The organism is Pseudomonas sp. GW821-FHT09C10 (genome assembly GCF_059418085.1).
Genome location: NZ_JBWKPE010000020.1, coordinates 1 through 55,514, shown reverse-complemented (window position 1 = coordinate 55,514; position 55,514 = coordinate 1). Strand labels below are relative to the sequence as shown.

At 62.6% G+C, this 55,514-nt stretch carries 52 protein-coding genes and 1 pseudogene (1 of these 53 running past the window's edge); 29 read left to right on the top strand and 24 right to left on the bottom strand.

Annotation, left to right across the window (positions count from 1 at the left end; translation table 11 throughout):
* On the top strand, nucleotides 1-616 hold the 3' portion of the coding sequence (locus AC07OT_RS28660; RefSeq protein ID WP_495101927.1) for a TetR/AcrR family transcriptional regulator. 14 nt of this gene lie to the left of the window's left edge; the window shows 616 of its 630 coding nt (coding positions 15-630); its start codon lies off the left edge, out of view; it ends in the stop codon at nucleotides 614-616.
* Between the two features lie 23 nt (nucleotides 617-639).
* Here AC07OT_RS28660 and AC07OT_RS28655 read toward each other — a convergent pair whose 3' ends face one another.
* The 6 genes and pseudogenes from AC07OT_RS28655 to AC07OT_RS28630 form a co-directional block, all read right to left on the bottom strand.
* Nucleotides 640-1,410 carry an SDR family oxidoreductase gene (locus tag AC07OT_RS28655; RefSeq protein ID WP_495109654.1) on the bottom strand — a complete coding sequence of 257 codons (771 nt, stop codon included), beginning with the start codon at nucleotides 1,408-1,410 and terminating at the stop codon, nucleotides 640-642.
* Nucleotides 1,403-2,203 (bottom strand): SDR family NAD(P)-dependent oxidoreductase, encoded by an 801-nt coding sequence (locus AC07OT_RS28650; RefSeq protein ID WP_495109653.1) that lies wholly within the window; start codon nucleotides 2,201-2,203, stop codon nucleotides 1,403-1,405. The genes AC07OT_RS28655 and AC07OT_RS28650 overlap by 8 nt, the downstream gene beginning before the upstream one ends.
* The gene (locus AC07OT_RS28645; RefSeq protein ID WP_495109652.1) at nucleotides 2,196-3,017 is read right to left on the bottom strand and encodes a molybdenum cofactor biosynthesis F family protein; all 822 of its coding nucleotides are present in this window, start codon (nucleotides 3,015-3,017) and stop codon (nucleotides 2,196-2,198) included. Before AC07OT_RS28645 ends, AC07OT_RS28650 begins: the two co-directional genes overlap by 8 nt.
* An 85-nt stretch (nucleotides 3,018-3,102) precedes the next feature.
* A pseudogene (locus AC07OT_RS28640) lies at nucleotides 3,103-3,761 on the bottom strand (response regulator transcription factor).
* A gap of 57 nt (nucleotides 3,762-3,818) precedes the next feature.
* The gene (locus AC07OT_RS28635; RefSeq protein ID WP_141157328.1) at nucleotides 3,819-4,184 is read right to left on the bottom strand and encodes a cupin domain-containing protein; all 366 of its coding nucleotides are present in this window, start codon (nucleotides 4,182-4,184) and stop codon (nucleotides 3,819-3,821) included.
* 31 nt (nucleotides 4,185-4,215) lie between these two features.
* Nucleotides 4,216-5,514 (bottom strand): NAD(P)/FAD-dependent oxidoreductase, encoded by a 1,299-nt coding sequence (locus AC07OT_RS28630; RefSeq protein ID WP_027603486.1) that lies wholly within the window; start codon nucleotides 5,512-5,514, stop codon nucleotides 4,216-4,218.
* A 239-nt stretch (nucleotides 5,515-5,753) separates the two neighbouring features.
* Between AC07OT_RS28630 and hpaR (AC07OT_RS28625) the strand changes: the two genes are divergently transcribed.
* Nucleotides 5,754-6,176, top strand: a complete 423-nt coding sequence (hpaR, locus tag AC07OT_RS28625) for a homoprotocatechuate degradation operon regulator HpaR (protein ID WP_098479854.1) — start codon at nucleotides 5,754-5,756, stop codon at nucleotides 6,174-6,176.
* Between the two features lie 41 nt (nucleotides 6,177-6,217).
* Here hpaR (AC07OT_RS28625) and hpaI read toward each other — a convergent pair whose 3' ends face one another.
* Genes hpaI through AC07OT_RS28585 form a run of 8 tightly spaced genes read right to left on the bottom strand, consistent with a single transcriptional unit; the run spans nucleotide 6,218 to nucleotide 13,453 of the window.
* On the bottom strand, nucleotides 6,218-7,021 hold the full coding sequence (gene hpaI / locus AC07OT_RS28620) for a 4-hydroxy-2-oxoheptanedioate aldolase (protein ID WP_495109651.1): 804 nt from the start codon (nucleotides 7,019-7,021) through the stop codon (nucleotides 6,218-6,220).
* A 13-nt stretch (nucleotides 7,022-7,034) separates the two neighbouring features.
* Nucleotides 7,035-7,838, bottom strand: a complete 804-nt coding sequence (hpaH, locus tag AC07OT_RS28615; RefSeq protein ID WP_495109650.1) for a 2-oxo-hept-4-ene-1,7-dioate hydratase — start codon at nucleotides 7,836-7,838, stop codon at nucleotides 7,035-7,037.
* Between the two features lie 12 nt (nucleotides 7,839-7,850).
* Nucleotides 7,851-9,155, bottom strand: coding sequence for an MFS transporter (locus AC07OT_RS28610; RefSeq protein WP_495109649.1), 1,305 nt, complete (start codon nucleotides 9,153-9,155; stop codon nucleotides 7,851-7,853).
* A 51-nt stretch (nucleotides 9,156-9,206) separates the two neighbouring features.
* Nucleotides 9,207-9,599, bottom strand: a complete 393-nt coding sequence (locus AC07OT_RS28605) for a tautomerase family protein (RefSeq protein ID WP_098479852.1) — start codon at nucleotides 9,597-9,599, stop codon at nucleotides 9,207-9,209.
* A 45-nt stretch (nucleotides 9,600-9,644) separates the two neighbouring features.
* Nucleotides 9,645-10,502, bottom strand: coding sequence for a 3,4-dihydroxyphenylacetate 2,3-dioxygenase (gene hpaD, locus AC07OT_RS28600; RefSeq protein ID WP_074845900.1), 858 nt, complete (start codon nucleotides 10,500-10,502; stop codon nucleotides 9,645-9,647).
* 49 nt (nucleotides 10,503-10,551) lie between these two features.
* Nucleotides 10,552-12,012, bottom strand: a complete 1,461-nt coding sequence (gene hpaE, locus AC07OT_RS28595; protein ID WP_169899646.1) for a 5-carboxymethyl-2-hydroxymuconate semialdehyde dehydrogenase — start codon at nucleotides 12,010-12,012, stop codon at nucleotides 10,552-10,554.
* A gap of 5 nt (nucleotides 12,013-12,017) precedes the next feature.
* On the bottom strand, nucleotides 12,018-12,788 hold the full coding sequence (locus AC07OT_RS28590) for a fumarylacetoacetate hydrolase family protein (protein ID WP_495109648.1): 771 nt from the start codon (nucleotides 12,786-12,788) through the stop codon (nucleotides 12,018-12,020).
* Complete coding sequence (locus tag AC07OT_RS28585) at nucleotides 12,785-13,453, bottom strand: fumarylacetoacetate hydrolase family protein (protein ID WP_065939659.1); 669 nt, start codon at nucleotides 13,451-13,453, stop codon at nucleotides 12,785-12,787. The genes AC07OT_RS28590 and AC07OT_RS28585 overlap by 4 nt, the downstream gene beginning before the upstream one ends.
* Nucleotides 13,454-13,614: 161 nt before the next feature.
* On the opposite strand from AC07OT_RS28585, the gene hpaA reads away from it, so the two are divergent.
* From hpaA to AC07OT_RS28555, 6 genes are all read left to right on the top strand, one after another.
* On the top strand, nucleotides 13,615-14,520 hold the full coding sequence (gene hpaA, locus AC07OT_RS28580) for a 4-hydroxyphenylacetate catabolism regulatory protein HpaA (RefSeq protein ID WP_495109647.1): 906 nt from the start codon (nucleotides 13,615-13,617) through the stop codon (nucleotides 14,518-14,520).
* A gap of 173 nt (nucleotides 14,521-14,693) precedes the next feature.
* On the top strand, nucleotides 14,694-15,116 hold the full coding sequence (gene hpaR, locus AC07OT_RS28575) for a homoprotocatechuate degradation operon regulator HpaR (RefSeq protein WP_027603497.1): 423 nt from the start codon (nucleotides 14,694-14,696) through the stop codon (nucleotides 15,114-15,116).
* A gap of 167 nt (nucleotides 15,117-15,283) precedes the next feature.
* On the top strand, nucleotides 15,284-16,264 hold the full coding sequence (locus AC07OT_RS28570) for a helix-turn-helix domain-containing protein (RefSeq protein ID WP_065939661.1): 981 nt from the start codon (nucleotides 15,284-15,286) through the stop codon (nucleotides 16,262-16,264).
* A 68-nt stretch (nucleotides 16,265-16,332) separates the two neighbouring features.
* Nucleotides 16,333-17,265: a SphA family protein gene (locus tag AC07OT_RS28565; RefSeq protein WP_175472343.1), complete on the top strand. Its 933-nt coding sequence runs from the start codon at nucleotides 16,333-16,335 to the stop codon at nucleotides 17,263-17,265.
* Nucleotides 17,266-17,275: 10 nt separating this feature from the next.
* Nucleotides 17,276-18,508, top strand: coding sequence for an MFS transporter (locus AC07OT_RS28560; RefSeq protein ID WP_495109646.1), 1,233 nt, complete (start codon nucleotides 17,276-17,278; stop codon nucleotides 18,506-18,508).
* Nucleotides 18,509-18,524: 16 nt separating this feature from the next.
* On the top strand, nucleotides 18,525-19,973 hold the full coding sequence (locus AC07OT_RS28555; protein ID WP_495109645.1) for an amidase: 1,449 nt from the start codon (nucleotides 18,525-18,527) through the stop codon (nucleotides 19,971-19,973).
* A gap of 62 nt (nucleotides 19,974-20,035) precedes the next feature.
* Here AC07OT_RS28555 and AC07OT_RS28550 read toward each other — a convergent pair whose 3' ends face one another.
* Nucleotides 20,036-20,899 carry a sensor domain-containing diguanylate cyclase gene (locus AC07OT_RS28550; protein ID WP_146477536.1) on the bottom strand — a complete coding sequence of 288 codons (864 nt, stop codon included), beginning with the start codon at nucleotides 20,897-20,899 and terminating at the stop codon, nucleotides 20,036-20,038.
* 220 nt (nucleotides 20,900-21,119) lie between these two features.
* Here AC07OT_RS28550 and AC07OT_RS28545 point away from each other — a divergent pair, with 220 nt between their 5' ends.
* Complete coding sequence (locus tag AC07OT_RS28545) at nucleotides 21,120-21,899, top strand: FadR/GntR family transcriptional regulator (protein WP_065939665.1); 780 nt, start codon at nucleotides 21,120-21,122, stop codon at nucleotides 21,897-21,899.
* Here AC07OT_RS28545 and AC07OT_RS28540 read toward each other — a convergent pair.
* Together AC07OT_RS28540 and AC07OT_RS28535 are read right to left on the bottom strand one after the other, a co-directional pair.
* Nucleotides 21,839-22,672, bottom strand: coding sequence for an NAD-dependent epimerase/dehydratase family protein (locus AC07OT_RS28540; RefSeq protein ID WP_495109644.1), 834 nt, complete (start codon nucleotides 22,670-22,672; stop codon nucleotides 21,839-21,841). The two genes, AC07OT_RS28545 and AC07OT_RS28540, sit on opposite strands and share 61 nt — an antisense overlap.
* Before the next feature lie 81 nt (nucleotides 22,673-22,753).
* Entirely contained in the window at nucleotides 22,754-23,479 is a 726-nt protein-coding gene (locus AC07OT_RS28535) for an oligogalacturonate-specific porin KdgM family protein (RefSeq protein ID WP_495109643.1), read from the bottom strand.
* A 359-nt stretch (nucleotides 23,480-23,838) separates the two neighbouring features.
* Between AC07OT_RS28535 and AC07OT_RS28530 the strand changes: the two genes are divergently transcribed.
* The 10 genes from AC07OT_RS28530 to AC07OT_RS28485 all read left to right on the top strand — a co-directional run bounded on the left by AC07OT_RS28530 (nucleotide 23,839) and on the right by AC07OT_RS28485 (nucleotide 35,372).
* Nucleotides 23,839-24,993: a mandelate racemase family protein gene (locus tag AC07OT_RS28530; protein WP_495109642.1), complete on the top strand. Its 1,155-nt coding sequence runs from the start codon at nucleotides 23,839-23,841 to the stop codon at nucleotides 24,991-24,993.
* A gap of 72 nt (nucleotides 24,994-25,065) precedes the next feature.
* Nucleotides 25,066-26,676: an ABC transporter substrate-binding protein gene (locus tag AC07OT_RS28525; protein WP_495109641.1), complete on the top strand. Its 1,611-nt coding sequence runs from the start codon at nucleotides 25,066-25,068 to the stop codon at nucleotides 26,674-26,676.
* A gap of 20 nt (nucleotides 26,677-26,696) precedes the next feature.
* A complete protein-coding gene (locus AC07OT_RS28520; RefSeq protein ID WP_065923970.1) occupies nucleotides 26,697-27,734 on the top strand; it encodes an ABC transporter permease in 1,038 nt (345 codons plus the stop codon).
* 45 nt (nucleotides 27,735-27,779) lie between these two features.
* Nucleotides 27,780-29,390: an ABC transporter substrate-binding protein gene (locus AC07OT_RS28515; RefSeq protein ID WP_495109640.1), complete on the top strand. Its 1,611-nt coding sequence runs from the start codon at nucleotides 27,780-27,782 to the stop codon at nucleotides 29,388-29,390.
* Nucleotides 29,391-29,432: 42 nt separating this feature from the next.
* A complete protein-coding gene (locus AC07OT_RS28510) occupies nucleotides 29,433-30,350 on the top strand; it encodes an ABC transporter permease (RefSeq protein WP_495109639.1) in 918 nt (305 codons plus the stop codon).
* 14 nt (nucleotides 30,351-30,364) lie between these two features.
* Nucleotides 30,365-31,204: an ABC transporter ATP-binding protein gene (locus AC07OT_RS28505; protein WP_027603511.1), complete on the top strand. Its 840-nt coding sequence runs from the start codon at nucleotides 30,365-30,367 to the stop codon at nucleotides 31,202-31,204.
* An 11-nt stretch (nucleotides 31,205-31,215) separates the two neighbouring features.
* Complete coding sequence (locus tag AC07OT_RS28500) at nucleotides 31,216-31,992, top strand: ABC transporter ATP-binding protein (protein WP_065939670.1); 777 nt, start codon at nucleotides 31,216-31,218, stop codon at nucleotides 31,990-31,992.
* Between the two features lie 197 nt (nucleotides 31,993-32,189).
* The gene (kdgD, locus tag AC07OT_RS28495) at nucleotides 32,190-33,101 is read left to right on the top strand and encodes a 5-dehydro-4-deoxyglucarate dehydratase (RefSeq protein WP_495109638.1); all 912 of its coding nucleotides are present in this window, start codon (nucleotides 32,190-32,192) and stop codon (nucleotides 33,099-33,101) included.
* Between the two features lie 61 nt (nucleotides 33,102-33,162).
* On the top strand, nucleotides 33,163-33,546 hold the full coding sequence (locus tag AC07OT_RS28490) for a 5-carboxymethyl-2-hydroxymuconate Delta-isomerase (protein ID WP_495109637.1): 384 nt from the start codon (nucleotides 33,163-33,165) through the stop codon (nucleotides 33,544-33,546).
* Between the two features lie 26 nt (nucleotides 33,547-33,572).
* A complete protein-coding gene (locus AC07OT_RS28485) occupies nucleotides 33,573-35,372 on the top strand; it encodes a glycosyl hydrolase family 28 protein (protein WP_495109636.1) in 1,800 nt (599 codons plus the stop codon).
* A 208-nt stretch (nucleotides 35,373-35,580) separates the two neighbouring features.
* On the opposite strand, the gene ppk2 is transcribed toward AC07OT_RS28485, so the two are convergent.
* Entirely contained in the window at nucleotides 35,581-36,498 is a 918-nt protein-coding gene (gene ppk2, locus AC07OT_RS28480; protein ID WP_065939673.1) for a polyphosphate kinase 2, read from the bottom strand.
* Nucleotides 36,499-36,687: 189 nt separating this feature from the next.
* On the opposite strand from ppk2, the gene pstS reads away from it, so the two are divergent.
* From pstS to AC07OT_RS28450, 6 genes are all read left to right on the top strand, one after another.
* Nucleotides 36,688-37,716 carry a phosphate ABC transporter substrate-binding protein PstS gene (gene pstS, locus AC07OT_RS28475; RefSeq protein WP_027603516.1) on the top strand — a complete coding sequence of 343 codons (1,029 nt, stop codon included), beginning with the start codon at nucleotides 36,688-36,690 and terminating at the stop codon, nucleotides 37,714-37,716.
* A gap of 74 nt (nucleotides 37,717-37,790) precedes the next feature.
* Nucleotides 37,791-38,756: a phosphate ABC transporter permease subunit PstC gene (pstC, locus tag AC07OT_RS28470; RefSeq protein ID WP_027603517.1), complete on the top strand. Its 966-nt coding sequence runs from the start codon at nucleotides 37,791-37,793 to the stop codon at nucleotides 38,754-38,756.
* Nucleotides 38,756-39,667, top strand: coding sequence for a phosphate ABC transporter permease PstA (gene pstA / locus AC07OT_RS28465; protein WP_027603518.1), 912 nt, complete (start codon nucleotides 38,756-38,758; stop codon nucleotides 39,665-39,667). Before pstC ends, pstA begins: the two co-directional genes overlap by 1 nt.
* 76 nt (nucleotides 39,668-39,743) lie before the next feature.
* The gene (gene pstB, locus AC07OT_RS28460) at nucleotides 39,744-40,505 is read left to right on the top strand and encodes a phosphate ABC transporter ATP-binding protein PstB (RefSeq protein WP_010210300.1); all 762 of its coding nucleotides are present in this window, start codon (nucleotides 39,744-39,746) and stop codon (nucleotides 40,503-40,505) included.
* A 55-nt stretch (nucleotides 40,506-40,560) separates the two neighbouring features.
* The gene (locus tag AC07OT_RS28455; RefSeq protein WP_495109635.1) at nucleotides 40,561-41,259 is read left to right on the top strand and encodes a hypothetical protein; all 699 of its coding nucleotides are present in this window, start codon (nucleotides 40,561-40,563) and stop codon (nucleotides 41,257-41,259) included.
* 56 nt (nucleotides 41,260-41,315) lie between these two features.
* The gene (locus AC07OT_RS28450; protein ID WP_495109689.1) at nucleotides 41,316-41,867 is read left to right on the top strand and encodes a hypothetical protein; all 552 of its coding nucleotides are present in this window, start codon (nucleotides 41,316-41,318) and stop codon (nucleotides 41,865-41,867) included.
* Between the two features lie 72 nt (nucleotides 41,868-41,939).
* On the opposite strand, the gene AC07OT_RS28445 is transcribed toward AC07OT_RS28450, so the two are convergent.
* The 4 genes from AC07OT_RS28445 to AC07OT_RS28430 all read right to left on the bottom strand — a co-directional run bounded on the left by AC07OT_RS28445 (nucleotide 41,940) and on the right by AC07OT_RS28430 (nucleotide 46,565).
* On the bottom strand, nucleotides 41,940-42,191 hold the full coding sequence (locus tag AC07OT_RS28445) for a hypothetical protein (RefSeq protein WP_141157346.1): 252 nt from the start codon (nucleotides 42,189-42,191) through the stop codon (nucleotides 41,940-41,942).
* 327 nt (nucleotides 42,192-42,518) lie between these two features.
* Nucleotides 42,519-43,859 (bottom strand): c-type cytochrome, encoded by a 1,341-nt coding sequence (locus AC07OT_RS28440; RefSeq protein ID WP_495109634.1) that lies wholly within the window; start codon nucleotides 43,857-43,859, stop codon nucleotides 42,519-42,521.
* Nucleotides 43,860-43,875: 16 nt separating this feature from the next.
* Nucleotides 43,876-46,107 (bottom strand): xanthine dehydrogenase family protein molybdopterin-binding subunit, encoded by a 2,232-nt coding sequence (locus AC07OT_RS28435; RefSeq protein WP_495109633.1) that lies wholly within the window; start codon nucleotides 46,105-46,107, stop codon nucleotides 43,876-43,878.
* Entirely contained in the window at nucleotides 46,107-46,565 is a 459-nt protein-coding gene (locus tag AC07OT_RS28430) for a (2Fe-2S)-binding protein (protein WP_065939679.1), read from the bottom strand. The genes AC07OT_RS28435 and AC07OT_RS28430 overlap by 1 nt, the downstream gene beginning before the upstream one ends.
* A gap of 357 nt (nucleotides 46,566-46,922) precedes the next feature.
* On the opposite strand from AC07OT_RS28430, the gene AC07OT_RS28425 reads away from it, so the two are divergent.
* Nucleotides 46,923-48,884: a methyl-accepting chemotaxis protein gene (locus tag AC07OT_RS28425; protein WP_495109632.1), complete on the top strand. Its 1,962-nt coding sequence runs from the start codon at nucleotides 46,923-46,925 to the stop codon at nucleotides 48,882-48,884.
* A gap of 24 nt (nucleotides 48,885-48,908) precedes the next feature.
* On the opposite strand, the gene AC07OT_RS28420 is transcribed toward AC07OT_RS28425, so the two are convergent.
* A complete protein-coding gene (locus AC07OT_RS28420) occupies nucleotides 48,909-49,811 on the bottom strand; it encodes a LysR family transcriptional regulator (RefSeq protein ID WP_027603529.1) in 903 nt (300 codons plus the stop codon).
* Between the two features lie 106 nt (nucleotides 49,812-49,917).
* Between AC07OT_RS28420 and AC07OT_RS28415 the strand changes: the two genes are divergently transcribed.
* Both AC07OT_RS28415 and AC07OT_RS28410 read left to right on the top strand, forming a co-directional pair.
* Nucleotides 49,918-51,285, top strand: a complete 1,368-nt coding sequence (locus AC07OT_RS28415) for an MFS transporter (protein WP_495109631.1) — start codon at nucleotides 49,918-49,920, stop codon at nucleotides 51,283-51,285.
* Nucleotides 51,282-52,556, top strand: a complete 1,275-nt coding sequence (locus AC07OT_RS28410) for a glucarate dehydratase family protein (RefSeq protein ID WP_065947969.1) — start codon at nucleotides 51,282-51,284, stop codon at nucleotides 52,554-52,556. Before AC07OT_RS28415 ends, AC07OT_RS28410 begins: the two co-directional genes overlap by 4 nt.
* Before the next feature lie 54 nt (nucleotides 52,557-52,610).
* Here AC07OT_RS28410 and AC07OT_RS28405 read toward each other — a convergent pair whose 3' ends face one another.
* Nucleotides 52,611-54,293, bottom strand: a complete 1,683-nt coding sequence (locus AC07OT_RS28405) for an AMP-binding protein (protein ID WP_495109630.1) — start codon at nucleotides 54,291-54,293, stop codon at nucleotides 52,611-52,613.
* 265 nt (nucleotides 54,294-54,558) lie between these two features.
* Between AC07OT_RS28405 and AC07OT_RS28400 the strand changes: the two genes are divergently transcribed.
* Nucleotides 54,559-55,335 carry an ABC transporter substrate-binding protein gene (locus tag AC07OT_RS28400; RefSeq protein ID WP_027603533.1) on the top strand — a complete coding sequence of 259 codons (777 nt, stop codon included), beginning with the start codon at nucleotides 54,559-54,561 and terminating at the stop codon, nucleotides 55,333-55,335.
* The last annotated feature ends 179 nt before the right edge of the window (nucleotides 55,336-55,514 follow it).

Here is a 55,514-nt window from a genome sequence, read left to right as displayed (position 1 = left end):
CCTGTCGGCCCATAACATTTGCGCAGTCGCGGTCGAACACTTTGCCGCCCATGGCTATGACGCTTCATCGCTGAACGAAATCGCGGTCGGGGCGGGCATGCGCAAGGCCTCGCTGTACGCGCACTTTGTCAGTAAGGACGCGCTGTTTCAGACAGTCTTCGAGATTGCCCTGGCCCATGAACATCAGTACATCGCGCAGTGCTTCAAGGAAGAGGCCGGGCACCCCGGCGTGCCTGGGCAATTGCACCTTGAGCGGTTGCGCGGGCGCTATGCAGGGTCGGCGCACCTGCGCTTCCTGTTGCGCACGGCCTACTTTCCGCCGGCGGATATTCGCAGCGTGATTACGGCAGGATTTGAGGGCTACCTGGCGAGCATTCGCGAGGATTTCCAGCGTGCCGCGCAAGGGCGGTACCGGATGGTACGGCCCGAGGCGCTCGAGGTGTTTTGTGACGCTTACCTGGGTATCGTCGACAGCCTGCATGTGGAGCTGATCTATTCGACGCCCCAGGGTTACGTCAAACGGCTTGCAGCGTTGTCGCGGGTGTTCAGTGATTCACTGTCGCTGCTTGAAGGGGCGAGCGCTATTCAACGGATACACCGCCCCTTCCAGATTTGAACCGGTTTACATCCCGACAGAGGTCATTTCACCTCAGGCAGCGTCGACCCGCCGTCCACCACGATGGTCTGCCCGGTGATGTAGGTCGCCAGGTCGGAGGCCAGGAACAGCATGGCCCCGGCAATATCCTGAGCGGCACCGAGGCGTCCCAGGGGCACGCGGCTGGCGATGTCGGCATTGACCTGGCTGTCGCCCAGGTTATCCATGGCCGGCGTGGCAATCATCCCTGGCTCGACGCCGTTGACGCGCACCTGGTAAGGCGCGAGCTCCAGCGCGGCATTGCGGATAAAACCGTTGACCCCGGCCTTGGACGCCGCGTAGTGGCTGAGCCCCGCATAGGCGACCCGTGGCCCGGTGACCGATGAGGTGACCAGCACGCAGCCACCGCCCTGGCGTTGAAACATCGGCAAGGCGGCCTGGGACAGCCAGAACAGGGCCGAGAGATTCACCGCCAGCGTGCGTTCAAGAACGGCCGGGGTGATCTGCGCGAACGCTGTCAACGGAAAGTAGCCGGCGTTGTGTACCAGGATATCCAGGCGACCCCAGGCCAGCTCTATGCCCTGGATGCCTTCGAACACCGCCGTCGCGTCGGCCAGGTCCAGCGCGATGGCCTCGACCCGGCAGCCGCGCGCACACAAGCCCTCGGCCAATGCCTGGGCTTGTGCCAGGCGCAGGTCGGCGATCATGACGCGGGCGCCACGCCAGGCGAACGCCTCGACGATGGCCTGGCCGATACCCTGGGCGCCGCCGGTGACCAGCACGGTCTTGCCGCTGAAATCCAAGTCTTCAGGCATGTGCACGCTCCATATGGGCGTAAGCCAGCGTGGGTACATCGACAATGCTCGAACCGCCATCGGCGACCACGCTGGCCCCGGTGATGATCGCGGCATCCGGGCTGGCCAGGAAGCGGCATACCTTGGCGATTTCCTCGGCGCTGGCGGGGCGCCGCAACGGCACGTCGGCGCATACGCGGGCATAGGCTTGCTGCAGGGTGTCGCCATGGAAGCTCATCAGCGGCTGCATTTCCTCGTCGGCCATGGGCGTGGTAACCCAGCCGGGACACACCGCGTTCACGCGCACGCCACTTGGGCCGTAATCCCGCGCCAGGGAGCGATTGAGCCCGAGCAGCGCATGCTTGGCGGTGGTGTAGCCGCATACTTCGGGTCCGGCGGCCAGCGAGGCGATGGAGCCGAGCAGCACGATATTGCCGGCGCTTTCGATCAGCAGCGGCAGGCAGGCGCGAGCGCTGTAGAACGCGCTGTCCAGGTTGCTGCGCAAGGCCGCCTCCCAGGTGTGCGGACTGGTCTGGGTGGCGCTGCCCATGCCATGCCCGCCGGCGCAGGCCAGCAGCACATCGAGGCGGCCGTAGCGCTGAGCAATCTGCGCAACGAAACCCTCCCAGGTGGCCGGGCAGGCCGCATCGCCGACCAGCACCAGGCCGCCGGTGTCTTGTGCAACCTGCTCCAGCGGCTCGCGGCGACGGCCGATGAGCACCAGGTTGGCGCCTTCGGCGGCGTATAAGCGCGCGCAGGCGGCACCGATGCCCGTGCCGGCACCGGTGATGACAACGGTGCGTGGATCAGGCATCGGGATACTCCGTGCGGTTGAGCACTTGGCAGTAGGAGCTGACCGGAAAGTTCGACAGCTCATCGAACGACGCGCCGGCATAGCCGAAGATCTTGCCGTCGCTGCGGTGCTGTTGCAGGTCGATCAGCACCAGGCCGAGGGTCGGGATGATTTTTTCGCGCCAGACGAACAGGTACAGCTGATCGGCGATCTTGTAGTAGTGGCAGCGGTCGGTATCGCACAGGCCTTGCTCCACGCCCTTGAGGCATTGCCAGGCATAGAACTGATCGTTCAGGTAGATGTGCTCGTAGACTTCGCTGGGGCTGTAGCGATACAGGTTGCGCAGGCCGGTCAGTTCCTGGGTGGGCGCGTGCGGGCATTGGCCCAGCTGCCAGGGTTGATCCAGGCTGCCGTGCAGGAAGTCCACGTCCACCGAGGTCAGGGCCTTGCCGGCCAGGGCGCGTCTGTAGAGGCCTTGCTCGGTTTGTTCGCGGTCCGGCATGCGCCCGATCACGGCGGTGAACGACGACGTGGTGGTGTCCAGCACCAGGCTGATGGACCAAGCCTGGCCGGCTTCATGCTTGATGAAGTCGACCAGGTACAGGCCCGGGCGGACCGAGGTGGCGCGGTAGGCGGCCGAACCGCTGGAGTGACCGTCGGCGGCGTGCCAGTGCAACTGCTCGGTGTCGAAGCGATGCTCGATCTGCCAGCCGTTGGCGAAGTGCAGGGTGAAGGCCTTGCCGTTGAGGTCGGCAAGGTTGGGCAGGATAAACGCGTCGGGGGCAAAACCATCGGCGAGGGCGCCTACGGTGATCCAGTCGGATGAAGTGGTCATTGCATGGCTCCGGTTGAGGGAATGGACACCCCGGATCATGCGGTTGGCAACCTGGCGCGCCTATCAACCAAAGGGTTGAGGCGGCTTACAGAAACAGCGCGGCGACCAACTCGGTACGGCTGCTGACACCGGTTTGCGGAACAGGTGGATCAGGTGGGTCTTGATGGTGGGCAAGCCGACATCCAGCTCCAGGGCCAGTTGCTTGTTGCTCGCACCCTGGCGTAATAACCAGGCAATCTCGCGCTCTTTGGGCGTGAGCCCGGCCAATGCATCGTCGCAGGGCTGCATATTGGCCACGGCCATTTGCAGCAACGCCTGCAAGGCATTGAGCTGAGCCAGTTGGTCGAGGGTAAACACCCCTTGCTCCGCCGTGCGCAGCAAGGAGATGGCCGCCTGGGGCTGGTCGGCGCGATGGGCGACGATCTCCACCACATCGACCACACCATAGCGTTGCAGGAAGTCTTGATAGCGGCGGCTGTCACGCAGGGGCTGGCGGGCCATGGCGAACCCCAGCGGCACCACCGCCAGCCCGCTGGACAGGCAATTGCGCGGTTGCAACGGGTCGAATTGGCGGTAGTTGTCGAGGTAGTCGCGGTGCATCTCACCGCTCATGCCTTGCAGCCTGAAATCACGGGCCTGCAACTGGCGGTCGACACAATAGAACGCTGCCTGGCTGGCGGGCACCAGTTGAGTGAAAGCCTGCAGGCAATGGCCGGCGACTTCCTGAGCGGGGATGGCGTGCATGGTCAGTCACCTGCGCCGGAACAAACGCTGCCGGCCGAAGCCGGCAGAGGGGAGCGATCAGACTACCGCGAAATAGTGCTTCACAAAACTCTCGCTCACCACTTCCCACAGCACCGGTGTGCCCTGGGTCACGAACCAGCTGTCGCCGGCTTTGTAGCGGGTACTCTGGCCAGTACTTTCGTCGGTCAGCACCACTTCACCGGTGACCACCGTGGCCTGTTCGGCGAACGGGTAGACCATGCGGAACTTGCCTTGGGTGGTGCCGAAATAGGCGCTGCTGACGGCGTCGGTCGGGGCGCCGAAGGTCATTTTGCCAAAGGCTTTGACTTCGCCCTCGAGGATCTCGGAGCCGAGGTCGGCAACGGTGCCCCAGGCATCGAGGTCGGATAATTGGATGTCTTTCTTCAGGGTGGTAACGGGCATGGCAGTTCTCCTGTGAATGAAACAGTGGGGCTCAACGGCGACCGTTGAAGTAGCCCGAAAGTTGGTGAAGGCTTTTGCCGGCCGTGAGCAGCAGCGGGCGGATATGGTCCTTGCCCAGGATCTGCGCATGCTTGACCGCGCTGATCAGGTCGTAGCGCGACGAGCCTTCGCTCATGCCTTCGGCCAGGACCTTGCAGATGATGTGGCTGGGCGTGACCCCGAAGCCGGCGTAGCCCTGCACATAAAAGGCATTCGGACGCCCGCTGAGCGTGCCGATCTGCGGGAACAGGTTGGCCCCGGTCGCCATCGGCCCGCCCCACGCCAGGTCGATCTTCACGTCCTTGAGGTAGGGGAAAATCTTCAGCATCAGGTTGCGGTTCCAGGCCTTGAGGTCCAGCGGGATGTGTTCGACAAAAGGCGTGGCGGCACCGAACAGCAAGCGGTTTTCGTTGGTGACCCGGTAGTAGTCGATCACCGGGCGGATATCGCTGTAGGCGCCGCGTATCGGGCTGATGCGGTTGATCAGCTCGTCGGATAGGGGTTCGGTCATCAACTGGAAGGCGTAGGTATTGACCGTGGTCTTGTGCAGTTCCGGTTCCAGCTTGTTGAGAAAGCTGTCGCAGGCCCACAGCAACTTGGAGGCCTTGACCGAGCCTCGGCCGGTGCGCACGGTAATGCGTTCGCCATAACTGACTTCCAGGGCCGGGCTGTGCTCAAAGATGCGCACACCGTGGCCGGCCAGGGCCTTGGCTTCGCCCAGCAGCAGGTTCAGCGAGTGCACGTGCCCGCCGCCCATGTGCAGCAGCGCGCTGGTATAGGCGTCGGAACCGATGATCTGCTTGACCTCGGAGCCGGCCATAAAGCGGATTTCGTCCTTGGTGTTGATCGACTTGAAGTCCTTCTCCCAGGCGCGCAGGGTTTTTTCCTGGCGGGCGTTGAAGCCCATGTAGCCGTAGCCGTGGCAGAAGTCGGCGTCGATCGCGTACTTGGCGATGCGATCCTTGATGATGCCGGCGCCCAGCTCGCTGATTTCAAAGATCTGGCGCAGGCCTTCGTCGCCGACCTGGTTCTTGATTTTCTCCAGGTCATGGCCGATCCCCGCCATGATCTGCCCACCATTGCGACCCGTGCCGCCGAAACCCAGGTAGCGCGCTTCGAGCACCACAATGTTGGTGATGCCTTTTTCGGCCAGTTCCAGTGCGGTGTTGATGCCGGAGAAACCGCCGCCAATCACCACCACATCGGCTTCCACGTCCTGTTCGAGGGTGGGGAAGCTGAGGTTGTATTTCTTGGTTGCCGAGTAGTAGGTCGGCGTTTCGATATTGATCATGGCGCAGCCTGGAAAAGTGAAGGGAAACTCACTGCAGAGCCGACACGAAGCTCTGTGCCTGTTGGGGTGTATTAGGTGCCTTCCGCGCGGTAGGTGTCTTGATTCTGTGTGCCGCCGCTCTTGACCGTGGCTGCCAATCATCAACCTTGAATCCGGCCGCGCGGTAAAGCCGCACACGGGTAACAATCGCCAATGCTAGAATGTTGTTAATCTGTTAACCAATTGCGACGCCGCCATCCATGTCCAAACCGCGCCAATCCCTGACCCTCACCTTGCTCCATGCGCGTGAAGCCGCCATGGGGTTTTTTCGCCCTTCGCTCAATCAACACGGACTGACCGAGCAGCAATGGCGGGTCATTCGGATCCTCAGCCAGCATGAGGAGCTTGAGATCAACCGCCTGGCCGAGCTGGCGTGCATCCTCAAGCCGAGCATGACCGGGGTGCTGGTGCGCATGGAAGCGGCAGGCATGGTGGAGCGGCGCAAGGCGCAACAGGACCAACGCCGCGTGCTGGTGCGGCTGGCCGAGAAGGGCCGAGCCTGTTTCGACTCCATGAGCCAGAGCATGGAAGCCAATTACCAGCGCTTGCAGGCGGGGTTTGGCGAAGAGAAGTTGCAGACCTTGCTGACCTTGCTCAACGAACTGAAAACCCTCAAGCGCTAGTTAAGCTAGCCCCACAGCTGCCGCGCGCAAGCGAGGCTGCGTCAGTAGACGCCGCCGGCCGCGCTGGCAGGCGCCGGTGAGTCCTTGAAGGCCGCCGCCAGGCTTTGCAGCCCGCGCATCAGCACGGTGGTGTCCACGCCCACCGCCACGAACGCCGCGCCCAGTTCGATGTAGCGCCGGGCCAGTGCCTGGTCGGCGCTGAGAATGCCGGCGGCTTTGCCGGCGCTGCGGATGCGCGCGATGGCGTCTTCGATTGCCGCCTGCACCTCGGGGTGGCCGGGGTTGCCGCGATGGCCCATCGAGGCGCTCAGGTCCGCCGGCCCGATAAACACCCCGTCGACGCCTTCCACCGCCGCAATCGCCTCCAGGTTGGCCAGGCCCTCGCGGTTTTCGATCTGCACCAGCAGGCACATCTGCTCATCGGCGTGGTCGAGGTAACCGGCAATGCTGTTCCAGCGTGAAGCCCTGGCCAGCGCACTGCCGACGCCGCGCACGCCCTTGGGCGGATAATGGATGGCTTTCACCAGCGTACGCGCCTGTTCTGCGCTCTCCACCATGGGCACCAGCAAGGTCTGTACGCCAATGTCGAGGACTTGCTTGATCAACGCGGTGTCGCCGATCACCGGGCGAATCACCGGCTGGCTGGGGTAGGGCGCCACGGCCTGGAGCTGGCCGAGCAGGCCGCGCAGGTCGTTGGGCGCATGTTCGCCGTCGATCAGCAGCCAATCGAAACCGGCGTTGGCGGCCAGTTCCGCGCAATAGGCATCGGCCAGGCCCAGCCACAGGCCGATCTGGGTTTCACCGCTGCGCAGGCGATGTTTGAAGGTGTTGACAGGCATGTCCATGAGCACTCTCCGGTTAAACGAATCGGCAGGCAATCGACCCCAGCATGTCGTAGTCGACATGGAAGGTATCGCCAGGGTTGGCCGCCACCGGGCGGGTGAAGGAGCCACCCAGGATGATTTGCCCGGGTTGCAGGGTGACGTCATAGGCGGCCAGTTTATTCGCGAGCCAGGCCACGCCCTTGGCCGGGTGATTGAGCACGGCGGCGGAGACGCCGGACTCTTCGATCACACCATTGCGGTAAAGCACCGCCGGCACCTTGCGCAAGTCGATCTCGGTGGGCCGCACGGCCCGCCCGCCCATGACCACGCCGGCGTTGGCGGCGTTGTCGGAGATGGTGTCGAACACCTTGCGGGTCTCCTTGGTGTGCGGGTCGACCTGCTGGATGCGCGCATCGATGATCTCCAGCGCGGGGATCACCCATTCAGTGGCGTCGAGCACGTCGAACACCGTCACGTTCGGGCCTTTCAGCGGTTTGCCCAGGATAAATGCCAGCTCCACCTCGACGCGCGGCACGATAAAGCGCTCGAAGGGGATGTCGGTGCCTTCATCGAAGAACATGTCGTCCAGCAGCGCACCGAAATCCGGCTCGGTGATATTGGACGAGACCTGCATGGCCCGGGAGGTCAGGCCGATCTTGTGGCCGACCAGCTTGCGCCCGTCCTTGATTTTTTGCGCGACCCAGGCGCGCTGGATGGCATAGGCGTCGTCGAGGGTGATCGCCGGGTGATCGAGGGAAAACTGACGCACCTGTTCGCGTGAGCGTTCGGCCTGGTCGAGGCGCGCGGCGGCTTGCAAAATGAGCGATTGATCAAGCATGGCAAGAGTCTCTTATTGAGGGTTGACGATGGCCGCCCGGGTGCGCAGCACCAGCAGGCCGCCAAGAGCAATGAGCAGCGCCAGGACGTACAGGGCCAGGCTGGCGCTCTGGGTGGTGTCGCGCATCCAGCCGATCAGGTAGGGCGCGAAGAATGACGCGATGCTGCCGAACGAGCTGATCAGGGCGATCCCGGCGGCCTGGGTGTTATTGGAGAGGAACGCGGGAGGCAGTTGCCAGAACATCGGCAACGCCGCGCTGGCGCCCATGCCGGCGACGATCAGGCCGCCCAGCACCACGGCCGGGTTGGCGGGGGCGAGCCCGGCGATGGCAATGCCGGCGGCCGACATCAGCAAGGGCACGCACAGGTGCCAGCGGCGTTCACGCTGGCGGTCGGACGAGCGCCCGCAGCCGATCATGAAAAAACACCCGGCCAGGTACGGCACCGCACTGAGCAGGCCGACCTTGCCGTCGCTGCCGATGCCGGCGCCGTGGATCAGCGTCGGCATCCAGAACGCCAGGGTGTTGACCGCCAGCATCACCGCGAAGTACACCGCCACCAGCAGCCACACCTGTGGGTTGCTGAGAATGGCGGAAAACGAGGTGATGGATTTGCGGTGTTCTTCCCGGTGCAGTTGCTCGCGCAGGTGTTGCTTCTGTTCCGGCGCCAGCCACTTGACCGTCTCGAAGCTGTCCGGCAGGCACTTGAGCACCACCAGCCCGAGCAGAATCACGGGGGCGCCTTCGATGACGAACATCCATTGCCAGCCGCGCAGGCCGCCCAAGTCGTGGAAGTGTTCAAGGATGCCGCCGGAAAGCGGGCCGCCGATCACCCCGGCCATGGGCACTGCGATGGCAAACAAGGCGGTGACTTGCGCGCGACGCCCGGCCGGGTACCAGCGGTTCAGAAACACCAGGATGCCCGGGAAGAAACCGGCCTCGGCCACCCCCAGCAAAAAGCGCAGCACATAGAAGCCCATGGCGCTGTCGATCAGGAACATGCAGGTCGACAGCACGCCCCACACCACCATCAGCGTGGCAATCCACCGCCTTGGGCCCACTCGGTCCAGGGCCATGTTGCTGGGGACGCCGAACAGCGCGTAGGCCACGAAGAACAGGCCGGCGCCGAAGCCATAGACCGTGTCGCTGAAGTTCAAGTCCGCGCTCATCTGCATCTTGGCGAAGCCGATGTTGATGCGGTCGAGATGGGCGAAGAGGTAGCAGATCAGCAACAACGGCATCAGCCGCCAGGTGATGGTGCTGTGAGTACGGTCGCTTGCGACCTGGCCGAGGTTGTCGGCGGTATGGGCTGTGCTCATGGTTTTATACTTTTTATCTGAGAGGCCGAGGGTGTGAACGGGCAGGGCGCCTTAACCGACCTGCGCCTTGAGGAACGCATGCACGTTGTTCTGCTTGAAGTTGAGCTGTTCGTGCAGTTCGAGCATTTCAAACGACAAGGCCAGCAGGCGCTGGGCCTGAAGCGCGGCGAAGTGCTGGGTGATGACCTCGAACAGGCGCTCGGCGACTTGCTGGCGAGTGGCCAGGTCGCGGCCATGGCCGACCTTCAACGTCATGTGCACGAAGGCGTAGTCATGCTTGCCGTCGGCCATGCGCCAGGTGTCCAGGCGCACGCCACGGCTGCGGATGCCGCCCAGGGGAAACACGCCGCTGTCGCCCAGGCTGGCGTGGACTTTTTCAAACAGGCCCGGCAGGTCGGCCTGCTGTTCGATGTTGTCGGTGTATTCAGCGATGAAGTGGGGCATGAACGGCTCCTTCAGGCCGCGCGGGGATGCCGCGCGGCCATGCGGTCAAACAGGGAAAATGGCGTTGATCTGCCCGGTGCCCGAGCTGCCGAAGGGTTCGGTGATGATCTCGGCCGGCTTGTCGTAGTCCGGCCCGCCGAGCAAACCGAGAAGCATGGCGGTGTCGTGCATCTTGCCTTCGCCAAAGCAATGCTCGGCGTAGTCCGGGAGCATGGCGCAGAACTCTTTCCAGCGGCCCTGGCGCCACAGTTCCACCACATGCAGGTCGACCTGCTTGTCGAATTCACGGGTCCAGTTATGAATATTGGCTTCGGCATTGCGGTCGTCGGAGAAGCGGTGCGACAGCGAACCCGAGGCCAGCACCACGACTTTACGGTCGCTCTTCTCGATGGCCCGGCGCACGGCGGCGCCGAAGGTGAAGCTGTCTTGCAGGCGATGCCAGGCACACCAGGCGGCAATCGAAACGACGTTGAAGGTCTGCTCGTCCGGTACGCCCATGTGCATGTAGCGCATCGGCACCAGGGTGCCGTACTCCAGCTCCAGGCTCGGGATGTTGTGGGCCAGGGTGCGCACGTCGGCGGCGTTGGCCTCGGCGGCGATCAGTTCGCCCAGCTCCGGGCAGCCGGGGTATTCGTAGGCCATGTTCTTGATGAAGTGCGGCAGTTCGTTACTGGTGTAGATGCCCTTGAAGTGCTCGCCGCTGTTGACGTGATAGGCGCTGTTGACCAGCCAGTGCACGTCGAACACCACGGCGGTATCGGCGCCCAGCTCGCGGGCGCGCCGACCGATTTCCTTGTGCCCGGCAATCGCCGCTTCGCGGCAGCCGTGGTGCTTGCCAGGCAGCTCCGACAAATACATCGAGGGTACGTGGCAGATTTTCGCCGCCAGGACGACTTCGCCCATGATGATGCTCCTGAAATTGTTGTTGTTGTCGTCGGGGGACTGGTGTTGCTCAGACGCCCCAGCGTGGAATGTGATGGCTGCCCATCGAGATACACACGTTCTTGATCTCGGCGAACACTTCGAAGCTGTACTGGCCGCCTTCACGGCCGGTGCCGGAGCCCTTCACGCCGCCGAACGGTTGGCGCAGGTCGCGCACGTTCTGGCTGTTGATGAACACCATGCCCGCTTCGATGCCATAGGCCAGACGATGCGCCTTGCCGATGTCCTGGGTCCAGATGTAAGACGCCAGGCCGTATTCGGTATCGTTGGCCAGTTGCAAGGCTTCGGCTTCGTCCTTGAACGGAATCAGGCATACCACCGGGCCGAAGATCTCTTCCTGGGCGATACGCATGGAGTTGTTCACGTCAGCGAACACCGTGGGCTGGATGAACTGGCCCTTGCTCAGATGCGCCGCCAGGTTGGCCGGGCGCTCGAGGCCACCGGCGAGGAGAGTGGCGCCTTCTTCGAGACCGATCTTGATGTAGCCGGTGACCTTGTCGTAGTGGGCCTGGGTGATCATCGAGCCGACTTGGGTTTTCGGGTCCTGCGGGTCGCCGACGATCAAGCGCTTGGCGCGTGCTGCAAACTCGGCGACGAACTGCGGGTACACGCTTTCCTGGATAAAGATCCGGCTGCCGGCGGTGCAGCGTTCGCCGTTGAGCGAGAAGATGGTGAACAGCGCGGCGTCGAGGGCGCGTTCCAGGTCGGCATCTTCGAAGATCAGCACCGGCGACTTGCCGCCCAGTTCCATGGAGTACTTTTTCAGCCCGGCGGTCTGCATGATTTTCTTGCCGGTGGCGGTGCCGCCGGTGAAGGAAATCGCGCGGACATCGGGATGACGCACCAGGGCATCGCCGGCGGTGGCGCCGTAACCCTGGATGACATTGAGCACGCCCTTTGGAATCCCGGCTTCCACCGCCAGGCGCCCCAGTTCGTTGGCGGTCAGCGGCGACAGCTCGGACATTTTCAGCACCGCGGTATTGCCCAGGGCCAGGCACGGCGCGGTTTTCCAGGTGGCGGTCATGAACGGCACGTTCCACGGCGACACCAGCGCGCAGACACCCACCGGCTGGTACAGGGTGTAGTTGAGCATCTGGTCATCGACCGGGTAGCTGTGGCCGTCCATGCGCGTGCAGACTTCGGCGAAAAAATCGAAGTTGTGCGAGGCGCGGGGAATCAACACGTTTTTGGTCTGGTGAATCGGCAGGCCGGTGTCGAGGGTTTCCAGTTCGGCCAGGTGCGGCACGTTCTGTTCGATTAGTTCACCCAGCTTGCGCATCAAGCGCGCCCGTTCCTTGGCCGGGGTGCCGGCCCATTTCGGGAAGGCTTCCTTGGCCGCCGCCACGGCTTGCGCGACTTCCTCGGCGCCGCCGCTGGCGACTTCACCGATGGCTTCGCCGGTGGCCGGGTTGTAGTTGACGAACACGTCTTTGCTTTCGACCTCACGGCCGTTGATCCAATGTTTGATCATGCTGCTCAAGCCTCTTTACGGGCGTTGAAGAACGCCGCTTCGCTGACAATTCGGTTAACCAGGCGGCCTACGCCTTCGACTTCCACAATCACTTCATCGCCCGGCACGACGTCGGCCAGGCCTTCGGGGGTGCCGGTGGCGATCATGTCGCCGGGTTGCAGGGTCATGAAGCTGGACAGGTATTCGATCAGGTAGGGAATGTCGAAAATCATGTCCTGGGTGCTGCCTTCCTGGCGCAGCTCGCCGTTGATCCAGGTGCGCAGTTTCAGGTTGCTCGGGTCCGGCACATCGGCCACATCGACGATCCATGGGCCGACGGGCGTGGTGGCGTCGCGGTTTTTCACGCGCAGGTTGGGCCGGTAGTAGTTTTCCAGGTAGTCGCGAATCGCGTAGTCGTTGCACACCGTGTAGCCCGCCAGGTAATCCAGGGCGTCTTCGCGCTTGACGTTGCGCGCCGGCTTGCCGATGACGGCCACCAGCTCGCACTCGTAGTGCATGTAGGCGACGTTATCCGGGCGCCAGGTCACCTGGTTGTGGCCGGTGTAGGTGCCCACGGACTTGATAAACGCCAGGGGTTCGGTCGGCGGCTTGAACGCCAGTTCAGCGGCGTGGTCGGCATAGTTCAGGCCCAGGGCGAACATGCTGCCGGTGGCCGGTGGCAGCCATTGCACCTGGTCTTCGGCCAGCAGGCGGCCGTCAGCCAGGCGCACGGCGTTTTCAGCTTCGACCTGTACCCAATGGACTTCACCTTCAAAGCGAATACGGGCGTGTTTCATGGGAGCTCCTCTGCCTTGATGTGGTTGACCAGGCGGCCGAGGCCGCTGATCTCGACCTCCACGGTGTCGCCGGGCTGTACATCCACCCGGCCTTCGGGCGTGCCGGTGATCAGCACATCGCCTGCGTGCAGGGTCATGAATTCGCTGATCTCGGCGATCAGCAATGGAATATTGCGCACGAAGTTGGCCGTGGTGTTGTGCTGGCGAACCTCGCCGTTGACGTACAGCGTGATCGCGAGATTGTGCGGGTTCGAGACCTGTGCGGTGGGGATCAGCTCGGGCCCGATGGCGCAGAACCCATCGCGGCATTTGGCTTTGACGGCGGGGCGGTAGTAGCTGTCTTCCGGCAGGCTGAACTCATTGACCAGGGTGTAGCCGGCCACGTAGTCGAGGGCTTCGGCCGCGCTGACGCGACTGGCGCTCTTGCCCATCACCACCCCCAATGCCGGCCCAGGTTGCAGGCGCTCGCCCTGGCCGGGATGCACCACCTCGGCGCCGTGCTGGTTGCGGGTGTTGGGCGTCTTGATGAACAGCACCGGCTTGACCGGCGGTTTCTGGTACGGCGGCTGTTCGAATTCGGCGAGGCGCTGCTTGAGCAACCCCTGGTAGTTCAGCGCGACACCGAAAAGGGTGCCGGTCGCGATGTCATGCAAGGCACGGCTCATGGGTTCTCCTGGCAGGGCCATGGCGGCCTTGCATTTAGTTAATGTGTTAACAGTTATAATTAAGATGTTAACTATCGTCAAGGGTGTAGACTGTCCACGGGGTGCTTGCAAGGTGAGCACCGCTGCATCAGGGCAATCACAATAAAAACGAGTAGCGTGCGATGAGCGACCGTCAACCCATCCCGAACATCAACATTGGCCAGGTGTACGACCAGCGCTACAGCGACGCCGAAGTCCATTACGATAAGCTGGCCAACCTGGCGGATTTCTTCGGGCGCAACATGCCCGTTCACCGGCATGACCGGTTCTTCCAGGTTCACTACGTAAAAAACGGCACCGTGCGCGTGTACCTGGACGACCAGCAATACGTCGAGTCCGGGCCGATGTTCTTCCTCACGCCACCCACGGTGCCGCACTCGTTTGTGACCGAGGCCGACAGTGACGGGCATGTGCTGACGGTGCGTCAGCAACTGGTGTGGCAACTGATCGAAGCCGACGCCAGCCTGGCGCCGGCCGGTGTGCAATTGCCGGCCGCGTGTGTTGCCCTGACGCAGTTGGCGCCGCAATACGCGGGCGATATCCGCCGCCTGGATTATCTGTTCGAGGAACTGCGCGAAGAGGTAAAAGCCCAGCGTTCCGGGCGCAGCGCAGCCCTGGACAGCCTGACGCGGTTGATCATGATCAGCCTGTTGCGGCTGTGTTCGAACTCGTTGAAAGCCACGCCCGCCCGTCACGAAGACTTGAAAATCTTCCACCGCTTCAACGAGCTGATCGAAGCGCACTACCAGCAACACTGGCCGTTGTCGCGCTATGCCCAGGGCATCGGCGTGACAGAGGCGCGGCTCAACGACGTGTGCCGGCGTATTGCCGACTTGCCGTCCAAGCGCCTGATCCTGGAGCGCCTGATGCAGGAAGCCAAGCGCCTGCTGCTGTTTACCGGCAGCTCGGCCAACGAGATCTGCTATCAGCTGGGGTTCAAGGACCCGGCCTATTTCAGTCGTTTTTTCCAGCGTTACGCACAGCTCACTCCGGGGGAGTACCGCCAGCGCCAATCGGGATTGCGTTGAGCCAGGCATAAGGGAGGTCTTGTTGATCTTGTGCGGATCATCATGAGCATCGCCGCGGTGCAACAGAATGGCTTTTACGCCGAACCGATTGTACTTTTCACAGCCCCCAGGCCGCTTGCAGCGGTTGGCCGGCGACACTAAGCTGCCGACTCGCCCATCCAATTGGTGCCGATATGGCCAACCCCAGACCTTCGCTGACCCTGACCCTGCTGCAAGCCCGTGAAGCCGCAATGGCGTTCTTCCGCCCGGCACTGAACAAGCATGCACTGACCGAGCAACAGTGGCGGGTCATTCGGATCCTGCGCCAGCAGGGCGAACTCGAAAGCCATCAACTCGCCCAGCAGGCCTGCATCCTGAAACCGAGCATGACCGGAGTGTTGACCCGCCTGGAGCGCGACGGCCTGGTGCGCCGGCAGAAGTCCAGCCAGGATCAGCGCCGGGTGTTCGTGGGCCTCACCGAGCGCGGCCAGCAGTGTTTCGTCTCCATGAGCGAGGGCATGGAAAGCAACTACCAGAAAATCGAAGCGCAGTTTGGCGCGGAGAAAATGCAGCAGTTGCTGGACTTGCTCAATGAGCTGAAAAACATCAAGCCTTGAAGGTGAAAAAATTCATTAACAGGTGAACGTATTTGCCCGAGGCTGGCATCGCGGGCGCACATCCTCACTATCCATTTTCGGCACACATGCACGCGCTGCCCCGGGTTCGGAATGGAACTTGCGTGCGATACGACCTGTAAGCCTTGCAACTGAAAAAGGTTAGGTCAATGAACAATAATAATGTGCAGATGCCTGCGGCCTCGGTGGTGCTTCCACCGGCGTTACCCCTCCAGCGTTTCCTGACCAGCGACATCGACGAGCACGCTCGCAATATGGGCGGCTGGCAGGTTCGCTACGATCAGTTATCACCCGGCTCCTTTGCCGGTGAGTTGCTGGAGTTCCGCTCGGACTGGATGCAACTGGTGCGCGACCGCTCTAATCAGGCCATGGTCAAGAGTGGTGTGGCCTGGAAAGGTGCGATCACCTTCAGCATTCCCTTAAGTGCCGACGGCCCGGTGTATTGCTCGGGGCATCCGATCCACGAGCCCAGCCTGTTGGTGGCCCACGGTGAAAACCTGCCCGAGCTGCACACTCCACAGCACCTGGACCTGCTCGGCGTGGCCATCGAAGAGCACGCCCTGGAACATGTGCTGGAGTGCCAGGGCATTCAGTTTCGAATTACCGATCTTCCCAGGTGTTACCGTTTGGGTGATTCATCCGTGCAACGTGACCTCGCGGCGTTGTTCGACGAGCTGGCGGGCTGTGATGCCGTGCTCGGGCATGACTCGATCCGCCGCGGCATCCGCGATGCGGTGATGCTGCATATGCTGGAGTTGATCGCCCCGGACCAGGCCCCACCCCTCAACCCCACGGCGCGCAAAAGAATGGTCGATCGCGCCCGCGAATATGCGTTGAGTCACCTCGACGAGCCGCTGTCGATCCTCGACCTGTGCAACCACATCGGCGCCAGCCGGCGCAAACTCCAGTACTGTTTTCAGGAGACCCTGGGCATCAACCCGGTGGCCTATCTGCGGGCATTGCGCCTCAATGCGGTGCGCCGCGAACTGCGAACCAGCACCCAAGCCCACGGCGTACAGGAAGTGGCGGCGCGCTGGGGCTTCTGGCATTTGAGCCGGTTCGCAAGCGATTACCGCACCATGTTCGGTGAAAGCCCTTCCCAGACCCTGCGTCGCACGCAACTCTGCTGAAAACGGATAACCGCCGCACTCTGCGCGTTACTAGGATGGCCCACACCACTTGATGGGAGGGGCATTCGATGATTCACCACAATAATGCAAGCGCCACACGCATGACGCTGTTCACCCTGGGGCTGCTGGGTTGCTGCGCCAGTGTCCAGGCCACCGAGAACGGTGCGCCGACCACCGCTGTCGGCGTTTACGATTTCGGCGCGGGGATGATGCCGCCGGCCACGCCGTTCGGGACCGTAGGGCTGCGCACGGCGTTTTACTCGGCCAATGTGCAGAAGGACCGTAACGGTCGCTCCGTCGACAACCACTTCTCACTGGATGTGTTGTCCATCGGCGTCGCCTACATGCGCATGACCGATCACACGGTGCTGGGCGCCAACTATGGTTTCGGCGTGGTGGTACCGTTCTTCAAGATGGACGCTTCCGTCAAGGTACCGACCCCGGCCGGCCCGCTGAGCCTGGAGGCCGATCCGTTTCGAATGGCCGACATGCAGTTTCTGCCGGTGATCCTGCAATGGAATCTGTCGCCGAACCTGTTTATCAACACGCAGTTGCAGATCCAGGCGCCCACCGGTGACTACGACAAGAATCGTTTGATCTCCCCAGGGCTCAATCACTGGACGTTCTCGCCGATCGTCAACGCCACCTACATCACCGACAGTGGCTTCGAGGTTTCCTCAAGCGTTGAGGTGGACGTCAATACCCGCAACCCCGCGACCGACTACAAGAACGGTGTCGAATACCGCCACGAATTTGCCGTGGGCCAGCATGTAGGGCCGTGGACCCTGGGCCTGGGTGGTTACTACTACCGCCAGTTCAGCGATGACGACGCGCCAGGGCTGCAATCGGGCAACCGCGCGCGGGTGCTGGCTGTCGGGCCGGCCGTGAGTTACTTCAAGCCCGGCCTGCCGCCCATTTGGCTGCACGCCTACAAGGAAACCGATGCCCGCAACCGTGCCGAAGGTTACACCGTGGCGCTGCGCATTTCTCAAAGTTTCTAAGGGGTTGGCCATGAACTCATCACATTCCGATTCCCCATCACCACGGCAAGCCACCGGGCGCCGTGAAGGGCTGGTGCTGATGCTGGGCAGCAGCCTGACCATCATGGGCGCGGCCATGGTGGCGCCGATCCTGCCCAAGCTGGGCGCCGAGTTCGGTGCGCTGGAACCGCGCGCCGACCTGCTGGTGCCCTTGGCGGTCACCGGGCCGGCACTCGCGATTGCGCTGTGCGCGCCGCTGGCCGGCTGGTTGGCCGACCGGGTCGGGCGCAAGGCGTTGCTGGTGATCGCCACGCTGTTGTATGCCGTGCTCGGGGCCATCCCGGCGCTGCTGGATAACTTGCCCGCCATCGTCGGTGTACGCCTGCTGTTCGGCGCGGCGGAGGCGGCGGTGATGACCTGTTGCGCGACGCTGATTGCCGACTATTGGCACGGCGAGGAACGGCTGCGCTACATCAATCGGCAAGTGGTCACCATCGGTTTGGTCGGCGCGCTGTTCTATGTCGTGGGCGGCGCGTTGGGCGAACACTCCTGGCGCCTGCCATTCCTGCTGTACCTGCTGCCACTGCTGTTGATACCGATGATGATAAAGGTGCTGTGGGAGCCCGCAGCCGCCCGCCAGCCCGTCGAGGTGGCTGAACAGGGCAGGGTGGCCGTGCTGCCGTTGGTGCTCGGTTATCTGCTGATCCTCAGTGGGATGGTGCTGAGTTTTATCGTGCCGATCCAGGCGCCGGTTTTACTCGTCAGCCTCGGCGTTACTTCAAGCACGATGATCGGGCTCTCGGCGGGGGGCAGTCTGCTGGCGACCCTGGGCGGTTCGTTAGCCTGGCCGCTGCTGCGCCGGCGCATCGGCATCCCCGGTTGCAATGCGCTGTTGCTGAGCCTGCTGGGCTTGGGGTTGTGGCTGCTGATGCGCGCACCGAGCTACAGCATGGTGCTGGTGGCCGTGCTGATCCATGGCCTGGGCGCCGGGCTGCTGGTGCCCAACGCGATGGCGCCGGTGATGAATGCCCTGAGCGCGAAAACCCGCGGGCGCGGCTTGGGCGGGTTCACGGCGTTTCTGTATTTCGGTCAATTTGTCAGCCCGCTGGTGGTGGCCGTGCTCAGCGTTTATTCGGGTGACGTGCGTCGTTCAATCCTGTGGCTGGCCTGCGCCAGTTTTGCCTCGGCCCTGGCCTGGGCACTGGCAGGCCTGCAAGCACGGCGCAAAGCGCTGACCCAGGCATTCGGATCAAGTCATTCGTAATCAAGAGGAGATAAGCATGGACATCCACAACCTGCTGGATAGCGAAGACGCCACCGGTTTGGCCGAATGGGTCAGGCGCGGTGAGGTGCAGCCCGGCGAGCTGCTGGAAGCGGTGATCGAGCGTATCGAACGGGTCGAACCGCAGCTGAATGCGGTGGCCGAGCGGCTTTACGATTCGGCCCGCCACTCGATGCGCGCGTCGCGCCCCGGCCACGCTGTGTTTGCCGGGGTGCCGACCCTGATCAAGGACCTGTTTTCGCCGGTCAACGGCGCGGCGATGACCAATGGCTCGCAGGCGTTGGGAGGCGCTCGCGCTGACGTTGAAGCCGAACACGTCAGCCGTATCCGCCGTGCCGGGTGTGTGATTGTCGGTACCAGCACCTCACCCGAATTCGGCACCTCGTATTCCACCGAGTCCAACCGCTTTGGCGCCACCCGCAACCCCTGGAACATCGCCCACAGTGCCGGCGGTTCCAGCGGCGGCGCGGCAGCCTTGGTGGCGGCGCGCGTCGTACCGTTTGCCCATGGCAACGATGGCGGCGGTTCCTTGCGTGTGCCGGCGTCCTGCTGTGGGGTGTTCGGCCTCAAGCCCAGCCGTGGGCTGCTGCCTTCCGGGCCGATGATCGGCGAGGGCTGGGCCGGGATGGGCAGCCCCCATGCGATTACCTTGTCGGTACGTGACAGCGCCGCGCTGCTGGATGCCACGGCCGGGATCGACCTGGGCGCGCCTTATGCCGCGCCGCTGCAGGCGCAGCCCTATGTCACCGCGCTGCAGCAGGACCCTCGGCCGCTGCGGATCGCCTTGGTCGAGCAGCTCGGGCCTTGGCCGACCTCCGGCGAAAGTGTGCAAGCCGTACGCCAGGCCGCCAGGTTGTGCGAATCCCTGGGGCACCGCGTTGAACCGGTCAATTTGCCGGTGGCGCTGCCGGCGTTTCTCGATCAGGTCTTCACCATCATCGGTGCAAGCACGCGCCACTATGTCGATGTGTTGGGGCAGATGCGCGGTTTCGCCGTGCAGCCTGAGGAACTGGAAGCCCGCACCCGCATTATCCTGCGCTGCAAAGGGGCCGTCAGCGGTGCGCAGTACGCCGGTGCCGTGGAATGGATTCATGCCCTGGGTCGGCAGTTGGCGGTGTTCATGCAGGATTACGACCTGATCCTCACGCCGACCCTGGCCCGCGAGCCGGTGCCGATCGGGGAGCTGGACCTGCAAGACGACCGCTTGAGCCTGGAGGAACTGATCGAACGGTTCCACAGCTACTCACCGTTCACGGCGCTGTTCAATGCCAGCGGGCAACCGGCGATGTCGGTACCGTTGTACTGGAGCGCTGCCGGCCTGCCGATGGGCGCCCACTTCGCCGCTCGCTTTGGCGAAGAAAGTACCCTGCTGGCCCTTGCGGGGCAGCTGGAGCGGGCCCAGCCCTGGCGCGGCCGGGTTCCGCCGGTCAACGCCTGTCGGTTGTGAGCGTCTGAGCGCTTCTGCATCGGGCGGGTGGACCGACCTGCCTGATGCAAAACGCCTTCTGGTCATTCGGCCGCGAATCGCTGCCGTTTTATCCGGTACATATCACCGTCCGCATGGCTGAGCAGGGTATCGGCATCTTCCCCGTCCTGGGGATAAACCGCCACGCCGATGCTGCAGGACGGCATCTTCACCCCACCAAACTCGGGCCCCAGCGGCTCGGCCATGACCGCGAGTATCTGCACCACCCTGGCAGAAATAGCCTCCCGCGACGGGATGTCGGTCAACAGCACCGTGAACTCATCACCGCCCATCCGCGCCACCAGGTCGCTGTCGAGTACGCAGCGTTCCAGGCGTCGGGCAATCGCACACAGCACGCGATCGCCCATGGCATGGCCATGCACATCGTTGATGCCCTTGAAGTCATTGATGTCCAGGAACAGCAACGCCAGGCCGCGGTTGTGGGACTGGGCACTGTGCAGGGCCTGGTCCAGCCGATCATTGAACAGTGAGCGGTTGGTCAGGCCCGTCAGCGGATCATGGTGGGCAAGGAAGCGCAGTTCTTCTTCGGCCTGGGTGAGCGCCGTCACGTCCCGTGCGACGCCGATGCGCGCGCCCACCTCTTTGGACCAGAAGGCCGCCCACAGGATGTGCACCACGCTGCCGTCCTTGCGTATGTAGCGGTTGCGAAAGTCGACATGGGAGTGGCCATTCATGACCCGCACAATGGAGGCCCGGGTGCGCGCCAGGTCTTCCGGGTGCATGTAGTGGGTGATCAGGGTGCCGACCAGTTCGTCGGCACGGTAGCCGAGCAGGGCCTCGCAGCCATCGCTGACGAAGACAATCTGGCTGTCGCCGTCGACAACAAATACCGTATCCAGCATCAGGTGGATCAGTTTGGGGTACAGCGCTTGCAGGTCAACGGGCATGGGGCATCGGGCGTCCGGTTCATATCGGTCGATCATAGCCCGATCATGAGCAGGGGCGTCGAGCAATCCTGCACATTTTTAGTCCGCTCGGCAGCCGCTGAGAGTGGCCAGGCAGAGGCTTTTCGCGTAGGGGGAGGCGCTGGGAGCCACAGGGAGGGTTGTCGTACAACCGAATGCGCTATGATGCGCGTTCCTCCGCCAACCGAGATAACCGTTCTTGATGGACAACCCGAACGTCCAGCCCACCGTTCGCCGCCGGCACCGCAGCCTGGCCGAAGAACTGGTCACCGAGCTTTCCCGGCGCATCTGTTCCGGTGAGCTGCCGCGTGCCACCAAGCTGCCCACCGAATCCGAAGTGATGGCCGAACATGGGGTGAGCCGCACGGTGGTGCGCGAGGCCATTTCGCGCCTGCAGGCCTCGGGCCTGGTGGAAACCCGGCACGGCGTCGGCACCTTTGTGAAGGATATCCCGAGCCCCAGCGGGTTTCGCATCGACCCGGACAGCATCGTGACCTTGCAGGATGTGCTGGCCGTGCTGGAATTGCGCATCAGCCTGGAGGTGGAGGCTGCCGGCCTGGCGTGCGTGGGGCGGACCGACGAGCAATTGCAGGTGATGCGCGACTCGCTGGATGCGCTCAACTCACGGGCGGTGAGTGCCGACTACGCGGTGTCGGCAGACTTTCAGTTCCATCAGCAGATCGCGCTGGCCACGGGCAATCGCTATTTCACCGACATCATGTTGCACCTGGGGCTCAACATCCTGCCGCGTACACGCCTGCACTCCAAACGCCTGGCCAACGATAACAAGGAGCCCTTCCTGGAGCGCTTGAGTCGTGAGCATGAGGACATCTACAAAGCCATCCTGCGCCGTGACGCCGATGCGGCTCGGGCGGCGATGCGCCTGCACCTGTCCAACAGCCGCGAGCGCATGCGCCGGGCCTATGAAGCTGCCGCCGCCGAGTTGTCGAACGGCCCGGCCGCGGTGAACGCGCCGCCCTGAAGCCGGCTGCCCGGTTCATCGGCCGGCGCTGGCGATTGCTGCTCGACCTTGGCGCGAAACGCTTCCGAACTGTCCTTGGGCGCAAAGCCCAGGTGCTCGGTGTGCCGGGTGCTCCACCAGCGATCGCGATTGGCCGAGACGCCATACACCACACTGTGTCCCACATCCTTGGCCAGCAGGGCGCGCGCCACCAGGTGGTCCAGGTCGGTGTAGCTCAGCCAGGTCGACAGCATCCGCCGGTTGCGCGGCTCGGGGAACGACGAGCCGATGCGCAAGCTCACGGTTTCAATCCCATAGCGATGAAAGTAGAACGCCGCCAGGTCTTCGCCGTAGGCCTTGGAGAGGGCGTAGTAGCCATCCGGACGGCGCGGTGAGTGCACGTCCAGTTCAACGTCCTGGGGATAGAAGCCGGTGACGTGGTTGGAGCTGGCAAACACAATCCGCTTGACCCCCTGCTGTCGCGCCGCCTCGTAAATGTGGAACGTGCCGCGAATATTGGCGTCGAGAATCTCCTCGAACGGCCGCTCCACGGAAATCCCGCCCAGGTGAACGATGGCGTCGACGCCGTTGACCAGTGCCGCCACGGCGGCCTTGTCGGCCAGGTTGCAGGTCATCACTTCGTCGTGCTCACCCCGGCTGGGGGTCATGGGGCTGATGTCCGAGGCGCGGACGCTGTCGGCATGGGCCTGCAAGGTGTTCCGCAGGATTTGCCCCAGGCCGCCGGCGGCGCCGGTGAGCAAGATGCGCGTGAAGGGTTTGGGGGGTGTGGTCATGGTCAGGTCTTCCATTGAAAGCTGAATGCAGGTGGCTTGCCTGTCGAGCGATGCGCAGTCGCCAGGCAAGTCGTGGGGGCTTTACATGAAGTTGTACTGGATGCCCAGGCGCCACCGCGCCTGGCGGTCTTCGGACGTGGCGTTGACCTTCACATCACCAATCTCCATGAACGGGGCCCATTCCTTGGTGAGCTTGTATTTGACGATCAGGTTCTGTTCGTAATCGCTCTTCTTGTTGTCGTAGCGGATGTAGTCAGTCTTGAAGTAGATGAACTGATATTCGTACGCCCACTTACTGGCCGGCGTGTAGCCGAGCCAGCCCTCGAAACGATGGGTGGTCTGGTCATCCTTGATGTGGTCGGGCAAGTCCTTGTTGACCTGGTCGCGGTCCAGCTTCTTGGCATCCAGGCGATAGCGCGTGGCGGCGTAGAACGCGTCGTTGATCTTGTAGTTGTACTTGAGGCCGAACTTGTAGGTGGTCGAGTCTTTCGAGCTGTCCATCTGGAACGCCGGGGTCAACGTCGATTGCGCGCTGAGTTTGTAGTTGTAGCTCACGGTGAACTCGTGCCCGTTGTTGACCATGTTGTCGTAGGCGACGTCTTCACGGTCGCCGGCGGTGCGGTATTTCATTTCCGCTTCAAATCCCAGGCCACTGTCCAGGCGGTAGTTGAGCTTGATTCGGTCAGCGTGGGCGCTGTCCTCCTCGGTGAACTGGTGGCGGTAGTTGATGCTGGCGGAGTCAGCGCTGACATACAGCGGCAGGCCGAGGGTCAGGGCAGTAACGAGCGTGCGTAGGGTGGTGTTCATACGGTCTTCTTTTTTGTTTTTGTTAGGGGCGTTTGACGGTTGCTACGGCAGTGGGTTGTTGCGTATGGCTCTCATCTAAGGTGCCGATATACGTTATCGTACGACAAGATGACTCGTCTATGGGTTATCGGTGGTTTTGAAACATCTTGAAATATATGTACCCAGTGAATAGGGCTTTACAGCAATCCAGGTTATTCCTTGGTTGTCTTTAAAAATAAGGGTTTTGTCGGGATTTACTGAAAATCTACGCGGAAGGGAGGCGGGTTATTGGGTCTTTTCAAGTGTTGTACGATGACCTATGATCGGTCGCAACAGACGACACTCCCGTCACAAATCCAATAAGAAGGCTTACGACGTCCATGAGAATCACAGCAGTCAACGTCCAGGTGTTTTCCTACCCGACCCGCCGCGCAGTGGACAGTGCCGGCCATGCGCACCCCGGTGATGTCACCCAGGCGCAGATGGCTTTGCTGCGCATCCAGACCGAAGACGGCCAGGAGGGTTATGCCTTCGGCGCCCCTGAACTGATCCGCCCGTATGTACTGGATGGTTTCGTGCGCAAAGTGCTGGTGGGGCAGAACGCTTTCGATCGCGAAAAGATCTGGCACGACCTCGCGCACTGGCAGCGCGGCAGTGCCAGCCAGTTGACCGACCGCGCCCTGGCGCTGGTGGAGCAGGCCCTGTGGGATTGGGCCGGGCGCAAACTGGGTGTGCCGGTGCACAAGTTGATTGGCGGTTTCCGCGATAAGGTGCCGGCCTACGGCTCCACCATGTGTGGCGACGAACTGCCCGGTGGCCTGGCCACCCCGGAAGACTACGGGCGTTTTGCCGAGACCCTGGTGCAGCGCGGCTACAAGGCCATCAAGCTGCACACCTGGATGCCGCCGGTGTCCTTTGCCCCAAGCCCGCGCATCGACGTCCAGGCTTGTGCGGCGGTACGCGAAGCGGTCGGCCCGGACATCGCCCTGATGCTCGACGGTTATCACTGGTACAGCCGCACCGAAGCGCTGTACATCGGGCGTGAGCTGGAGAAGCTCGACTTCGCCTGGTTCGAAGAGCCGATGATGGAAGAGTCCACCGAGTCCTATGCCTGGCTGGCGGGGCAGTTGGACATTCCGGTGCTGGGCCCGGAAACCCTGTCCGGCAAACACCTGAGCCGCGCCAGTTGGGTCAAGCACGATGTGTGCGATATCTTGCGCGCCGGTGTGGCGGGCGTCGGCGGCATTGCGCCGTGCCTGAAGGTTGCGCACCTGGCTGAATCCTTCGGCATGGATTGCGAGATTCATGGCAACGGTGCGGCCAACCTGGCCGTGGTCGGCGCGATCAAGAACTGCACCTGGTATGAGCGTGGCCTGTTGCACCCGTACCTGGATTACGACGAAGTACCGGCCTACCTCAAGCGTCTGGTAGACCCGATGGACAACGACGGTTTTGTGCACCTGTCCGACTTGCCGGGCCTGGGTGAAGACATCGATTTCAACTTCATCGAGACCAATACGCTTAAAAGCTTCTGACGTGTACAGGGTCAGCCCGGCATCCGTCGGGCTGATCAAGAGCCCTATAAATATAAAAAAGGCACTCTTGTTATGAGCATTTTCCCTTCGCTGTGGGCGCGGGTATTCGTCGCCGCCCTGGCCGTTACCGCTGTACCTGCAAGCTTTGCCAAAACGCCGGCTGATCAGTTGATTGTCGGCATGAGCATGATCAACCTGCTGTCCCTTGACCCGGCGGCGGCCACCGGCCTGGACGTGTCGGAGATCAACGCCAATCTCTATGACATGTTGCTGGTGCAGGACGTTGCCCAGCCGGATCGCCTGGTGCCGGCGCTGGCCGAGCGCTGGCAGGTCAGTGATGACCGCAAGACCCTGACCTTCAACCTGCGCACCGGCGTGAAATTCCAGTCCGGCAATGACCTGAGCGCCGAAGACGTTGCCTGGTCGTTGCAGCGCGTGCTCAAGCTCAACCTCGCACTGGCCTCTACCTGGAAGGCCTACGGCTTTACCGCCGAGAACGTCGAGCGCTACATGCGTGCCACGGATGCCTCGACCTTTGTGATCGAGCTGCCCCGGCCCACCGACCCGCTGCTGGTGCTCAACACCCTGGCGACCTCGCCGAGCGCCTTTATCCTCGATCGCAAGAAAGTCCTCGAACACCAGAAGAACAACGACATGGGCGCCGCCTGGCTGGTGACTCACGCCGCCGGCAGCGGTGCGTTCGTGCTCAATGACTGGCGCGCCAACGACGTGATCCTGATGAGCCGTTTCGACGGGTACTGGGGCGGCCCGGCCAAGCTCAAGCGCATCGTCATGCGCAACATGACCGAGTCGCAGTCGTTGCGCCTGATGATCGAGCGCGGCGACCTGGACATCGCCAAAGGCATGTCTGCGCCGGACATCGAAGCCCTGCAGAAAAGCGCCAAGGTCCGCACCCAGACCTTGCAGCGCGGCACCCTGTACTACGTCGCCCTGAGTGTGAAGCAACCGATGTTCGCTGATGCGCGCGTGCGCAAGGCCGTGCGTGCGCTGATCGATTACCAGGGCATCAACCAGACCGTCATGCCCCATTACGGCGTGATCAATCAACGGCCGCTGCCCCTGGGCCTGGCCGCGCGCCTACCGGATCCCGGCTACACGCTCAACGTCAAGCAGGCCAAGGCCTGGCTGGCCGAGGCCGGTTACCCGAACGGTTTCAAGACCACCATTCGCGTGCTCGCCGAACCGCCGTTTATCAACATTGCCTCCAACCTGCAGTCGACCCTGGCCCAGGCCGGTATTGACGCCAGCATCATCACCGGCACGGGCAACCAGATCTACGGCGCGATGCGTGAGCGCAGCTTCGACATCATCGTCGGCCGCGGCGGTGGCGGGGCGGAACGGCATCCGCACTCCAGCCTGCGTACGCTGGTGTACAACCCGGATAACCGCGATGAGGCCAAGCTCACCAATTTCCAGGGCTGGCGCACATCCTTCTACAGCCCTGAGCTGAACCAGCTGATCGAACGCGCGGAAGTCGAGCCTGACACAGGCAAGCAACTGGCCCAATACCGCGACATCCAGGAGCAGGTCGACCGGCAGGTCGGGGCCATTTTGCCGGTCTCGCAAATGACCGACACCGTGGTGGTGTACGAAGACGTCGCTGACTTCCAGGGCCATACCGCCGCGACCACGCGCTACAAAGACGTCTACAAGAAGCGCTGACCGATTATCAGGAGCTCACTATGTTTGTTATGACTGCCTCTGTCATGGGCGCTCGCGCGTCCAACACGGCCCGGCGTGCGGGTACGGTGCTGGTGACCTTGCTCGGCCTGCTGGCCCTGACGTTCATCATCGGCCGGGTCATGCCGCTCGACCCCGTGCTGGCGGTCGTCGGGCCGGATGCCGACAGTTCCACCTACGATCAGGTGTACCGGTCGATGGGCCTGGACAAGCCGATCTGGACCCAATTCGGTCTTTACCTCAATGACCTGCTCCACGGTGACTTCGGCAATGCGCTGTTGACCGGCCACCCGGTGCTCGACGACATCCTGCGGGTCTTCCCCGCGACGATTGAACTGGCCACCCTGGCGATCCTGTTCGGCGTGCTGATCGGTTTGCCCCTGGGCGTCTGTGCCGCCAGCAACCAGGGGCGGCTCGGCGATCACGTGGCGCGGGTGATCACCTTGTTCGGCTACTCCACGCCGATTTTCTGGCTGGGCATGATGGGGTTGCTGGTGTTCTACGCCTGGCTCGGCTGGGCCGGTGGAGCGGGGCGCATCGACCTGGCCTATGACGGCATGGTGCCCGAGGTCACCGGCCTGCTGCTGATCGACTCGACCCTGGCACGTGACTGGGAGGCCTTCGCCAGCGCCCTGCGCCACATCGTGTTGCCGGCGCTGATCCTCGGCCTGAACTCGGTGGCGTATATCAGCCGCATGACCCGCAGCTTCATGCTCGAGCAACTGTCCCAGGAGTACATCATCACCGCGCGGGTCAAGGGCCTGTCCCGGCGCCAGGTGGTGTGGGGGCATGCGTTTCGCAACATCCTCGTGCAGTTGCTGACGGTGGTTGCACTGGCCTACGGCTCGTTGCTGGAGGGCGCGGTGCTGATCGAAACCGTGTTTGCCTGGCCGGGGTTCGGCCAGTACCTGACCAGCAGCCTGATGCTCGGCGACATGAACGCGGTGATGGGCTGCGTGTTGGTGATCGGCTTGATTTTCGTTGCGCTCAACCTGATCAGCGACGCCTTGTACAAGGTGTTCGACCCCCGTACCCGTTAACGCACGGCGCCGTACCAATAAAACTATAAGAAGAAGGAATTTTGCATGAAGACGGTATTTTCAACACTGCACCTTGGCCTGTTAACGGCGATGCTCGCCCTTGGGCCGATGACAACGGCCAGCGCCAAGACCCCCGCCGATCAATTGATCGTCGGCATGAGCATGGTCAACCTGTTCTCCATCGACCCGGCCAATGCGCCTGGCCTGGATGCCTCCGGCGTCAACGCCAACCTCTACGACACGCTGATCAAGCGTGACCGGGGCAACCCGGAAAAACACCTGCCGCAATTGGCCGAACGCTGGGACATCAGCGAAGACGGCAAGCAGGTGACCTTTCACCTGCGCCAGGATGTGAAATTCCATTCGGGCAACCCGCTGACCGCCGAGGACGTGGCGTGGTCGCTGTACCGGGTGATGAAGCTCAATTTCGGCCTGGCCACCACCTGGAAGGCCTACGGCTACAGCGTCGAGAATATCCAATCGCTGATCCGCGCCACGGATGCCCACACCCTGGTCGTCGACCTGCCGCAGACCATGGACCCGCTGCTGCTGGTGGACTCCCTGGCGATCTCGCCGAGCGCTGTGGTCGTGGACCGCAAGACGGCCCTGGCCCATGAGAAAAACGGCGACCTCGGCGCCGGCTGGCTGGTGACCAACGAGGCCGGCAGTGGCCCCTTCGTGCTGAGCAAATGGAGCGCCAACGATTCGCTGCTGCTGACCCGTTTCGACGGCTACTGGGGCGGCGCGGCGAAGCTCAAGCGCGTGGTGGTGCGGCACATGACCGAATCTCAATCCTTGCGCCTGATGCTCGAACGCGGCGACCTCGACCTGGCCTACGGCATGGCGGCGCCGGACATTCGCGCCATCGACGGCTCGGACAAGATCCAGGTGCAATCATTGCCGCGCGGCACTATGTACTACGTGGCGATGAGCATGAAGCAACCCGAGTTTGCCAAGACTCAGGTGCGTGAAGCCGTGCGCAACCTGATCGACTACAAGGGCCTGGATGAACAGGTGATGCCGTATTACGGCAAGCTCAATCAGCAGCCGATGCAGTTGGGGCTGGAAGCGCGCTTGCCGGATCCGGGTTATCACATGGACGTAGCCAAGGCGAAAAAGCTGCTGGCCGAGGCGGGTTACCCCAACGGTTTCAACACCACCATTCGCACGCTGTCGGAGCCGCCGTTCATTGACATCGCCGCGCGCCTGCAAGCGACCCTGGCCGAAGGCGGGATCAAGGCCAGCATCGTCACCGGCACCGGCAACCAGGTCTACGGCGCCATGCGCGCGCGCAATTTCGAGATCATCGTGGCCCGTGGCGCCGAGCGTTATCCCCATCCGTATTTCAGCCTGCGCACCTTCGCCTACAACCCCGACAACAGCGATGACGCCGGCTTGCCGAACTTCCAGGGTTGGCGCGCTTCATTCTTCAATCCGCAGCTCAACAGCCTGATCGACCAGGCGGGCGTGACGCGCGATTCGGCACAGCGGGTCAGCCTGTATCACCAGGCGCAGAGGCTCTATGACCAGCAGGTGGGGCCGATCCTGATGATCTCGCAGATGACCGACACCGTGGTCAGCGCGGCCGACGTCAAGGGTTTCAGTGGTGACGATGCCGAGGCCACCCGCTACCTGGGTGTCTACAAGCAGCGTTGAGTGGGGCTGCGGCCCTTCAGAATTCACACAGAGAAGATGCTTATGAATGCCAATCTGTCTTCCATCGACACGGCGGCGAAGCGGCCGGTGGATCGCTCGCCGGGCTCCAGTTTCGATGCCTTCTGCAAGAGCGGCCTGCGGGTGCTGCGTCACCTGTTGCGCAACCCCATGACCCTGGCGGGTCTGCTGGTTGCGCTGCTCTTGGTGGTGGTCGCGGCCTTTGCGCCATGGATCGCCACCCATGACCCGGTCGCGCAAAACCTTGCCACAGCCTTGCAGGCGCCGGGCTCGACGCACTGGTTCGGTACCGACGAATATGGTCGGGATATTTTCAGTCGGCTGGTCTATGGCTCGCGGATCACGCTGTACATCATTGCCCTGGTAACCGTGATCGTCGGTCCCATCGGGCTGTTTATCGGCACCGTCTCGGGCTACTTCGGCGGGGCGGTCGACACCGTGTTCATGCGCCTGACCGATATCTTTATTTCCTTCCCCAGCCTGGTCCTGGCGCTGGCCTTTATCGCCGCCCTGGGCCCTGGTCTGGAGCATGCGGTGGTGGCGATTGCCTTGACCTCATGGCCACCGATTGCGCGGCTCGCGCGGGCTGAAACCCTGTCCCTGCGCAACGCCGACTTTGTCGTCGCCGTGGAACTGCAAGGCGCGTCGCCGGCGCGGATTATCCTGCGCCATATCGTGCCGATGTGCCTGTCCTCGGTGATCATCCGCCTGACCATGAACATGGCCGGGATCATCCTCACCGCCGCCGCGTTGGGCTTTCTCGGCCTGGGTGCCCAGGCGCCGCTGCCGGAGTGGGGCGCGATGATTTCCACCGGGCGCCGCTACATGCTCGAGTGCTGGTGGCTGGTGGCGGTTCCCGGGGCGGCGATCATGTTGGTCAGCCTGGCCTTCAACCTGTTGGGCGATGGCCTGCGGGACATCCTTGATCCGCGCAGCGAATAATCGGAGAACACCTTATGTCTGCCATCAAGCTGAATGTCGAAGGGCTGAATGTGCGCTTCGTCAGTGGCCAGAAAGAAACCCACGCCGTGCGTGATGTGTCCTTTACCTTGGGGCGGGAGAAACTGGCGATTGTCGGTGAGTCCGGCTCAGGCAAGTCCACCGTCGGGCGCAGCCTGCTCAAGCTGCATCCGCCCAGCGCCAGAATCACCGCCAAGGCCATGGCGTTTGGCGAGGTCGACCTGCTCTCGGCCAGTGAAAAGGCGATGCAGAAGATTCGCGGCCAGCGCATCTCGATGATCATGCAAGACCCCAAGTACTCGCTGAACCCGGTGGTCAAGGTGGGCGACCAGATTGCCGAAGCCTACCTGGCCCACCACAAGGCCAGTCGCAGTGATGCGCGCGAGCGAGTCATGCAGATGCTCGAGCAGGTGCATATCCGCGATCCGAAGCGGGTCTACAACCTGTACCCCCACGAGGTGTCCGGCGGTATGGGCCAGCGCATCATGATCGCGATGATGGTGATCACCCGCCCGGAAGTGATCATTGCCGATGAGCCTACGTCGGCGCTGGATGTCTCGGTGCGCCAGCAAGTGCTCAGCGTGCTGGAGGAGCTGGTGGACCAGCAGCAGATGGGGCTGATTTTTGTCAGTCACGACCTCAACCTGGTGCGCAACTACTGTGACCGCGTGCTGGTGATGTACGCCGGGCGCGTCGTCGAATCCCTGGCCGCCTGTGACCTGCAATACGCCGAGCATCCCTACACCCGTGGCCTGCTGGCCGCGCTGCCGAGCATGGATAACCGCCGCGTGCACCTGCCGGTGCTCAAGCGCGATCCACTCTGGCTGACTCAATAAGGAACCTGACCATGCCCATGATCCAAGCGCACGCCTTGAACCTGAGTTTCGGCACCGGCGCTGCCATCAACCAGGTGCTGCACGATGTGAGCCTGAGTGTCGCCGACGGCGAATCGTTCGGCCTGGTGGGGGAGTCCGGTTCGGGCAAGACCACCGTGCTGCGCTGCCTGGCCGGGCAATACCGGCATTGGAACGGGGAGCTGAGCATCGCCGGCGCGCCGTTGCAGCACAAGATTCCCAAGGAGCACTTTCGCAAAGTGCAGATGGTCTTCCAGGACCCCTACGGCTCCCTGCACCCCAGGCACACCATCGACACCGCTCTGCGCGAACCACTGATCATCCACGGGGTAGGGGACAAGGACGACCGGATCAACGAGATCCTGCTCAAGGTCGGCCTGAACGACAGCTTCCGCTTTCGCTATCCCCATCAGTTGTCCGGTGGGCAGCGCCAGCGCGTGGCCATTGCGCGCGCATTGATCCTTGAGCCCCGCGTGCTGTTGCTGGATGAACCGACCTCGGCCCTGGATGTGTCGGTCCAGGCCGAGATCCTCAACTTGCTGGCGGACCTGCGCCAGCGCGAGAAACTCACCTATTTGCTGGTCACCCATGATTTGGGGGTGGTCACTCACTTGTGCGACCGGGTGGCGGTGATGCAGCACGGCAGGATCGTCGAATTGCTCGACTGCCAGGCCTTGAGTCAGGACCAGGCCGTGCACGACTACACGCGCATGCTGGTGCAGGCCAGTCGTGACTTCAGCCAGGAGTCTGAACGACGGCGGGTCGGGTGATTTCTGTTGTCATCGTATAACTATGGTTGATTGGTAACGCGCTAATTACTATGAAATGCGATTAATGTGCTGTTTTTATTGAATTAAATCTAAATGTGCGAACTAAGGCGCTTAGGGCTAGCTAACAATCATTTGTAGTTGTACGATGACGTACCTCTCAAGGTATCCCTTTATTTTTTGATTTGAGGTTTGCGAACATGACGCCACAAGAATTAAAAACAGTCCTGTCTTCCGGCTTGCTCTCGTTCCCGGTTACCGACTTTGACGCGGCCGGTGACTTCCGTGCCAACACCTATGCCCGCCGCCTGGAATGGCTGGCCCCCTACGGCGCCAGCGCGTTGTTCGCGGCCGGGGGCACCGGGGAATTCTTCTCCCTGGAAGCCAAGGAATACACGCAGATCATCAAGACTGCGGTGGACACCTGCAAAGGCCAGGTGCCCATCCTCGCCGGGGCAGGGGGCCCGACTCGTCAGGCCATCGCCTACGCCCAGGAGGCCGAGCGCCTCGGTGCCGCCGGTATTCTGCTGATGCCTCACTACCTCACCGAAGCCAGCCAGAAAGGCCTGGTGGCCCACGTTGAGCAGGTGTGCAATTCGGTGGATTTCGGCGTGGTGGTGTACAACCGCAACCTGTGCCGTCTCAATGCCGACAGCCTCGAGCAACTGGCCGAGCGCTGCCCGAACCTGATCGGCTTCAAGGATGGCATTGGTGAAGTCGAATCCATGGTGTCGATCCGTCGTCGCCTCGGCGATCGCCTGACCTACCTCGGCGGGCTGCCGACCGCCGAAGTCTATGCCGCGGCCTACAAGGCCCTGGGCGTGCCGGTGTATTCCTCGGCGGTATTCAACTTCATCCCGAAAACCGCGATGGATTTCTACCGCGCCGTGGCCGCCGACGACCACGCCACCGTGGGCCGCTTGATCGATGATTTCTTCCTGCCGTACCTGGCGATCCGCAACCGCTGCGAAGGCTATGGCGTGAGTATCGTCAAGGCCGGTGCACGCCTGGTCGGCCACGACGCCGGCCCCGTGCGCGCGCCGTTGACCGACTTGCTGCCTGAAGAAGTGGAGCAGTTGGACGTGCTGATCAAGGCGCTGGGCGCCCAGTAAGCTGTCAGTCTGCGGCGCCCTGTGTGGCGCCGCTGTCCTTTCATCAACCTGAGGTTTGACCATGCCCCACTGCATCATCGATTGCCCGGCGGCCCTGGCCCAGCGCATCGGCGAACACACCCTGCTGGCCACCGTACACGATGCCCTCGACAGCTTCGGCGTATTCAAGCCCGGCGACATCAAGGTGCGGCTCAACGGCTTCACCCATTACCGCTGTGGCAGCACTCAAGATGACTTCGTGCACGTCGCCCTGTACCTGTTCGCCGGGCGCACTGCCGAACAGCAACGCAGCCTGGCTTCGGCGACGCTGGGCGCCCTGATTGAACTGCTGCCGCAGGTCGATGCGCTGTCCATGGATGTACGCGAAATGCCCCGCGAGACCTTCGTCAATCGCAGCCAATACCTCGAAGAATCCGGGCGGCAGAGGTCGCGCCCCTCGATGTGAATACCGGCAAAAACAAGGAGAACAACATGCCGTATCAACCCTCGAAAAACATCTCGGTGCGTTGCGCACTGGCCCTGCTGGCCGTTGGATGCAGCCCGCTGTCATGGGCGCTGCAAGCCCCGTCAAACCTGCAGGTACCGACGCTGGCCTTTGATGACCGGCAAATCATCCTGGTATGGGAAAAGCCTGCCGAACATGCCGGCATCAAGGATTACCGGGTCTACGCCAACGGCACGCTGCTGGGCAGCGCCAATGCCAATAATGACCAGGTGTCACCGGCCAAACCCTACATCGACCAGTTTTATCGGCAAGACATCGCCAACTTTCATCATCGCATCGGCATTCACAGCTTTACTGCCCGAGGCTTGAAGCCCGACACGGCGTACCGTTTCACCGTGCGTTCGGTGGACGGGAACGGCAAGGAATCCGCGGACAGCGCCCCGGTGCTGCAACGCACCACCCCGGTTGCGGCGGTATTTGACGTGAAAAAGTACGGCGCCAAAGGCGACGGCAGTCACCTCGATACCCAGGCGATCCAGAACGCCATCGATGCCTGCACCGTCGGTTGCAAAGTCTTGTTGCCTGAAGGCACCTACAAAAGCGGCGCGCTCTACCTCAAGAGCAACATGACCCTGGAGATCGCCGAAGGCGCGACCCTGCTCGGCTCCGAGCGCGCCGAAGATTACCCGCTGGCCGGCTACATCCAGTATCCGTATTCCACCACTGTGCGCCCGGCCTCGCTGATCAACGCGTTGCCCCGTGATCCGCGCCAGCATCAGTCATTCGAAAACATCCGCATCGTCGGCCAGGGCACCCTTGATGGCAATGGCTGGAAGCGCAACGCCGATGTCGTCGACGAACGTGGCCAGGCACTGCCGTTCTACCTGCCCAGTGACAATACCCGCTATGCCCGGGACGGCATCCTCGCCAAGGCGCAGGTGGAACAGGCCGTGGCACGCGGCATGAACGTCAAGGATGCCTACGGGCAGATGCGCTCCTCGCTGATCACCCTGCGCAATGTGAAGAATGTGTTCTACGGCGGCTTCACCGTGGTGAACCCGGCGTTCCACGGCATCATGAACCTGGAGACCGAAAACGTGGTGCTGGCCAACACCACCCACACGACCTACGACGCCAACAACGGCGACGGCATCGAGTTCGCCAACAGCAAGGGCGCGATGGTGTTCAACAACTTCTTCGACACCGGCGATGACTGCGTGAATTTCGCGGCCGGCACCGGTGCCGATGCCGTGCACCAGCCGCCGCAGGAAGACGCGTGGATCTTCAACAACTACTTCCGCAAGGGCCATGGCATGGTGGTCGCCGGCAGCCACACCGGCGCCTGGATCCAGAACATCCTGGCCGAAGACAACGTGTCGGACGGTACCGATGCCGGGCTGCGCATGAAGAGCACCAACTTCATGGGCGGCGGCGCGCGCAACGTCACATTCCGCGACTCGGCGATCCGCAACACCGTCAAGCAAGCGTTCATTTTTACCCTCGACTACAACGACCCGAACGCCAAGCTCGACTATCAGCGCTCAACCATCGCGGGGCAGTTCAAGGACATCCGGGTGAGCGACGTGAGCGTCGAGAATGCCCAGGGGGCGGCGATCGAGGTCAAGGGTGATGCAGCGCACAACGCCTACCATCAGGGCCTGGTGTTCGAGCGCGTGCGCTTTCGCGGCGCGGCCAAGGCGCGTATCGATGGACTGAAAGACTCACGCTTCGACCACGTGGTCTTCAGCCAGACCGGCACTGCCAACCCATGGCAGGTCAGCGATAGCCAAGGGCTGGTGTTCAAGGATGTGGAGCCGGCACCGTAAGCGCAAACGTTATGGCAAATGGACCCTTGTAGTGAGCGGGCTTGCCCCGCGCTGGGCTGCGCAGCAGCCCCAAAACACAGCCCCGGAACTGTCTGGCACACTGCAGCGTTCTTATTGGGGCTGCTACGCAGCCCAGCGCGGGGCAAGCCCGCTCACCACATACGGTGTTCGCGCTTAACTACCCCTGGGGAATCTATTGCGTCCTGCGTTAATAGACCTGAGGCACGATGATGTCCACCGGTGTCGGATTGCGCGAGTAGTCCTCCTGCCTGACCCGTTGCGGCAGCTCGATCACCGGCAGTTCCACTTCCTCATAAGGCATTTGCCCGAGCAGGTGGTGGATGCAGTTGAGGCGGGCTTTCTTTTTGTCGTCGGCCTGCACCACCCACCATGGTGCTTCGGCGATGTGGGTGCGCTCGAGCATGACTTCCTTGGCCTTGGTGTACGCCTCCCAGCGCCGGCGCGACTCCAGGTCCATGGGGCTGAGTTTCCACTGTTTGAGCGGATCGTGAATGCGGCTGAGAAAGCGCAGGTGCTGTTCCTGGTCGGAAATGGAGAACCAGTATTTGATCAACTGGATGCCGGAGCGGGCGAGCATGCGTTCGAACTCCGGCACGGTGCGGAAGAATTCCTCGTACTGATCTTCGTTGCAAAAGCCCATGACTTGTTCGACGCCGGCGCGGTTGTACCAACTGCGGTCGAACAGCACGATTTCACCGGCGGCCGGCAGGTGCGAGACATACCGCTGGAAGTACCACTGCGTCTGTTCGCGGTCGTTGGGCGCGGGCAGGGCGGCGACGCGGCAGACCCGTGGGTTGAGGCGCTGGGTAATGCGCTTGATCACACCGCCTTTGCCGGCGGCATCGCGCCCCTCGAACAGGATCACCACCTTGGCGCCGGTCTTGACCACCCAGCTTTGCAGCTTCACCAGTTCACCTTGCAGGCGGAACAGTTCGCTGAAGTAAATCCTGCGCGCGGCCTTCTCGGGGCTTTCCTCGACGTGCTCGTCGAACAGCGCGTTGAGGTCGTGCCCGTCTTCGGACAATTCCAGTTCCAGCTCTTCGTCACTGTGATCCAGCAGCTCTCGGTGGATGCGCTGGATCAAGGCGTCGTCTACTGCAGACATGGGAGGCACTCGCGTCGTGGGGGGAGATGGCAAAGTCTTAGTCGCATTTTGTTACCAACCAATTACATCGAAATACGTGGCTGTGGCGGAAAGACGGGACGAAATAGCGGTTTGCCACCCAATTTTCATAAAAGCGTAACAAAGCTGCTGCAAAGTTCCGGGAGCCCGTAATCACAAGGATTTCCCTGAATGAAACGTCTGATGAAGTCAGCTGCACTCGCCGTTGCGGTTTCTCTAAGTGCCACCTCGGTATTTGCTGCCGAGAACGTCCGTCTGACAGGTTCTGGCGCCAGTTTCCCAGCGCCGATCTACCTCACCTGGTTCAAGGATTTCAGCAAGAAGACCGAAGGCGTCACGGTTGACTACCAGTCCAAAGGCAGTGGCGCGGGTGTACAGGACTTCCTGAACAAAACCGTGGACTTCGCCGCCAGTGACTCGGCCATGAAAGATGAAGACATCGCCAAGGTCGCCGAAGGCGTGCAGTTGCTGCCGATGACCGCAGGCGAAATCGTCCTGGCGTTCAACCTGCCGGGCAATCCTAAAGAGCTGAAGTTGCCACGGGATGTGTACTCCAACATCTTCCTGGGCAAGATCACCAAGTGGAACGATCCGCAGATCGTCGCCGCCAACCCTGGCCTGAAACTGCCGGACATGCCGATCACCGTAGTCGTGCGTGCAGACTCCAGCGGCACCACGGCCGTATTCACCAAGCACTTGGCGGCTATCAACCCGCAGTTCCAGAAGGACTTGGGTGAAGGCAACACCGTCAACTGGCCAGCCAGCGACAAATTCATCAAGTCGCCGAAGAACGATGGTGTGACCGCCACCGTACGCCAGACCCCAGGCGCGATTGGCTACATCGAATACGGTTTCGCCAAGCTGGCCAAGGTTGACTTTGCCCAGCTGCAGAACAAGGCCGGCAAGTACGTGGTACCTAACGCCGAAAGCGGTGCCGAAGCCCTGGCCGCGGTGAAAATGCCGGAAAGCCTGGTGGCCTGGCTGCCGGACCCGGACGGCGCCAAGTCCTACCCGATCACGTCCTACACCTGGATGATCTTCCGCAAGGACAACGGCAACCCGGCCAAGGCCAAGGCCATGCGTGAAATGGTCGAGTACAGCCTGACCGAAGGGCAGAAAATCGCCGATTCGATGGGCTATATCCCGCTGCCGAAGTCGGTGGTCGATCAGGTTCGTAAAGCGTCCGCCAACATCCAGTAACGCTTGTGAGGCCTCTCTCGGCGGGCGCTGTCAGCCCGGCCGGGAGGGTTACCCCCCTGTTCCGGAATCAGCCAATGAACACACCGTTTGTCGTACCGGGTAACCCGGATTCTGCCTGCCAGCCACCTTCTGCGAAGGATTTCCTGGTTGATCGCACCTTCCGTGCGCTTGCACGAATAGGCGTGGTTCTGGTGCTGGCGTTGGTGTTTGCCCTGGTGTTCGAAGTCGGGCGCAAGGCCCTTCCAGGCATGGAAAAGCACGGGTTTGACGTGCTGCTGGGCAGCGTCTGGGATGTCAACCAAGGCAAGTACGGCATTCTGCCGGCCATCTGGGGCACGCTCTACAGTGCCTTTATCGCGTTGCTGATCGCAGGTGTTTTCGGCGTCAGCATGGCGATTTTCCTCACCCAGGATTTTTTGCCGGCGAAGCTGGCGGCGGTGTTTCGTACCATCGTCGAACTGCTCGCGGCCATCCCCAGCGTCGTTTACGGCCTCTGGGGCATTTACGTGGTCATCCCGGCGATCCGGCCGTTGACCGCATGGTTGAACACTGAACTTGGCTGGATCCCCTTTTTCGGCACGTCCCTGAGCGGGCCGGGGTTGCTCCCGGCGGCGCTGGTACTGGCCATCATGATTTTGCCGACCATCGCCGCCGTGTCGCAGGATGCGCTCACCGCCGTGCCGATGAAAACCAAGCAAGCCGCCTACGGCATGGGGACCACCCACTGGGAAGCGATTCTCAAGGTGATGGTGCCGTCCGCCGCCACCGGCATCTTCGGTTCCCTGGTCTTGGGCCTGGGCCGCGCACTCGGTGAAACCATGGCCCTGGCCATGCTGGTGGGCAACGCCAACAACATCTCGCTGTCGTTGTTCGCCCCGGCCAACACCCTGGCGGCCTTGCTGGCGCTGAACTTCCCCGAAGCCGGGCCGAACGAGATCGAAGTATTGATGTACGCCGCACTGGTGCTGATGTTGATCACGCTGATCGTGAACATCTTCGGCTCCATGATCATGATGTACGCCCAACGGGGTAATAAGTGATGACTGACCTCACTGCTGCAACCGACCTGACGTCCCCCGCAGGCGCAATGCCCAGCCTCCAGCGCCGGTTCGAAGGCCGTGCCCTGCGCAGCCTGGTGTTGACCACCCTGGTCTGGGCGGGCGCGCTGCTGGCCAGCGTACCGCTGATTTCCGTGCTCTACATGCTCATCACCCGCGGCGGCGCGCGCCTGAGCCTTGAAGTGTTCACCGAGCTGCCACCCACCGGTTTCGAGACCGGCGGCGGTTTCGGCAACGCGATGGCCGGTACCTTCGTGATGGTCGGCATTGCCGCTGCCATCGCCGTGCCGGTCGGCATCATGGCGGCAATCTTCCTCGCCGAACTGGGCCCGGACAGCAAGCTGGCGAACGCCGCACGTTTTGCCGCGAAGATGCTCACCGGCCTGCCGTCGATTCTGGCCGGTGTGTTTGCCTACGCCCTGGTGGTGATGACCACCGGCACCTACTCGGCCCCGGCCGGTGGCGTGGCACTGGCGGTGCTGATGCTGCCGATCGTGGTGCTGACGGCTGAAGAGTCGATGCGCATGGTGCCCAAGATCATGAAGGACGCCGCCTACGGCATGGGTTGTACCCGCTCCCAGGTGATCTGGAAAATCGTCCTGCCCACCGGCCTGCCGGCAATCCTTACCGGTGTGATGCTCGCCGTGGCCCGCGCCGCCGGCGAAACCGCGCCGCTGTTGTTTACCGCGCTGTTCAGCAACTACTGGATCTACCACGACGGCAGCCTGGCGGTGATGAACCCGACGGCCTCCCTGGCCGTGCTGATCTACAACTTCTCCGGCATGCCCTTCGACAACCAGCTTGAACTCGCATGGGCGGCGTCGCTGGTACTGGTAATGATCGTGCTGGTCGTGAATATCGTGAGCCGTATCTTCGGCAAGCCAAAGTATTGAAAACGGGAGCATCTGAATCTTGAACGTATCAACTGCGCAAATAGCCGCTCCGTTTGTCACCCAGGCGCCTGTGGTCATGGACTGCAAGCTGGACAAGATCTTCTACGGCAACTTCATGGCCGTGCGTGACAGCCATGTGCCGATCGAAAAGAACAAGATCACCGGCTTCATCGGCCCTTCCGGCTGCGGTAAAAGTACCGTGCTGCGTAGCCTCAACCGCATGAACGACCTGGTCAAGGGCTTCCGTTTCGAGGGCCATGTGCACTTCCTCGGCCAGGACGTCTACGGCAAGGGCGTGGACCCGGTGGTCGTGCGCCGCTACATCGGCATGGTATTCCAGCAGCCGAACCCGTTCTCGATGAGCATCTTCGACAACGTCGCCTTCGGCCTGCGCCTGAACCGCTACAAAGGCGACCTGGGCGACCGCGTCAAGCACGCCCTGCAAGGCGCCGCGCTGTGGGATGAGGTCAAGGACAAGCTCAAGGTCAGCGGCCTGTCGTTGTCCGGTGGCCAGCAGCAACGCCTGTGCATCGCCCGCGCCATCGCCACCGAGCCGGAAGTGCTGTTGCTCGACGAGCCGTGCTCGGCGCTGGACCCGATCGCCACCCGTCGCGTCGAGGAGCTGATGGTCGAGCTGAAGAAGGACTACACCATCGCCCTGGTGACCCACAACATGCAGCAGGCCATCCGCGTGGCCGACACCACGGCGTTTTTCTCGGTGGACATTTCCCAGGGCACGCGCACCGGCTACCTGGTGGAGATGGGCCCGACGGCGCAGATCTTCGAGAACCCGCGTGAACAAATGACCGGGGACTACATCAGCGGCAAGTTCAGCTGATGCCCCTGCGGGAGCTGGGATGCTCCCGTATTTTCAACTGCTTATGGGAATGCCGATGCCTGCAACACGACGCCTTGATTTGCCCGCGATTGAACGCGCACTGCGTGAGGTGCAACAGCGCTTTGCCGAGCTCAGCCGGGACTTTACCGAGCCGCGCGACCCGCTGACCGACGAAGTGCTGCACAACGTGCTTGAAGGCTACGCGCTGATTGACGACTATGTCGCGCGGGGCGTCGACCTGTTCGACCTGCAGCAGCTGGACCTGATGCTGGAGATCAACGCCACCGTGCTCTGTGGCAGCGACCCGGCACGGCGCCTGGAATACGCCCACCACCTGGCGGCGACCGAAGAACACTTCTTCAACAATGTCGAAGGTGGCATCAAGGACTTGTACAACTGGTATTGCGCGTACCGCAGTGAATCAGTCTGGAAGCGCGCCGCCGGGGTGTATGTACGCATCCTCAGCAAGCCGCAGCTGTTCATTGAAGGCAACAACCGCAGCGGTTCGCTGATCGTCAGCTATTTGCTGATGCGTGCAGGCCTGCCGCCGTTCGTGCTGACGCTGGAGAACGCCGAGGGCTACTTCAACCCTTCGTCGGTGATCCGCAACTCAGCCAAACATGGAGTCAAGGCGTTGTACGAATTGCCCAAGATCAAGAAAAAATACGCCGCCTTCCTGGAAGAACAGGCGCCGGATCCGCGCAAGTTTTTTCTCAAGGACCCGCGCCCGCCCGTTTCTCAAGGAGGCCATTGATGAGTGGTTCTCCCCTATTCGCCAGGGCAGGGCGGGTCCTCCAGCGCCTCCTGCCGATGCAGCAGCGCCCGCGTATCCGTATTTCCTTCGATATCGACGACACCCTGGCCTGCCAGCTGCACCACTGCGACGTCGAGCCGAGCCGGCTGCCGGCCTGCGTGCACCGTTGGCTGGGTGAGCCCTTGCGTATCGGCACACGCTCCCTGACCCGCGAACTACGCCGCCAGGGCTGCAGCATCTGGGTCTACACCTCGTCCGGCCGCACGCCGTCGTATATCCGCCGCTGGCTGATGCTCTACGGCATCCGCGTCGACGGCGTGGTCAACAGCGTGCTGCACAACCATGCCCTGACGGCACGCGGGCTGTCGAACGCACCCTCGAAATTCCCCCCGGCCTTCGACATCGACCTGCATGTGGATGACTCCGAAGGCGTGCGCAGTGAAGGCCATGACCACGGTTTTCGCGTGGTAGTGGTGGATCCTCAAGACGAAAACTGGGCGCAGCGGGTGTTGGAGGCCGTAGCGCAGGTCCAGGCGCAGTTGGCCTGGCAGCAGCCGCTCCGGTACAAAAAGACAACACGGCAGCGCACGGAGGTTTTTTCTTCCTGAGGCGCTGTGAAAACCCAGAAAAGCCACTCGAACGAGTGGTTTTTTTATCTTGCCGCAGCGCCCCGAGCGGCCTCAGTCGGAGCGCGCAGCCTCCATGCCGCGCCGAATCCGCATCAGGTCCTGATACGCCTCGGTGCGCTTTGCATCGGCTATCTGTTTTGCTTCGGTAAAGCGCAGCCAGTCACCGGCGTCGGCCAGGCTGCTGCCTATGATGGCGTAGGCCTGTGTTTCCAGGCGGTCGGCCTCGTAGAAGAGTTCGGTGTTTGTGGCCAGCTCAATTTCCCAGCCGGCTTGTTTCGACGCGTCACGCATATTCGCTGCCATGGCCTTCACCCCAAGGTCGTCATGTGCGAGCGAAGAGAGCAGGGGCCTGGTCGAGGCCGCCGGGTTCGTTGCTCGCGTAGGAGCGACACAAGCCGTTCTCGTGTCTGATAGGTCCTTCAATGTTGATGGATAAACGTGGGGGTTCGTTCAAATTAGTTCGGGGGGGCACTGCCTCACTATTTCCGCGCCCCCGTAACAGTTGCCGAGCGCTGAGTCCGTTAGGGGTTGGCAACGGAAAATGCATCTTCAACCACTCTTGCCGAAGGGATAGGGCACTGGACCTTGAACAACTCAAGCGGGAGTTGGGGTAGGCCTCAGTGCACCCTTTCAACGCATATGCAAAATAATCGGACTGCTGCTGGCCGGGTCGGTATGCCCGCGCAGCTTGCCGACTGCCGTGGCGTCGACCGCCTCCCCGTGGTTGCCCCAGGTGCTGCGCACGTAGGTCAGCACCTGGGCGATTTCCGCATCGGACAGTTGCTCACGAAACGCCGGCATGCGGTAGGCGTCCGGTACGCCGGCGGCGACTACCCGTTGTGAGCCGTTGAGGGTGATGTTGATCGCCGAGGCGCTTTCCTTGGCCAATGCCGAGGTGGCGCCGGCCAGGGGCGGCATCCATTCGGGCTGGCCCTTGCCGTCAAGGCCATGGCAGGAGGCGCAGCGGGTCGCGTAGGTGTGGGCGCCGGGGACGTCCTGGCGTGTGTCGGCGGCTACGTACTGCCAGGGCGTGCCGTCGCGCTGTGGGTCGCCGGGCAGTGACTTGAGGTAACGGGCGATGGAGGCCAGGTCGGCGTCTTCCATGAACTGCGTGGAGTTGTTGAAGGCTTCGGTCATCGAGCCGTAGACCACCGCATGGGCGTTGCGCCCGGTCTTGAGGAATTGCACGATCTGCGGCTCGCTCCAGCGCCCCAGGCCGGTGTTCGGGTCCTGGCGCAGGCTCGGTGCGTACCAGCCGTCGAGCAGGGCGCCGGCGAGGAACGGCTTGCCGGATTCGTCCAGGGCTTTTTCGTTGAAGGCCAGGCCGCGCGGTGTGTGGCAGCTGCCGCAGTGGCCAGGGCCTTGGACGATGTAGGCGCCACGGTTCCATAGCGCGTCCTGGTTGGGTTTGGCCGCGTAAGTGGCGGTCGGCGCGAAGAGGCCGTTCCACAAGGCGATGGGCCAGCGCAGATTGAGCGGCCAGGGAATATCGCTGGGGATGTTGGGCTCGTTGGCCGGTTGTACGCTTTGCATGAAGAACGCATACATCGCGCGGATATCGTCGTCGCTGAGCTTGGCGTAAGACGGGTAGGGCATCGCCGGGTAGAGCCGGCGACCGCCCGGTGCCACGCCGTGGCGCACTGCACGGTCGAAGTCGGCGAGGCTGTAGGTGCCGATACCGTGGGTGCGGTCCGGGGTGATGTTGGTGGCGTGAATGGCGCCCAGCGGCGTGGCCATTTCCAGGCCCCCGGCGAAGGGCGCCTTGCCCGGCAGGCTGTGGCAGGCGACGCAGTCACTGAGGCGGGCGACATACTCGCCGCGACTGACCTGTGCGGGGTCGACGCTGGCGGCCTGTTCCTGCTCAAACGGTGTGGCGGGCTGGCGGGTGACGTACCAGGCCAGCAGGCCGGCGGCGACCAGGCAGGGCAGCACCAGCCAGCCTGCGGTTCTTGCGAATCGACGGTTGTTCATGGGCGGTCTCGCTCGGTTAGCTGAAGGTGTGTCGGCTTAATGGCAGGCTGCGAACACGCTGGCCGGTCAACTGCGCTACCGCATTGACCACGGCTGGCGCCACAGCGGGGAGCGGAGGCTCACCGATGCCGCCCATCTTCTCGCCACTCTCGACGATCTTTACGTGCACCTGCGCCATCCGTGAGGGCGGCAGGATCGGGTAAAGGTCGTAGTTGCGTGCCCGTGGCTTACCGTCCACGTACACCGCTTCCTCCAGCAATGTCTGCGATAAGCCCAAGGCCACCGCGCCATTGACCTGGGCTTGCACAATCGCCGGGTTGACGATGCTGCCGGGGTCGATGGCTTCCCAGATGTGGTGCACCTTGACCTGGCCGTTTTCAAGCGACACTTCGGCGATCACTGCCGCGTGGGAGCCGAACGGCGAAGCCATGGCCACGCCACGGGCGCGCCGGGTGCCGTCTTCGGCAGTGTAGGGGCCCCGTTTCCAGCCACCGGACAACTCGCCCACGGCCTTGAGCAGGGTGGTCAGCCGTGGGTTGTCGCGCAGCAGGTGCAGGCGCAGCTCATAGGGATCGCGGCCGCCTTTGTCCGCCAGCTCATCAAGGAACGCTTCGTAGAAGAAGTCATTCAGCGAATTGCCCACCGAACGCCAGTAGCCGAGCATGGCCGGGCCCTTGACGTAGATCTGCGCGATGCGTTTGTTGGGGATGGCGTAGCTCTTGCCCGACAGGCCTTCAAGGGCGGTGGGATCGAGTTTTTCGCCCTGCTTGCCGGCGATGGCCTCGGTAGGGCCTTCGGTGGCGCTCACCGCTTCGATCGCCACCGGCAGGCCGTCGGCGTCCAGCGCGGCGCGGAACTTGACCACCGCCACCGGGCGCAACACGTCGCGCAGGAACTCTTCCTCACGGCTCCAGATCAGCTTGACCGGACGGCCCACCGCCTTGGCCAATGCAATCGCCTGGGGGTAGGGGCTGGCCGAGTCATACAGGAAGTGCCGGCCGAAAAAACCGCCCAGCAGCGGCGAGTGCAGGGTCACCTGCGCGGGGTCGAGCCCGGCGCGCTTGGCGATGTCGGCGCGGAACAGATCGGGTGCCTGGTTGGGCAGCCAGATCTCCAACGAACCGTCGGGGTTGAAGCGCGCCAGGGCTGACGGTGGCTCCAGTTGCCCATGGTTGAGGTACTGGTTGTGATAGGTGGCCTCGACCTGGGTCTTGGCGTTTTTCAACGCGCCGGCCACATCGCCTTCGTTCTCGTCGTCACGGGCCGGGCCTTGCTGGGCCGCGAGGAAATCGCGAAAGCCGTCGCTGGAAAAATCAGCGGGCATGCCGCGCACCTTTGAATCGGCCGTCGGTTCCTGCCAGTCGACCTGGATCGCCTCCACCGCACGCTTGGCGTGCCACCAGCGTTCGGCCACCACGGCCACCGCGCCGGGCAGCACGTGCACGGAGTGCACGCCTTTCATGGCTTCGACCTGGGATTGATTGCGCAGGCTGCCCACGGTCATGCCCAGGCGCGGCGCATGTTGCACGGCAGCGTGGAGCATGCCGTCGACCTTGATGTCGATGCTGTACTGCGCCTTGCCGGTGGATTTGTCATAGGCATCCAGGCGCTTGACCGGCTTGCCGATCCAGCGGAACTGGCTCGGGTCGCGCAGGGTGATGCTGGCCGGGTCGGGCACCGGCATGTCCAGGGCACGGCCGGCCAACTCGCCGTAGCCCAGGGAACGGCCGGAGGCGGCGTGCACCACGCGGCCGGGTTGGGTGGTCAGTTGGGCCACCGGCACACCGAGCTGCTCGGCGCCGGCCTGCAACAGCATGGCGCGGGCGAGGGCGCCCAGGCGGCGCATGACCGGGTAGCTCATGCGCACCGACATGCTGCCGCCGGTGATGCGCATGCCGTTCTCCATCACCACATAGGCCTCACCGGGTGGAGCGGCTTCGACGATAAAGGTGGCGGGGTCGGCATCCAGCTCTTCGCCGACGATCTGCGCCATGGCGGTATGGGTGCCTTGGCCGCCCTCCATAAAGGGGCTGAGCAGGCGCACCGTACCGTCCGGGCGAATCTCCAGGAACGCCGGTACCTGAGTGCCGCGTTCTGCGGCGGCAGCGGCCTGCACTCGGGCCGAACCCAGTGGCAGGCCGAAACCGATAACCAGCGCCCCTACGGCCGTGCTGGCGAGGAAGCGTCGACGCGACAGGTTGATCGGCTCGCCCAGGGTGAGGCCGGGGATGACGTCAGGCGTGTTCATCAGGCGCTCTCCTTCCCGGCGGCCAGGTCATGCATGGCGGCATGGATGGCGTTGTAGGTGCCGCAGCGGCACAGGTTGACCATGGCCGCGTCGATTTGCGCAGTGGTCGGCGCGGGGGTGTGCTTGAGCAGCGCGGTGGCTGCCACCACCTGCCCGGACTGGCAGTAACCGCATTGCGCCACCTGATGCTCGACCCAGGCACTGACCACCCGCTTGCCCACTTCATCAGCTTCGATGGCCTCGATGGTGGTGATCTCACGCCCGACCACCCCGGCCACCGGCGTGACGCACGAGCGCACGACATTGCCGTCCACCAGCACCGAGCAGGCGCCGCATTGGGCCAGGCCGCAGCCGTACTTGGTGCCGGTCAGCCCGAGGTCATCGCGGATCACCCACAACAGCGGCGTGTCGGCGTCGGCGTCGACCTGATAGGTCTTTTGGTTGATGCGTAATTCCATGGCTGGCTCACCTGCTGATCATCGGTCGGGATAGCGTGTTTCTTATAAGAAAGGCGATGGGCGCCCATTGTCGAACTCTAGATCAGGGCACAAGGGCCATCTATGAAAAAACCGAACATTCGGAGGATCAGGCAAGTATTCAAGAGGATTGAGTCAGCCAGGCAAGGGGGGCGATCCACGCAGTGACCCACAGCCGATTGGTTTGTGAGGGTTTATTGATCTGGGTCAGTACAACCCCCTATTGGCTCCAGATGGCCGTCCGAGAGCGGTAGCGCCGTTTTCATGGGTGATATTATGGCGCCACTATCTTGGCGTGACAGGCGCCAGTCTGATCCATGGACATGAGGCTTTAGGGAAATGCTTAAGAACGCTCCGCTGCGTCTGAAACTGTTGTTGATTCTGCTGCTGCCCATGCTCGGGTTCCTGACCTTGGCCGGCGTGTTTGTGGTGGACAACTACAAAACGCTGCGCGACATGAACACCACGGTGATGGCCAGTGCCACCGCCCAGAAGTTGAGCCAGTTGATTACCACCTTGCAGCGCGAGCGCGGTGCCAGTGGCGTGTTCCTCGGCAGTGGCGGCAAGTCCATGGGCGATCGGATGGTGCAGATGCGCAGGGACTCCAGCGCGGCCGTCGAGGTTGTGCGCGGTTTGTCCACTTCCGGGGGTGCGAACCTGGACAACGTCCTGCGGGCCCTGGACCAGTTGCCGGCGATGCGTGGGCAGGTCGATAAACTGAGCATCAACAGCACCGAATCTGGCGCACGGTATACCGAGATCATTCAAGTGCTGACCGGTTATACCCATTCCCTGGAAGCGAGCGTCAACAACGCGACCATCGTCTACGCCCTGGGGGCCCTGAATCAATTTATCGAAATGAAAGAGCGGGCCGGGCGTGAGCGCGTGGTGCTGGGCCTGGTCTTCGCCCAGGGGCATTTCGATGAAGCGCTGTTGTCGCGCTTCAGCCGCAACCTGGGCGAGTTCGGCGCCTACTACGATGCGTTCCGACGCAAAGCACCCGCGGCCTCGCTGGCGCAGTTCGATACGCAAATGCAGCAACCGGCCGCCGTCGAAGTCGCCAAGTTGCAGCGCCTGGCGTTTGAGGTGCCGATGGGTCAGGCGCTGGGGATCAAACCCGAAGCCTGGTTTGAAACCTCTACCCAACGCATTGACCTGATGAGCCAAGTGGAGGAAGCCCTGGGCCAAAGTGTCAGCAGCCTGGCGATGCACGAGCGGGATGACGCCCGCCGCGCCCTGTGGCTGACCGTTGGCGCAGTGATCGTGTCCCTGCTGGCGGTGGCGGTGTTGTCCTGGCTGATCATCCGCATGATCGATTCGGCGGTGCGCGACCTCAACCGTGTGCTCAATGACCTGGCGCAGCGCGATCTCAGTGCGCGGTCGACTTATGAGAGCAAGGATGAATTCGGTCAGATCTCGCGCAACCTCAACCGCATGGCGCAAGAGATCAGTGGCGTGGTGCAGGAAATCGGCAACGCCACCGCACAGGTTGCAACGGCGGCGGAGGAGTCTTCCACGGTGACGATGCAGACCAGCCAGAGCGTCGAGCAACAGCGCCAAAGCACTGAACTGGTGGCCACGGCGATCAACCAGATGAGCGCCACCGTGCGCGAGGTGGCGCACAGCACCAACGATGCGGCGCAACTGTCGCAGCGGGTCAATACCAGCACCACCCAAGGGCGCACCGAGATCGAAGGCACCATCACCCTGATCCGCCAGCTCTCGGGGCAGGCCGAGGACACCGCGCTGATCATTGGCGAACTCAAGCAGGAAAGCGATGGGATCTCCTCCGTGCTCGACGTCATTCGTGGCATTGCCGAGCAAACCAACCTGCTGGCCCTGAACGCGGCCATCGAAGCGGCGCGGGCGGGGGATCATGGGCGCGGATTTGCCGTGGTGGCGTCCGAGGTGCGGGTACTTGCGCAGAAGACCCAGGAGTCCACGGGGAATATTCAGCAGATGATCAGCAATCTGCAAAGTGGTTCCGATCGGGCGAGTTCGTCCATGCAGGAGACCTTGGGCAAGGCCCAGGACGGTGCGCGCAAGGTCGAACGTGCGGGTGAATTGTTGTTGGAAATCGCCGAAGGCGTGGCCAGTATCAGTGATCGCAACCTGCAGATTGCTTCGGCGGCTGAAGAGCAGAGTGCGGTTTCAGAAGACATCAACCGTAACGTCAACGAGATCAACGACCTGGTCATCCAGGTCAGTGCCGGCGCCGAGCAAACCGCAATCACCAGCCAGGAATTGGCGCGTTTGGCCGAGCACCAGCAGCAGTTGGTCAATCGGTTCAAGGTGGCGTGAGGAGAGGGCGGCCTGCTCCTGGAGTCAGTCCGCCCACCCGTCACGCACCGCACTGCGAATCCCCTCCAGCAACATCGCAAATGCCGGGTTGTCATTGTTCTCGCGCCAGATCAGGTGCAGTTCACTCTGTGCGCCTTCGCCCAGGTCGATATCGCGAAACACCACGTTCTTGAACACCACGCTGCTGGCGCAACGCGGTACCAGCGCCAAGCCCATGCCGGCGTTGACCAAGGCCAGGATGGTCAGGGACGAGCCCAGCCACTGCACATATTCGGGGGCGACACGGGCCGAGCGCAGCAGGCCGGTAAGCAGTTCGTTGAACGGCGGGTAGGCCGCATGGGCGTACATCAGGAAGGGCTGGGCGTCGAGGTCGTGGACGCTGACGCTGTCGGCGCTGGCCAGTCGATGGCTGCTCGGCACCGCCAGCACGAAGGGCTCGCGCACCAGGCATTCGGTGGCATAACCGGGTTCCAGCAGGGGCGCGCGGACGATGCCCAGGTCGATGCGCCGCGCACGCAGGGCTTCGTATTGCTGGTAGGTGTTCATCTCCGAGAGGTCGATTCTGACCTGGGGCTGCTTGAGCCGTGCCTCGGCGATGACCCTGGGCAAAAACTCATACACCGCGCTGCCGACGAAGCTGATATTCACCGTGCCGATATCGCCCTCGGCAAAACGCCGGGCGGTCACGGCCGCCTGCTGGGCGCGTTCCAGCAGGTTCTGGGCTTCGATGAAAAATGCGCGCCCGGCGGCGGTGAGGGCGACGCTGCGGGTGGTGCGGGTAAACAGCTCTACGCCCAGATGATGTTCGAGCAATTGGATCTGCCGGCTGAGGGGCGGCTGGGTCATGTTCAGGCGTTCGGCGGCGCGGCGAAAATTCAGCTCGGTGGCCACGGTGGTGAAGCAGCGCAGTTGTGTCAGTTCGAACATTGATCTAATCCAGGTATCAATCGAATGCCAAGTTAGATTAGACGGGAACAATCCCCGGCGTCCATCATCGGTGCGTCCCTAAAAAAATAATGAGTGGGAGTTGCCCTTGGATACCGTCCAGAATCCGCCCGACCCGAGCGTGCTCGTCCGCGCAGCCGCCAAGGTCAAGCGTCATGTACTGCCGTTGTTCGTGGTGATGTTCATCGTCAATTACATCGACCGGGTCAATATCGGCTTTGTGCGCAGCCATATGGAGACCGACCTGGGCATTGGCGCCGCCGCCTATGGTTTGGGCGCCGGGCTGTTCTTCATCGGTTACGCGATCTTCGAAGTGCCGTCCAACCTGTTGCTGCAGCGCTACGGCGCACGGGCCTGGTTGACGCGCATCATGTTCACCTGGGGCGCGGCCGCGATGGCCATGGCCTTTGTCCAAGGCGAAACCAGCTTCTATATCCTGCGCTTCGTGCTCGGCGCGGCCGAAGCCGGTTTTTTCCCCGGCATCATCTACTACTTCACCCAATGGTTGCCGGCCGCCGAGCGCGGCAAGGCGATGGCGATTTTCCTCAGCGGTTCGGCCATCGCCTCGGTGATTTCCGGGCCGGTGTCGGGGGCGTTGCTCAACGTCAGCGGCTTGAGCCTGCATGGCTGGCAGTGGATGTTCCTGATCGAGGGTTTTGCCTCCATCCTGTTGTGCGGGTTTGTGTGGTTCTGGTTGCAGTCTCATCCCCATCAGGCCAAGTGGCTCAGCGAGGAAGAAAAACACGCGCTGGTGACCGCCATCGCGCTTGAGCAAACGGCCCGCGAAGCCACCCGAAGCGTGCGGCCGTCGATGTTCAAGCTGCTGGCCGACAAGCAGATCGCGCTGTTCTGCTTTATCTACTTTTCCATCGCCCTGACCATCTACGGCGCCACGTTCTGGCTGCCGAGCATGATCAAGAAAATGGGCAACCTGGGCGACTTCCAGGTGGGGTTGTTCAACTCGATCCCGTGGTTGATTTCCATCGTCGCCATGTACGGTTTCGCCGCCCTGGCGAGCAAGTGGAAACACCAGCAGGCGTGGGTGGCGCTGATGCTGGTGATCGCCGCCGTCGGCATGTTCATGTCCACCACCGGCGGGCCGGTGTTTGCGTTTGTCGCCATCTGTTTTGCCGCGATTGGCTTCAAGGCCGCCTCGGCGCTGTTCTGGCCGATTCCCCAGGGTTACCTGGATGCGCGCATTGCTGCGGCGGTGATCGCCTTGATCAATTCGGTCGGCAACCTCGGCGGTTTTGTTGCACCCACCACCTTCGGCCTGCTGGAGCAGACCACCGGTTCGATTGAAGGCGGGCTGTACGGCCTGGCCGCGACCTCGCTGGTGGCCGCGGTGGTGGTGTTCTTTGCGCGCACCGCACCACGGCCCGGTGTGCCGCCCACCTCCAAACCGACTACTCATCATCACGCCTTGCGTCCAGGCCCACAGGGAGCCGCCTCTTGAAAATCGTCCGCGTCACCGTCACCCCCATCGCGTTTCGCGACCCGCCGCTGCTCAACGCCAGCGGTATTCACGAAGCCTTCGCGCTGCGCTCGATCATCGAAATCGAGAGCGACACCGGCTACATCGGCCTTGGCGAGAGCTACGGCGATGCCCCGGCGCTGGCGATCCAGCAACAGGTCAAGGACCAACTGATCGGCCTCGATCCGTTCAACCTCAACCAACTGCGCGCCATCGTGCAGGCCACCGTGGCGGCGCACAAACCCGCGAGCATTGCCGGCGCCGAACTGGCCCCCGGTTCCCATGCGAGCAAGGCAGTGAGCAATGCCTATTCGGCGTTCGAGGTGGCGTTTCTCGACCTGCAGGCGCACTCATTGAATGTGCCGCTGGTGGACCTGCTGGGCGGCGCGATCCGCGACCGGATCCCGTTCAGCGCCTACCTGTTCTTCAAGTATGCCGAGCACATCGATTCGCCCTATAAACCCGACAGCTGGGGCGAAGCCCTCAACGAAGTACAGATCGTCGCCCAGGCGCGGCGGATGATCGACACCTATGGCTTCAAAAGCATCAAGCTCAAGGCCGGTGCGCTGGACCCTGAGCATGAAGTGGCGTGCATCAAGGCCTTGAAAAAGGCCTTTCCAGGCGTGCCGCTGCGCATTGACCCGAATGGCAACTGGTCCCTGGAAACCTCGATTCGCATGGCCGAACTGCTCGGCGATGACCTGCAGTATTACGAAGACCCGACCCCCGGCCTGGAAGGCATGGCCGAGCTGCACACACGCACCGGCTTGCCCCTGGCGACCAACATGGTGGTCACCGATTTTGACGAGTTCCGCCGCAGCGTGGCCCTGAACAGCGTGCAGATCGTGCTCGCCGACCATCACTACTGGGGCGGCCTGCGCGACACCCAGGTATTGGCGAAGATGTGCCAGACCTTTGGCCTGGGCGTGTCGATGCACTCCAACTCACACCTGGGCATCAGCCTGATGGCCATGGCCCACGTGGCCGCGTCGGTGCCCAATCTCGACTACGCCTGCGATACCCACTACCCCTGGCAAGAACCGGACGAAGAAGTGATCAAGGGCGGCAAACTGCCGATCGTTGACGGCTGCGTGAAGATCACCCGCGCACCGGGGCTGGGCCTGGAGCTGGACCCTGATCAACTGGGCAAGCTGCATGACCAATACCTCAGCTGCGGCATTCGCCAGCGCGACGACGTGAAGCAGATGCAGCGCTACCAACCGGATTGGAAGACCGTCAAACCGCGTTTCTGAAGCTGGTCGCTTCGTTTTGCCCGGTGGAACCTTTAGCGGCCGCCGGGCTTTTTTTCAGCTGAAATCTTCTTCGAAGTGCTCCTGTTCACCCCGTGTATCACTCTGGCGTCGCACCACCTCCATCTGCCGCAACTCCACCCGGCGGATTTTGCCGGAAATGGTCTTGGGCAATTCGCTGACAAACTCGATCCGCCGCACCCGCTTGTAGGGCGCCAGGTGCTCGCGGGCGAACTCAAGGATGTGGCGTGCCAGCTCGGCACTGCCAGGGGCGTCGTGGGCCAGGATCAGGAACGCCTTGGGCACCGCCAGGCGCAACGGATCGGGGCTGGGCACCACGGCCACTTCCATCACCGCCGGGTGTTCGATCAGTGCGCTTTCCAGCTCGAAGGGGCTGATGCGGTAGTCGGAGGCCTTGAACACGTCGTCGGCGCGCCCCACGAAGGTGATGTAGCCGTCGGCGTCGATCTGCGCGGTGTCGCCGGTGCGGTAGTAACCGTCGCGCATCACCTCGGCGGTTTTCTCCGGGCTGTCTTCGTAGCAGAGCATCAGGCCCAGTGGGCGTATATCCAGGGGCAGGGCGACTTCACCCTCGGTGCCCGGCACACCGTCGGCGTCCAGCAGGGCCACCTGGTAGCCCGGCAACGGGCGGCCCATGGAGCCTGGTTTGAGCATCTGGCCCGGCGTGTTGCCGACCAGGGCGGTGGTTTCCGACTGGCCGAAGCCGTCGCGCAGGGGCAGGCCCCAGGCCTGTTGGATCTGCTCGATGATCTCCGGGTTCAGCGGTTCACCGGCGCCCACCAGTTCGCGCAGGTTCAGGCGCGATTTGTAGCTGGCCAGGTCTTCCTGGATCAGCATGCGCCACACCGTGGGCGGGGCGCACAGGCTGGTCACCCGGTACTGCTCCAGCGCGCCGAGCAATGCCTGGGCACTGAACCGCGCGACGTTATGGATAAAAATGCAGGCGCCGGCATTCCACGGTGCGAACAGGCAGCTCCAGGCATGCTTGGCCCAGCCCGGCGAGGAGATGTTCAGGTGCAGGTCGCCGGGTTGCAGGCCGATCCAGTACATGGTCGACAGGTGGCCGACCGGGTAGCTTTGGTGGCTGTGCAGCACCATCTTCGGTTTTGAGGTGGTACCGGAGGTGAAATACAGCAGCATCGCGTCCGTGGCCAAGGTACGGCCCTCGACCTCGAACCGCTCGGGGTATTCGAAGGCGGCGCTGTGCGCGACCCAGCCAGTAGGCGCCGCCCCCACACAGACGCGGCTGCAACCCTCGCCCAGGCCCTCGAACTTGCCGACATGCGCCGCGCCCACCACCAAGTGGCGGACCTGGCCACGCTCGATGCGGTCGTGCAGGTCAACCGGGTTGAGCAGGGCAGTGGCGGGGATCACCACGGCGCCGAGCTTGAAGGCCGCCAGCATGGTTTCCCACAGCGCCACATCGTTGCCGAGCATCAGCAGCACGCGTTCGCCACGCTTCACGCCGAGGGCGCGCAGGTGGTTGGCCACCTGGTTGGAGCGCGCGGCCAGTTGCTGGAAACTGTAGCGCTGCTCGCTGCCGTCCTCTTCGACGATCCACAGCGCGTCGGCGGCATTGCCCTCGGCCATGGCATCGAAGTAGTCCAGGGCCCAGTTGAAGGCGTCCAGTTGCGGCCAGCGGAAGTCGCGGGCGGCGGTGGCGTAGTCGGTGCGGTGCGCGAGCAGGAAATCCCGGGCAGCCAGGAAGGACTGGGTCATGGTCGGTGTCCTTAATTATTGTTGTGGGGACTGACCCTCTCGGGTGCACCGAGAGGCTGGACCGAGTATAGGCACGCATAAATAAGAGCAAAACGCTCAAAAACACCGGAGCGTTGTGCAAAAAAGTCATGGGCGATAAGGGCTGGCGAGGGGTGATTGACGGGCGATACGTAAAAGTCCAATATGGAATTATAAGTACAAGAAATCCCGCTCCAGCTTTTTCTTCACGCTTGCCAAAACCAATAACAACTCGCGAGACACGACCATGAAGAAACTCTCCCTCATCACCGCCCTGGCCTTGGGCCTGATCGCCTCCAGCCAGCTGCTGGCCGCCGAGAAAACCCTGCGCATCGGCATCGAAGCGGCTTACCCACCGTTTGCGTCCAAGACCGAAGAGGGCAAGATCGTCGGCTTCGACTACGACATCGGCAATGCGCTGTGTGCGCAGATGAAGGTCAAGTGTGTGTGGGTCGAAGGTGAATTCGACGGCCTGATTCCTTCCCTCAAGGTGAAGAAAATCGACATGGCCTTGTCGTCCATGACCATCAATGACGATCGCAAGAAGTCGGTGGATTTCTCCCACAAGTACTACTTCACCTCGTCGCGCCTGGTGATGAAGGACGGTGCCGTGGTGGACGACCAGTACGCCAGCCTCAAGGGCAAGACCGTGGGTGTGCAGCGCGCCACCACCACCGACCGTTACGCCACCGAAGTGTTCGAACCCAAGGGCATCAACGTCAAGCGCTACAGCAATAACGAAGAGATCTACATGGACCTGGCGGCAGGCCGGCTGGATGCAATCTTTGCCGACACCATTCCCTTGAATGACTTTTTGCAGATGCCTCGGGGCAAGGGCTACGGGTTTGTCGGACCGGAACTCAAGGACCCGAAATACGTGGGCGAGGGCGCCGGGATCGCGGTGCGCAAGGGCAATACCGCGCTGGTCAGCGAACTGAACAGCGCCATCGACGGCATTCGTGCCAGTGGGGAATACCAGAAGATTTCACAGCAGTACTTCAAGGCCGACATCTACGGCGATTGAGCATCCTGCGCGGGCACAATATGGGAGGGGGGCACCCCGATGGCGGTGGGTCAGTTACACCTGCCGACGCTGCCTGCACGCGCTCAAGTGTGCAGGCTCTTACAGGTCAACCCCGGCAACCACTCGTCGCCACTGTCAATTCTGACAGCTAGACGCCCCTCCCCACCGGGTGTCTGATT

Excerpts from the sequence above, each read along its gene's own strand:
- AC07OT_RS28655 (WP_495109654.1), bottom strand. The coding sequence starts at position 1,410 with ATGCCTGAAGACTTGGATTTCAGCGGCAAGACCGTGCTGGTCACCGGC.
- AC07OT_RS28650 (WP_495109653.1), bottom strand. The coding sequence starts at position 2,203 with ATGCCTGATCCACGCACCGTTGTCATCACCGGTGCCGGCACGGGCATC.
- AC07OT_RS28645 (WP_495109652.1), bottom strand. The coding sequence starts at position 3,017 with ATGACCACTTCATCCGACTGGATCACCGTAGGCGCCCTCGCCGATGGT.
- AC07OT_RS28635 (WP_141157328.1), bottom strand. The coding sequence starts at position 4,184 with ATGCCCGTTACCACCCTGAAGAAAGACATCCAATTATCCGACCTCGAT.
- AC07OT_RS28630 (WP_027603486.1), bottom strand. The coding sequence starts at position 5,514 with ATGATCAATATCGAAACGCCGACCTACTACTCGGCAACCAAGAAATAC.
- hpaR (WP_098479854.1), top strand. The coding sequence starts at position 5,754 with ATGTCCAAACCGCGCCAATCCCTGACCCTCACCTTGCTCCATGCGCGT.
- hpaI (WP_495109651.1), bottom strand. The coding sequence starts at position 7,021 with ATGGACATGCCTGTCAACACCTTCAAACATCGCCTGCGCAGCGGTGAA.
- hpaH (WP_495109650.1), bottom strand. The coding sequence starts at position 7,838 with ATGCTTGATCAATCGCTCATTTTGCAAGCCGCCGCGCGCCTCGACCAG.
- AC07OT_RS28610 (WP_495109649.1), bottom strand. The coding sequence starts at position 9,155 with ATGAGCACAGCCCATACCGCCGACAACCTCGGCCAGGTCGCAAGCGAC.
- AC07OT_RS28605 (WP_098479852.1), bottom strand. The coding sequence starts at position 9,599 with ATGCCCCACTTCATCGCTGAATACACCGACAACATCGAACAGCAGGCC.
- hpaD (WP_074845900.1), bottom strand. The coding sequence starts at position 10,502 with ATGGGCGAAGTCGTCCTGGCGGCGAAAATCTGCCACGTACCCTCGATG.
- hpaE (WP_169899646.1), bottom strand. The coding sequence starts at position 12,012 with ATGATCAAACATTGGATCAACGGCCGTGAGGTCGAAAGCAAAGACGTG.
- AC07OT_RS28590 (WP_495109648.1), bottom strand. The coding sequence starts at position 12,788 with ATGAAACACGCCCGTATTCGCTTTGAAGGTGAAGTCCATTGGGTACAG.
- AC07OT_RS28585 (WP_065939659.1), bottom strand. The coding sequence starts at position 13,453 with ATGAGCCGTGCCTTGCATGACATCGCGACCGGCACCCTTTTCGGTGTC.
- hpaA (WP_495109647.1), top strand. The coding sequence starts at position 13,615 with ATGAGCGACCGTCAACCCATCCCGAACATCAACATTGGCCAGGTGTAC.
- hpaR (WP_027603497.1), top strand. The coding sequence starts at position 14,694 with ATGGCCAACCCCAGACCTTCGCTGACCCTGACCCTGCTGCAAGCCCGT.
- AC07OT_RS28570 (WP_065939661.1), top strand. The coding sequence starts at position 15,284 with ATGAACAATAATAATGTGCAGATGCCTGCGGCCTCGGTGGTGCTTCCA.
- AC07OT_RS28565 (WP_175472343.1), top strand. The coding sequence starts at position 16,333 with ATGATTCACCACAATAATGCAAGCGCCACACGCATGACGCTGTTCACC.
- AC07OT_RS28560 (WP_495109646.1), top strand. The coding sequence starts at position 17,276 with ATGAACTCATCACATTCCGATTCCCCATCACCACGGCAAGCCACCGGG.
- AC07OT_RS28555 (WP_495109645.1), top strand. The coding sequence starts at position 18,525 with ATGGACATCCACAACCTGCTGGATAGCGAAGACGCCACCGGTTTGGCC.
- AC07OT_RS28550 (WP_146477536.1), bottom strand. The coding sequence starts at position 20,899 with ATGCCCGTTGACCTGCAAGCGCTGTACCCCAAACTGATCCACCTGATG.
- AC07OT_RS28545 (WP_065939665.1), top strand. The coding sequence starts at position 21,120 with ATGGACAACCCGAACGTCCAGCCCACCGTTCGCCGCCGGCACCGCAGC.
- AC07OT_RS28540 (WP_495109644.1), bottom strand. The coding sequence starts at position 22,672 with ATGACCACACCCCCCAAACCCTTCACGCGCATCTTGCTCACCGGCGCC.
- AC07OT_RS28535 (WP_495109643.1), bottom strand. The coding sequence starts at position 23,479 with ATGAACACCACCCTACGCACGCTCGTTACTGCCCTGACCCTCGGCCTG.
- AC07OT_RS28530 (WP_495109642.1), top strand. The coding sequence starts at position 23,839 with ATGAGAATCACAGCAGTCAACGTCCAGGTGTTTTCCTACCCGACCCGC.
- AC07OT_RS28525 (WP_495109641.1), top strand. The coding sequence starts at position 25,066 with ATGAGCATTTTCCCTTCGCTGTGGGCGCGGGTATTCGTCGCCGCCCTG.
- AC07OT_RS28520 (WP_065923970.1), top strand. The coding sequence starts at position 26,697 with ATGTTTGTTATGACTGCCTCTGTCATGGGCGCTCGCGCGTCCAACACG.
- AC07OT_RS28515 (WP_495109640.1), top strand. The coding sequence starts at position 27,780 with ATGAAGACGGTATTTTCAACACTGCACCTTGGCCTGTTAACGGCGATG.
- AC07OT_RS28510 (WP_495109639.1), top strand. The coding sequence starts at position 29,433 with ATGAATGCCAATCTGTCTTCCATCGACACGGCGGCGAAGCGGCCGGTG.
- AC07OT_RS28505 (WP_027603511.1), top strand. The coding sequence starts at position 30,365 with ATGTCTGCCATCAAGCTGAATGTCGAAGGGCTGAATGTGCGCTTCGTC.
- AC07OT_RS28500 (WP_065939670.1), top strand. The coding sequence starts at position 31,216 with ATGCCCATGATCCAAGCGCACGCCTTGAACCTGAGTTTCGGCACCGGC.
- kdgD (WP_495109638.1), top strand. The coding sequence starts at position 32,190 with ATGACGCCACAAGAATTAAAAACAGTCCTGTCTTCCGGCTTGCTCTCG.
- AC07OT_RS28490 (WP_495109637.1), top strand. The coding sequence starts at position 33,163 with ATGCCCCACTGCATCATCGATTGCCCGGCGGCCCTGGCCCAGCGCATC.
- AC07OT_RS28485 (WP_495109636.1), top strand. The coding sequence starts at position 33,573 with ATGCCGTATCAACCCTCGAAAAACATCTCGGTGCGTTGCGCACTGGCC.
- ppk2 (WP_065939673.1), bottom strand. The coding sequence starts at position 36,498 with ATGTCTGCAGTAGACGACGCCTTGATCCAGCGCATCCACCGAGAGCTG.
- pstS (WP_027603516.1), top strand. The coding sequence starts at position 36,688 with ATGAAACGTCTGATGAAGTCAGCTGCACTCGCCGTTGCGGTTTCTCTA.
- pstC (WP_027603517.1), top strand. The coding sequence starts at position 37,791 with ATGAACACACCGTTTGTCGTACCGGGTAACCCGGATTCTGCCTGCCAG.
- pstA (WP_027603518.1), top strand. The coding sequence starts at position 38,756 with ATGACTGACCTCACTGCTGCAACCGACCTGACGTCCCCCGCAGGCGCA.
- pstB (WP_010210300.1), top strand. The coding sequence starts at position 39,744 with ATGGACTGCAAGCTGGACAAGATCTTCTACGGCAACTTCATGGCCGTG.
- AC07OT_RS28455 (WP_495109635.1), top strand. The coding sequence starts at position 40,561 with ATGCCTGCAACACGACGCCTTGATTTGCCCGCGATTGAACGCGCACTG.
- AC07OT_RS28450 (WP_495109689.1), top strand. The coding sequence starts at position 41,316 with ATGCAGCAGCGCCCGCGTATCCGTATTTCCTTCGATATCGACGACACC.
- AC07OT_RS28445 (WP_141157346.1), bottom strand. The coding sequence starts at position 42,191 with ATGGCAGCGAATATGCGTGACGCGTCGAAACAAGCCGGCTGGGAAATT.
- AC07OT_RS28440 (WP_495109634.1), bottom strand. The coding sequence starts at position 43,859 with ATGAACAACCGTCGATTCGCAAGAACCGCAGGCTGGCTGGTGCTGCCC.
- AC07OT_RS28435 (WP_495109633.1), bottom strand. The coding sequence starts at position 46,107 with ATGAACACGCCTGACGTCATCCCCGGCCTCACCCTGGGCGAGCCGATC.
- AC07OT_RS28430 (WP_065939679.1), bottom strand. The coding sequence starts at position 46,565 with ATGGAATTACGCATCAACCAAAAGACCTATCAGGTCGACGCCGACGCC.
- AC07OT_RS28425 (WP_495109632.1), top strand. The coding sequence starts at position 46,923 with ATGCTTAAGAACGCTCCGCTGCGTCTGAAACTGTTGTTGATTCTGCTG.
- AC07OT_RS28420 (WP_027603529.1), bottom strand. The coding sequence starts at position 49,811 with ATGTTCGAACTGACACAACTGCGCTGCTTCACCACCGTGGCCACCGAG.
- AC07OT_RS28405 (WP_495109630.1), bottom strand. The coding sequence starts at position 54,293 with ATGACCCAGTCCTTCCTGGCTGCCCGGGATTTCCTGCTCGCGCACCGC.
- AC07OT_RS28400 (WP_027603533.1), top strand. The coding sequence starts at position 54,559 with ATGAAGAAACTCTCCCTCATCACCGCCCTGGCCTTGGGCCTGATCGCC.